Origin of the sequence: Candidatus Phytoplasma pyri (genome assembly GCF_046600495.1) — a bacterium.
Lineage (GTDB): Bacteria > Bacillota_I > Bacilli_A > Acholeplasmatales > Acholeplasmataceae > Phytoplasma > Phytoplasma pyri.
This window is the reverse complement of record NZ_JBKIOZ010000001.1, coordinates 78,970-136,640: the sequence shown is the minus strand read 5'-3', so window position 1 is coordinate 136,640 and position 57,671 is coordinate 78,970. Positions and strand designations below refer to the sequence as shown.

47 protein-coding genes, 4 tRNA genes and 1 pseudogene (1 of these 52 running past the window's edge) are annotated in these 57,671 nt (G+C 19.7%); 29 read left to right on the top strand and 23 right to left on the bottom strand.

The annotated features are described in order from the left end of the window. The 9 genes from hisS to ACLHHF_RS00740 form a co-directional block, all read left to right on the top strand. Positions 1-280 carry the final stretch of a histidine--tRNA ligase gene (gene hisS / locus ACLHHF_RS00780; RefSeq protein ID WP_411307999.1) on the top strand. Its footprint begins 989 nt before the window's first position, so the window shows 280 of its 1,269 coding nt (coding positions 990-1,269); its start codon lies beyond the left edge, outside the window; it ends in the stop codon at positions 278-280. Beyond that, on the top strand, positions 277-2,001 hold the full coding sequence (gene aspS / locus ACLHHF_RS00775; protein WP_411307926.1) for an aspartate--tRNA ligase: 1,725 nt from the start codon (positions 277-279) through the stop codon (positions 1,999-2,001). The genes hisS and aspS overlap by 4 nt, the downstream gene beginning before the upstream one ends. A 35-nt stretch (positions 2,002-2,036) precedes the next feature. Then, complete coding sequence (gene tilS / locus ACLHHF_RS00770; RefSeq protein ID WP_411307925.1) at positions 2,037-3,284, top strand: tRNA lysidine(34) synthetase TilS; 1,248 nt, start codon at positions 2,037-2,039, stop codon at positions 3,282-3,284. Between the two features lie 162 nt (positions 3,285-3,446). Next, entirely contained in the window at positions 3,447-5,456 is a 2,010-nt protein-coding gene (gene ftsH / locus ACLHHF_RS00765) for an ATP-dependent zinc metalloprotease FtsH (RefSeq protein WP_411307924.1), read from the top strand. Positions 5,457-5,542: 86 nt separating this feature from the next. Then, on the top strand, positions 5,543-6,466 hold the full coding sequence (locus ACLHHF_RS00760) for an RluA family pseudouridine synthase (RefSeq protein ID WP_411307923.1): 924 nt from the start codon (positions 5,543-5,545) through the stop codon (positions 6,464-6,466). A 58-nt stretch (positions 6,467-6,524) separates the two neighbouring features. After that, on the top strand, positions 6,525-8,504 hold the full coding sequence (gene ligA / locus ACLHHF_RS00755; RefSeq protein WP_411307922.1) for an NAD-dependent DNA ligase LigA: 1,980 nt from the start codon (positions 6,525-6,527) through the stop codon (positions 8,502-8,504). A gap of 273 nt (positions 8,505-8,777) precedes the next feature. Then, complete coding sequence (locus ACLHHF_RS00750; RefSeq protein WP_458859927.1) at positions 8,778-10,112, top strand: hemolysin family protein; 1,335 nt, start codon at positions 8,778-8,780, stop codon at positions 10,110-10,112. Between the two features lie 120 nt (positions 10,113-10,232). Then, positions 10,233-10,307, top strand: a tRNA-Thr gene (locus ACLHHF_RS00745). Between the two features lie 53 nt (positions 10,308-10,360). Next, a tRNA-Gly gene (locus ACLHHF_RS00740) sits at positions 10,361-10,435 on the top strand. A 134-nt stretch (positions 10,436-10,569) separates the two neighbouring features. On the opposite strand, the gene ACLHHF_RS00735 is transcribed toward ACLHHF_RS00740, so the two are convergent. From ACLHHF_RS00735 to ACLHHF_RS00725, 3 genes and pseudogenes are all read right to left on the bottom strand, one after another. Continuing rightward, positions 10,570-10,659: transfer RNA gene (locus tag ACLHHF_RS00735), tRNA-Leu, on the bottom strand. Between the two features lie 42 nt (positions 10,660-10,701). Beyond that, a pseudogene (locus ACLHHF_RS00730) lies at positions 10,702-10,875 on the bottom strand (DAK2 domain-containing protein); the annotation flags it as partial. 905 nt (positions 10,876-11,780) lie between these two features. Continuing rightward, on the bottom strand, positions 11,781-13,274 hold the full coding sequence (locus ACLHHF_RS00725) for a DAK2 domain-containing protein (protein WP_411307921.1): 1,494 nt from the start codon (positions 13,272-13,274) through the stop codon (positions 11,781-11,783). Between the two features lie 242 nt (positions 13,275-13,516). Here ACLHHF_RS00725 and rpmB point away from each other — a divergent pair, with 242 nt between their 5' ends. Then, entirely contained in the window at positions 13,517-13,705 is a 189-nt protein-coding gene (gene rpmB, locus ACLHHF_RS00720; protein ID WP_411307920.1) for a 50S ribosomal protein L28, read from the top strand. 75 nt (positions 13,706-13,780) lie between these two features. Further along, positions 13,781-15,412, top strand: a complete 1,632-nt coding sequence (locus tag ACLHHF_RS00715) for an SAM-dependent methyltransferase (RefSeq protein WP_411307919.1) — start codon at positions 13,781-13,783, stop codon at positions 15,410-15,412. Positions 15,413-15,480: 68 nt separating this feature from the next. Here the strand turns inward: ACLHHF_RS00715 and ACLHHF_RS00710 are convergent, their stop codons facing one another. From ACLHHF_RS00710 to ACLHHF_RS00670, 9 genes are all read right to left on the bottom strand, one after another. Further along, positions 15,481-16,062 (bottom strand): ECF transporter S component, encoded by a 582-nt coding sequence (locus tag ACLHHF_RS00710; protein ID WP_411307918.1) that lies wholly within the window; start codon positions 16,060-16,062, stop codon positions 15,481-15,483. A 28-nt stretch (positions 16,063-16,090) separates the two neighbouring features. Continuing rightward, positions 16,091-17,356: a GTPase ObgE gene (gene obgE, locus ACLHHF_RS00705; protein ID WP_411307917.1), complete on the bottom strand. Its 1,266-nt coding sequence runs from the start codon at positions 17,354-17,356 to the stop codon at positions 16,091-16,093. 58 nt (positions 17,357-17,414) lie between these two features. Continuing rightward, a complete protein-coding gene (gene rpmA / locus ACLHHF_RS00700) occupies positions 17,415-17,708 on the bottom strand; it encodes a 50S ribosomal protein L27 (protein WP_411307915.1) in 294 nt (97 codons plus the stop codon). A 25-nt stretch (positions 17,709-17,733) separates the two neighbouring features. Continuing rightward, complete coding sequence (locus ACLHHF_RS00695) at positions 17,734-18,051, bottom strand: ribosomal-processing cysteine protease Prp (RefSeq protein ID WP_411307914.1); 318 nt, start codon at positions 18,049-18,051, stop codon at positions 17,734-17,736. A gap of 12 nt (positions 18,052-18,063) precedes the next feature. Further along, positions 18,064-18,372: a 50S ribosomal protein L21 gene (gene rplU, locus ACLHHF_RS00690; RefSeq protein ID WP_411307913.1), complete on the bottom strand. Its 309-nt coding sequence runs from the start codon at positions 18,370-18,372 to the stop codon at positions 18,064-18,066. 30 nt (positions 18,373-18,402) lie between these two features. Continuing rightward, on the bottom strand, positions 18,403-19,335 hold the full coding sequence (gene trhO / locus ACLHHF_RS00685) for an oxygen-dependent tRNA uridine(34) hydroxylase TrhO (protein WP_411307912.1): 933 nt from the start codon (positions 19,333-19,335) through the stop codon (positions 18,403-18,405). 186 nt (positions 19,336-19,521) lie between these two features. Beyond that, positions 19,522-20,118 carry a nitroreductase family protein gene (locus tag ACLHHF_RS00680; protein ID WP_411307911.1) on the bottom strand — a complete coding sequence of 199 codons (597 nt, stop codon included), beginning with the start codon at positions 20,116-20,118 and terminating at the stop codon, positions 19,522-19,524. A 74-nt stretch (positions 20,119-20,192) separates the two neighbouring features. Next, positions 20,193-20,540 carry a hypothetical protein gene (locus ACLHHF_RS00675; protein WP_411307910.1) on the bottom strand — a complete coding sequence of 116 codons (348 nt, stop codon included), beginning with the start codon at positions 20,538-20,540 and terminating at the stop codon, positions 20,193-20,195. A gap of 133 nt (positions 20,541-20,673) precedes the next feature. Then, entirely contained in the window at positions 20,674-22,011 is a 1,338-nt protein-coding gene (locus ACLHHF_RS00670) for an FAD-dependent oxidoreductase (RefSeq protein ID WP_411307909.1), read from the bottom strand. A gap of 335 nt (positions 22,012-22,346) precedes the next feature. On the opposite strand from ACLHHF_RS00670, the gene lepA reads away from it, so the two are divergent. From lepA to ACLHHF_RS00645, 5 genes are all read left to right on the top strand, one after another. Continuing rightward, on the top strand, positions 22,347-24,164 hold the full coding sequence (lepA, locus tag ACLHHF_RS00665; RefSeq protein WP_411307908.1) for a translation elongation factor 4: 1,818 nt from the start codon (positions 22,347-22,349) through the stop codon (positions 24,162-24,164). A gap of 196 nt (positions 24,165-24,360) precedes the next feature. Then, the gene (locus ACLHHF_RS00660) at positions 24,361-25,653 is read left to right on the top strand and encodes an ABC transporter ATP-binding protein (RefSeq protein WP_411307907.1); all 1,293 of its coding nucleotides are present in this window, start codon (positions 24,361-24,363) and stop codon (positions 25,651-25,653) included. Then, a complete protein-coding gene (locus ACLHHF_RS00655; protein ID WP_411307906.1) occupies positions 25,653-26,456 on the top strand; it encodes an ABC transporter permease in 804 nt (267 codons plus the stop codon). The genes ACLHHF_RS00660 and ACLHHF_RS00655 overlap by 1 nt, the downstream gene beginning before the upstream one ends. A gap of 21 nt (positions 26,457-26,477) precedes the next feature. Next, positions 26,478-27,269, top strand: coding sequence for an ABC transporter permease (locus ACLHHF_RS00650; RefSeq protein WP_411307905.1), 792 nt, complete (start codon positions 26,478-26,480; stop codon positions 27,267-27,269). Next, on the top strand, positions 27,266-28,495 hold the full coding sequence (locus ACLHHF_RS00645; protein WP_411307904.1) for an extracellular solute-binding protein: 1,230 nt from the start codon (positions 27,266-27,268) through the stop codon (positions 28,493-28,495). Before ACLHHF_RS00650 ends, ACLHHF_RS00645 begins: the two co-directional genes overlap by 4 nt. A gap of 136 nt (positions 28,496-28,631) precedes the next feature. On the opposite strand, the gene ACLHHF_RS00640 is transcribed toward ACLHHF_RS00645, so the two are convergent. Both ACLHHF_RS00640 and ACLHHF_RS00635 read right to left on the bottom strand, forming a co-directional pair. Continuing rightward, a tRNA-Ser gene (locus ACLHHF_RS00640) sits at positions 28,632-28,723 on the bottom strand. A gap of 89 nt (positions 28,724-28,812) precedes the next feature. Further along, entirely contained in the window at positions 28,813-29,172 is a 360-nt protein-coding gene (locus ACLHHF_RS00635; RefSeq protein ID WP_411307903.1) for a holo-ACP synthase, read from the bottom strand. A 285-nt stretch (positions 29,173-29,457) separates the two neighbouring features. Between ACLHHF_RS00635 and ACLHHF_RS00630 the strand changes: the two genes are divergently transcribed. The 13 genes from ACLHHF_RS00630 (at position 29,458) to ACLHHF_RS00570 (ending at position 43,465) form a co-directional block, all read left to right on the top strand. Beyond that, complete coding sequence (locus ACLHHF_RS00630; protein ID WP_411307902.1) at positions 29,458-29,715, top strand: cold shock domain-containing protein; 258 nt, start codon at positions 29,458-29,460, stop codon at positions 29,713-29,715. A gap of 125 nt (positions 29,716-29,840) precedes the next feature. Next, positions 29,841-30,974: a methionine adenosyltransferase gene (metK, locus tag ACLHHF_RS00625; protein ID WP_411307901.1), complete on the top strand. Its 1,134-nt coding sequence runs from the start codon at positions 29,841-29,843 to the stop codon at positions 30,972-30,974. Between the two features lie 289 nt (positions 30,975-31,263). Further along, positions 31,264-32,577, top strand: coding sequence for a trigger factor (gene tig, locus ACLHHF_RS00620; RefSeq protein WP_411307899.1), 1,314 nt, complete (start codon positions 31,264-31,266; stop codon positions 32,575-32,577). An 82-nt stretch (positions 32,578-32,659) separates the two neighbouring features. Then, on the top strand, positions 32,660-34,996 hold the full coding sequence (gene lon / locus ACLHHF_RS00615) for an endopeptidase La (protein WP_411307898.1): 2,337 nt from the start codon (positions 32,660-32,662) through the stop codon (positions 34,994-34,996). Positions 34,997-35,083: 87 nt separating this feature from the next. Continuing rightward, entirely contained in the window at positions 35,084-35,335 is a 252-nt protein-coding gene (locus ACLHHF_RS00610) for a hypothetical protein (RefSeq protein ID WP_411307897.1), read from the top strand. A 109-nt stretch (positions 35,336-35,444) separates the two neighbouring features. Then, complete coding sequence (gene rpsU, locus ACLHHF_RS00605) at positions 35,445-35,612, top strand: 30S ribosomal protein S21 (protein WP_411307896.1); 168 nt, start codon at positions 35,445-35,447, stop codon at positions 35,610-35,612. 159 nt (positions 35,613-35,771) lie between these two features. Beyond that, entirely contained in the window at positions 35,772-36,206 is a 435-nt protein-coding gene (ybeY, locus tag ACLHHF_RS00600) for an rRNA maturation RNase YbeY (RefSeq protein WP_411307895.1), read from the top strand. Positions 36,207-36,232: 26 nt separating this feature from the next. After that, the gene (gene era / locus ACLHHF_RS00595; RefSeq protein WP_411307894.1) at positions 36,233-37,114 is read left to right on the top strand and encodes a GTPase Era; all 882 of its coding nucleotides are present in this window, start codon (positions 36,233-36,235) and stop codon (positions 37,112-37,114) included. Further along, positions 37,114-37,761: a DNA repair protein RecO gene (recO, locus tag ACLHHF_RS00590; protein WP_411307893.1), complete on the top strand. Its 648-nt coding sequence runs from the start codon at positions 37,114-37,116 to the stop codon at positions 37,759-37,761. Before era ends, recO begins: the two co-directional genes overlap by 1 nt. A gap of 53 nt (positions 37,762-37,814) precedes the next feature. After that, positions 37,815-39,173 (top strand): glycine--tRNA ligase, encoded by a 1,359-nt coding sequence (locus tag ACLHHF_RS00585; protein ID WP_411307892.1) that lies wholly within the window; start codon positions 37,815-37,817, stop codon positions 39,171-39,173. A gap of 33 nt (positions 39,174-39,206) precedes the next feature. Further along, the gene (dnaG, locus tag ACLHHF_RS00580) at positions 39,207-41,018 is read left to right on the top strand and encodes a DNA primase (RefSeq protein ID WP_411307891.1); all 1,812 of its coding nucleotides are present in this window, start codon (positions 39,207-39,209) and stop codon (positions 41,016-41,018) included. Positions 41,019-41,047: 29 nt separating this feature from the next. Continuing rightward, positions 41,048-42,313, top strand: coding sequence for a sigma-70 family RNA polymerase sigma factor (locus tag ACLHHF_RS00575; RefSeq protein WP_411307890.1), 1,266 nt, complete (start codon positions 41,048-41,050; stop codon positions 42,311-42,313). Between the two features lie 651 nt (positions 42,314-42,964). Then, positions 42,965-43,465, top strand: a complete 501-nt coding sequence (locus ACLHHF_RS00570; RefSeq protein WP_411307888.1) for a tRNA (adenine(22)-N(1))-methyltransferase TrmK — start codon at positions 42,965-42,967, stop codon at positions 43,463-43,465. Positions 43,466-43,965: 500 nt separating this feature from the next. Here ACLHHF_RS00570 and ACLHHF_RS00565 read toward each other — a convergent pair whose 3' ends face one another. The 9 genes from ACLHHF_RS00565 to ACLHHF_RS00525 form a co-directional block, all read right to left on the bottom strand. Then, on the bottom strand, positions 43,966-44,883 hold the full coding sequence (locus ACLHHF_RS00565) for an IS3 family transposase (RefSeq protein ID WP_411307887.1): 918 nt from the start codon (positions 44,881-44,883) through the stop codon (positions 43,966-43,968). A gap of 72 nt (positions 44,884-44,955) precedes the next feature. Continuing rightward, on the bottom strand, positions 44,956-49,296 hold the full coding sequence (locus ACLHHF_RS00560; protein ID WP_411307886.1) for a PolC-type DNA polymerase III: 4,341 nt from the start codon (positions 49,294-49,296) through the stop codon (positions 44,956-44,958). 701 nt (positions 49,297-49,997) lie between these two features. Continuing rightward, positions 49,998-51,143, bottom strand: a complete 1,146-nt coding sequence (locus ACLHHF_RS00555) for a hypothetical protein (protein ID WP_411307885.1) — start codon at positions 51,141-51,143, stop codon at positions 49,998-50,000. Positions 51,144-51,375: 232 nt separating this feature from the next. Continuing rightward, positions 51,376-52,809: a DnaB-like helicase C-terminal domain-containing protein gene (locus ACLHHF_RS00550; RefSeq protein WP_411307884.1), complete on the bottom strand. Its 1,434-nt coding sequence runs from the start codon at positions 52,807-52,809 to the stop codon at positions 51,376-51,378. A 1-nt stretch (position 52,810) separates the two neighbouring features. After that, positions 52,811-53,995 (bottom strand): hypothetical protein, encoded by a 1,185-nt coding sequence (locus ACLHHF_RS00545; RefSeq protein ID WP_411307883.1) that lies wholly within the window; start codon positions 53,993-53,995, stop codon positions 52,811-52,813. A gap of 132 nt (positions 53,996-54,127) precedes the next feature. Next, positions 54,128-54,619 carry a hypothetical protein gene (locus tag ACLHHF_RS00540; protein ID WP_411307882.1) on the bottom strand — a complete coding sequence of 164 codons (492 nt, stop codon included), beginning with the start codon at positions 54,617-54,619 and terminating at the stop codon, positions 54,128-54,130. A gap of 19 nt (positions 54,620-54,638) precedes the next feature. Next, positions 54,639-55,265 (bottom strand): hypothetical protein, encoded by a 627-nt coding sequence (locus ACLHHF_RS00535; protein WP_411307881.1) that lies wholly within the window; start codon positions 55,263-55,265, stop codon positions 54,639-54,641. A 54-nt stretch (positions 55,266-55,319) separates the two neighbouring features. Then, complete coding sequence (locus tag ACLHHF_RS00530; protein WP_411307880.1) at positions 55,320-56,495, bottom strand: toprim domain-containing protein; 1,176 nt, start codon at positions 56,493-56,495, stop codon at positions 55,320-55,322. 83 nt (positions 56,496-56,578) lie between these two features. Further along, the coding region (locus ACLHHF_RS00525) for a hypothetical protein (RefSeq protein WP_411307879.1) at positions 56,579-57,671 on the bottom strand (1,093 nt) is incomplete at its 5' end.

Sequence of the window (57,671 nt, the reverse complement as noted above, 5' to 3'; positions counted from 1 at the left end):
TTATTTTTTATTTTTGGAATCTAAATTATTTTTAAAATCTTTATTTTTAGTAAATCAATTAAGAAATGCTGGTATTAAAACTGACATTAATTATCGTTTTTTGCCTTTTTTAAAACAATTAAAAAAAGCTTTAAATTATAATCCTAAATATTTTGTAATTTTAGGAGAAAAAGAAGATAAAAATAATGAAATTTCTATAAAAAATACTGTTAGTCAAAATCAAAAAAAGTTATCTCAATTAGAAATGGTTCAATATTTAAAAAAGGAACTTAATTTATGAATATTAAATATACACATAATAATAAAGATTTAAATTTAAAAAATATAGGAGAAAAAGTTTATTTAAAAGGTTGGATATCAAATAAAAGAATTTTAGGGAAAATGATTTTTTTAAATTTAAGAGATTTTACAGGTAGTATTCAATTAATTGTAAAATCTGATCATTTTCAATATCAACAAATTTTATGTTTAAAAATAGAAACTGTTGTCGAAATTAAAGGTTTAGTAATAGAACGTATTAATAAAAATAAAACATCGATTAAAAATGATATTGAAGTTTTAATAACTGAATTATTTATATTATCTCAAGCTCAAAATCTACCTTTTAGTATTAATGAAAATTCTATTGAATCTTTAGAAGAAATAAGATTAAAATATCGTTATTTAGATTTAAGAAGAAACGAAATGAAATCATTTTTAATAATTAGACATAATATTACTCAAATTATTCGTAAAAATCTTTTAATTAATGATTTTTTAGAACTAGAAACACCTTTGTTGTCTAAATCAACTCCAGAAGGTGCAAGGGATTATTTAGTTCCATCTAGACTTTACTCTGGTAAATTTTATGCTTTGCCTCAATCTCCTCAAATTTTTAAACAATTGTATATGATATCTGGTTTTGAAAGATATTTTCAAATAGCACGTTGTTTTCGTGATGAAGATTTAAGATCTGATAGACAACCTGAATTTACACAAATAGATATTGAAGCATCTTTTTTAACAAAAAAAAATATTATGAATTTAATTGAAAATATAATGATTGATTTGTTTCAAAAAATTTGGCATAAAAATTTATCTGCACCTTTTTTAACATTAACTTATGAACAAGCTATAAACACTTATGGAACCGATAAACCAGATTTAAGATTTGAACTTCCAATTGAAAATATTGATTGTTATTTAAAAAAAGAATTTATAAAAAAAGATATTTTTAATGGAGGAATCAGAGGAATTAAAGTTAAAAAAAATTTTTTAAAAGTAAATTTAACAAATAAAATAATAAATAAATATAAATCAATATTAAAAGAAAAATATAATTTAAATTTATTTACATTAAAAAAAGAAAATCAAATTATAAATGGTTTTTTAAGTCAATATATTGATGATAGTAGTTTTTTGAATGAAGATGAAATATTTTTTTATTTTCATGATGTTTTAAAAAATCAATTATATATTAATAAAGCTTTAGGTTTTATTAGAAATCAATTGGCTCAAGATTTAAATTTAATTGATTATAATAAAGAATCATTATTATGGATTATAGATTTTCCATTATTAGAATTTGATGTTAAAACTAATAGATATTATAGTACCCATCATCCCTTTACTGCACCTAAAGATATATCAATTTTTAAAAAAAATCCAATTAAATCTTTAGCACAATCTTATGATTTAGTATGGAATGGTTATGAAATTGGAGGCGGTTCTTTAAGAATTAATGATTATAATATTCAACAATTAATGTTTAAAAATTTAGGTTTTACTGATTCAGAAATTGAAAAAAAATTTGGTTTTTTTGTAGAAGCTTTAAAATATGGAACTCCACCACACGGTGGTATTGCTTTAGGATTAGATCGTTTATCTATGCTTTTTAATAAAACTAATAATATTAGAAATGTTATTGGTTTTCCTAAGACTCAAGGTGCTAAAGATTTAATGTTAGAAACTCCTGACTTTGTTGAAAAAGAACAATTAAAAATTTTAAATTTAAATTATTGATTTTTTAATTATTTTTTATTAAAAGGAATTTAATTATGTGTATTAATTTATCTATTGATTTAAATAAAAAATTATTTTATGTTATTTCAGTTAGTGGCGGCGTAGACTCGATGGTTTTATTAAATGTTTTATTTTATAAAAATATTCGCTTAGTTGTAGTTCATTTTAATCATTTAAAGAGAAAAGAATCTTATAAAGATAAAATATTAGTAGAAAATTATTGTTTAAAAAATAAAATCCCTTTTTTTTATTTTGAAATTAAATTATCATTAAATAATTTTCAAAATGAAGCTAGATTGTTAAGACAAAAAAATTTACAATCAGTTGCTTTTCGTTACCGTACTAATTATATTATAACAGCTCATCATTTAGATGATTTGGCAGAAAATATTTTTATGAAAATTTCTCGTGGAAGTTCTTTATTAGGTTATAGTGGTGGTATGCAAATTAAACAAAAAATTTCTGATTTTTATTTTTTAAAACCTTTTTTATATGTAACGAAAAAAGATATTTTGAATTATGCACAAAAAAATAATATTAATTATTTAGATGATATTACTAATAATTTAAATATTTATAAACGTAATGAAATTCGTAATCAAATCATACCTTGGTTTAAAAAAGATATTAATTTTTTAAAACATATTAAAATTTATCATTTTCAAATTTTGGCAACTTATGAATTTATTAGAAATGAAACAAAAAATTTTTTAAAATTACAAAATTCTAATTTTTTTTGTTTAAAAATTTTTTTAAATTTACAGTTAGCAGTGCAAAAAGATATTATTTTATTTTTATTAGAAAATAAAAATATTTTTAAAAATTTTAATTTATTGGAAGATATTATTAAGGGCTTAAAAGAAAAAAATAAACCTAACTTATTTTGGGATCTTTCTAAAAATTTTCAATTTATTAAAAGTTATAATAAATTTTTTTTATTAGATAAAACAAAAAATTTTTTGAAAAAATTCAAAAAACCTATTTTATGCATGGTTTTATTTTTAGAATTAATAAATTTTATTTTTGATCATATTTGTAAAATTTATTATGATAATTTATTACTTCCTTTAAAATTAAGACATCGTAAACAAGGTGATGTTGTAAAATTTTTATATGGTACAAAAAAATTAAAAAGTTTTTTAATTGAAAAAAAAATACCTTTATATAAAAGAGATGAATTATGGTTAATAGTTGATAATCAAAATCAAATTTTATGGATACCAAAAATATATATTAATAAAACTTTAGGTAAAAAAAATAATTGTTATTTAGTTTTAAAATAATAATTTTCTTATAGTTTTTTTTTTATGATAAAATAAACTATAATAATTGACAATTTTTATATTTTATTTTTAATTTAAATAAAATATAAAAAAAATTAAATTATAATAAATTAAATTTATAATTTTATTTTTTTTATTATAAAAATAAGGAATATTAAGTTAATGAAAAAAAATATAAAAGACATTTTTAAAAATTTTAATATTTTTTGGTTTTGTGTTGTTTTCTTACTTGCTAGTTTATTATATTCTTTAATTGCTAAAGAAATTAATAATAAACATAAACATAATACACCTTCAGAAATAATTATTTTATTAAAAGAAATAAAACAACAACAACATTTACTTCTTACTGGAAATTCAATTGATGAAAAAGATATTCTAAAAATACAAAAATTTGAAATTCAAGAATGTTCAGATGGTTCTTATTCAATTCGTTTTCAATTTGGAAAAAAAGATAATCTTCAAGAAGAAAAGATATTTAATAATGTTGATTATGAAAATTATAAAGAAATAATGAAAATTTATTTTGAAATTATGGAAGATGATGTAAAAGAAGAAAACATAAAAACCGGGAATATTGAAGAAATTAATAAAAAAAGAATTGCTTCAGTTCCGTTATATAAAAAAAATTATCAACCTTATTATGGTTTTGCCCCTTTTGTATCTGCTTTGAATATTTGTATTTTAATTATTATATTTTATTTTATATATAATAGTATTGAAAAAACTAGTGCTCAAATTTCTGGTAAAAATTTAAATATATCAAGACAAAAAGTTTTGGTTAATCAACAAGAGTTTACTTTTAAAGATATTGCTGGAGCTGATGAAGAAAAAGAAGAAATGTCAGAGTTGATTGATTTTTTAAAAAATCCTTTAAAATATGAAGCTATGGGAGCAAGAATACCTAAAGGTGTTTTATTATTTGGTCCTCCTGGGGTTGGTAAAACTTTGTTAGCGAAAGCTGTTGCTGGTGAAGCTAAAGTACCCTTTTTTGCGGTTTCTGGTTCTGATTTTATAGAAGTATATGTAGGATTAGGTGCTTCTAGAATTAGAAAATTATTTAATGAAGCTAAACAAAATGCTCCTTGTATAATTTTTATTGATGAAATAGAAACTATATCACATCAAAGAGGTAGTGTAAATTATAGTAATAGTGAACATGATCAAACTTTAAATCAATTATTGGTTGAAATGGATGGATTTACTAAAAACATTGGCGTTATTGTAATGGCGGCAACAAATCAACCAGAATCTTTAGATGTGGCTGTTACTAGACCAGGACGTTTTGATCGTCATTTTAATATTACTTTACCAAGTGTTAAAGATCGAGAAGCTATTTTAAAACTTCATGCTAGAAACAAAAAATTTAATGATGATGTAGATTTTGAAGCTTTAGCTAAACAAACACCGGGTTTTAGCGGAGCTCAATTAGAGGCAATTTTAAATGAATCAGCGTTATTAGCTGCTAGAAAAAATGTTTTAATTATTGATAATAAAGATATTAGTGAAGCTTTAGATCGTGTCTTAATGGGTCCTTCTAAAAAAAGTAAAAAATATAATGATAAAGAAAAAAGAATGGTTGCTTATCATGAATCAGGTCATGCTGTAATTGGTTTGAAATTGCCAGAAGCTAACCAGATTCAAAAAGTAACAATTATTCCTAGAGGTAATGCAGGTGGTTATAATTTAACTCTACCTCAAGAAGAAACTTTTTTTTCTTCTAAAATATCACTTTTAGCTCAAATAACTTCTTTTTTAGGCGGTCGAGCTGCTGAAGAAATAGTATTTAAAGATGTTTCTAACGGTGCATATAGTGATTTTAAATATGCTACAGAAATTGCTAAAAAAATGGTAACTCAATATGGTATGAGTGATTTAGGTCCTATTCAATATATGGAAAATAATTTTTATAAAAATTTTTCAGATTCTAAAGCTGTTGAAATTGATAAAGAAATTCAAAAGATAATTGATGATTGTTATAAAAATGCTAAACAAATTATTACTGAAAATAGAGATCTTTTAGATTTAATTTCTAAATATTTATTAGAAATAGAAACTATTACTCAAAAAGATTTAGAAGAAATTTTACATACTGGTGTTATTGAGTGGTGGGAAAAAGATAAACTTAAAAAAAATCTTCAAAAAACAGAAAAAGAAGACTGTAATAAATAAAAAATAAATATATTTTTATTTTTAGAATAATATTTTATAAAATCTCTTTTTTAAGAGATTTTTTATTTTTTTAATTATAATATTTTTTGATTAGAAAGGAAAAAATAAATCTGGTACAAAATTTTTTTATTATTAGCACAGAAAAAGGTATGCGTTTAGATCATTTTTTAAATCAAAAAATTAATTTTAGTAAAAGTAAATGTCAAAAATTAATAATTTCAGAAAAAATTTTAGTTAATAATAATCCATCTAAAAAAAGTTATATTCTAAAAGAAAATGATCATATAAAAGTTTTTATTACTCAAACACCTATTAATGTTTTACAACCTATTAATTTAAATTTAGAAATTATTTATGAAGATGAATTTTTAGCTGTTATAAATAAACCTAAAAACTTAGTTATTCATCCTTCTATAAGTTTTTCTGGAGTTACTTTGATCAATGGTTTATTATTTCAAATTAAAAATTTTAGAAAAATGGAGGGTTTAAGGCCGGGTATAGTTCATCGTTTAGATAAAGATACTACTGGTTTGATGTTAGTAGCTAAAAATGAGGAAATTAGACAAAAATTACAATTGTGTATTCAACAAAGAGAAATAAAAAGATATTATTGGGCTTTAATTCATGGTCACTTAGAAAAACAAGGTAAAATTATTTTACCTATTGGTAGACATCCACACAACCGTATAAAGATGGCTGTTGTAAAAAACGGTAAACAATCTATTACTTATTTTAAAGTTTTAAAATATTTTAATAATTTTTCTTTAATAGAATGTCAATTAGAAACAGGTAGAACACACCAAATCAGAGTCCATTTATCTTATTTAAAACATTATATATTGGGTGATAAGTTATATGGTTTAAAAGATAATTATTTTTCGAATAATGGACAATTTTTACATTCTAAAAAAATAGAGTTTATTCATCCTATAACTAAAAAAAATATTTTTTTAGAAAGTAATTTGCCTATTGAATTTAAAAACGTTATTAAAAAAATATCTATAAAATAATAAATAATTATTTATTATGTTTATTTTAATTTTATTATGTATAAGTTAAGAGGAGTTAATGAAAGAAATTGAAAAACGAATTATATTTTTGATTGATACAATTAATAAAGCAAATTATGAATATTATACTTTAAATAATTCTAGTTTAAGCGATCAACAATATGATGCTTTATTTCGAGAATTGTTATATTTAGAATCTAAATATCCAAAATATAATTATAAATTTAGTCCAACAACTAAAATTGGCGGTCCTGTTTCAACAAAATTTCATAAATTTTTACATGAAAAATCAATGTTATCACTAAATAATGTTTTTAATATTAAAGAATTAAAATTATTTTATGATAGAATTTCAAAAGAAATTTCTAATTTTACTTTATTAACTGAATTAAAAATAGATGGATTAGCTGTTAGTTTAAAATATAAAAAAGGAGTTTTAGAAAAAGCTGTTACTAGAGGTGATGGTTATCAAGGAGAATTAATTACTGATAATATTAAAACTATTAAACAATTACCTTTAAAATTAAAAGAACCTTTAGATTTAGAAGTACGTGGTGAAGTTTATATGTCTTATAAATCATTTAATTATTTGAATGAAATTAGAAAAGCAGAAAATAAAATTTTATTTGCTAATCCAAGAAATGCAGCTTCTGGGACATTAAGACAATTAGATTCTAAAGTGGTTGCTGAAAGAAATTTATCAATTTTTCTTTATACTATTATAAATCCACCAAAATTTATTATTACTCAAAAATCAATTTTAGAATTTTTAATTTATTTACGATTTCCTGTAAATAATTATTATGAATATGTTTCTAGTTGGGAACAATTAATTAAAAAAATTAATTATTATGAAGAAATAAAAAATCGTTTAAATTATAGTACTGATGGTATTGTTATTAAAATTAATGAATTATCATATCATAGTTTGATTGGCTATACAGCTAAAGCTCCTAAATGGGCTATTGCTTATAAATTTAAAGTTTTAAAAACTGAGACTTTAATTAATAATATTTTATTTCAGATCGGAAGGACAGGCGTTATTACTCCTATTGCAGAACTTTTGCCAACTATAGTTGATGGTAGCCTAATTTCTAAAGTTACTTTACATAATTTTGATTATATTAAAAAAAAAGATATTAGAATTAATGATTTTGTTTTGGTTCATAAATCTGGTGGTATTATTCCAGAAATTATAGAAGTTATTAAAACTAAAAGAAAAAATCAAATTCCTTTTGAAATGATTACACATTGTTATTGTTGTAATACTGAATTAATTAAAAAAGATGCTAATCATTTTTGCCTTAATTTTGATTGTGAAGAAAAAAAAATACAAGCATTATCTTATTTTGTTTCTAAATCAGCCATGGATATTAATGCTTTAGGATTGCAAACTTTAAAGATATTATTTTATAAAGGTTTTTTAAACAATATTTCAGATTTATATTATTTAAATCAATATCAAAAACAAATTGAAAAATTACATGGTTTTGGTAAAAAAAAATTTAATAATATTATTATTTCTTTAGAAAAAAGTAAAAATAAGTGTTTATCTAATTTTTTAATAGGTTTAGGTATTAAAAATATTGGCATTCAGTTAGCTAAAATTTTAGCTCAAAAATTCGAAAATATTGATAATTTACAAAATGCTTCTATAGATAGTTTATTAGAAATTAATGAAATAGGAATAAAAAGTGCTAAAAATATTAAAGATTTTTTTTTAAATTCTGAAAATTTAAAATTAATAAAAAAATTTAAAAATGCAGGTTTAAATTTATTTTATTTAAAAAGTAAAAACAATATTAATAATAATATTTTCCAAAATAAAAAAGTTATTTTTACAGGTATTTTAGAAAAATATTCTAGAAATCAAGCAAAAAAAATAGTTATTGAGTTAGGTGGTATTATTATTAATAGAATTTCTCATAAAACAAATTATTTAATTTTAGGTAAAAAACCTGGTTCTAAATTAATAAAAGCTAAAAAATTTAATATTAAAATTTTACAAGAAAACGAATTTGAAGAATTAATTAAATAATTTTTAATATTTATTATTTTAAAATTTTAATAAATAAATGTTAAAATTTATATGTATTTTAAATTTATATAATTTTTTAAATATTTTAAAAATTATATTTAATTCTAATTGTTTCAATTATTTATATACTAAAAATAATTTATTTTTTTAATTTATAGAATTTATTAATATTTTATTATAAAATAAATAAAATTATTAAATAATCATATAAAATACATAAAACAAATTATTTTTTAAGAAAATTCTTTAAATAGAAAGAGGTTATATTAATAAGTGTCGTCGTCGTCGTTATTAGGAGAATTAACACATCCTATAATTATATTAATGATTTTAATAATATTTAATGCTATTTTTGCTGCTAGCGAAATAGCTTTGGTTTCTTCCAGTGAGAATGCAATTGATTTAGATATTAAAAAAGGTTTAAAAAAAGCTATTAAAGTTAAAAAAAATAAAGAAAAACCAACAAATTTTTTATCAATGATTCAAATAATGATTCATATATTAACTTTTGTACAAGGTAATATTGTAACTAAATATTTTAATAATTTTACAGGTTTAAATTATATATTTATTGAAATAATTATTATTTTTGTTTCTATTATTTTTGGTGAGTTGATTCCTAAAAGATTAGCTATGAATTCACCTTTGAAAACTACTTATATTTTTGTAAATTTAATGAATTTTATTTCTTTTATTTTTACACCCTTAGTTTGGTTATTAACTAAAATTAATAATTTTATTTTAATTATTTTAGGATTTGATCCGAATAAAATTGTTAATTCTTTTTCTGAAGATGAAATTCGTTTATTATTATCTTCAAGTTATCGAAAAGGTATTATTGATCGAAATGAAAATGAAATTATTCAAAATGTTTTTGAATTTGATAATACTTCTGTTTCAGAAGTAATGCGTCATAGAAAAGAAATAGCTGCTGTTGAAATTACATGTACTAAAAAAGAATTAATTCAATTTATTGAAATTCAAAAATATACTAGATTTCCAGTATATGATGAAAGTATAGATAATATTGTTGGTATAATTCATATTAAAGATTTTTTTAAATATTTAATAGATAATAATGAAATAGATATTAATGAAGTTAAAAAATTTTCAATAAATGATTTCATGAGAGAAGCACATTATGTTTTAGAATTTAAAAAAATTAGTGAATTGTTTAGAGAGATGAAATTGAAGCAAAATCATATGTCTATTGTTATTGATGAATATGGTGGAACTGCTGGTATTGTTACTATTGAAGATTTGATTGAAGAAATTTTAGGTGAAATAGCAGATGAATATGATAATAGTGTTGATATTGAAAAAATTTCTGATAATGAATATATAATTAAAGGATTCACTAGTTTATATGAAGTTGAAAATATTATTCAAGCTGGTTTACCAGTTAATGATTATGATACAATTAGTGGTTTTATGATTAGTCAATTAAAAAGATGGCCTAAAAAAAACGAAAATGTAACAATTATTTTTCAAGGTTATAAATTTCAAAGTTTAAAATATATTAATAGAGTTATCACTAAGGTTAAGGTTATTAAAATTTTATCTATCAATGATGAAGATAATGTTTTACCTATTGATGTTACAAATTAATTTTTATTTTTAGTAAAATAATTTTATTATATTTATTATTTTTTAATTTAGTGTATAATATTTTTGATTATTATTTTTTATGAAATTTAATTTTAAAAAAATTAATTTATTATTGGGCTAGTCCTTATAGTTTTAATGGTAAAATATAGCAATGGTAATGCTAAGTTACAAGTTCAATTCTTGTTAAGGGCACCAAAATTAATTATATAAATAATTAATAAAATTATTTTATATTTTTTTGTTTAATTGCGGACGTCATATAGTGGTTATTATACGTGCTTGCCAAGCACGAAATGGGGGTTCGATTCCCCTCGTCCGCTCCATATAATTAATAAATTTTAAATTATTTTAATATAAAAAAATAAAAGACTGGATATAAATTATCCAGTCTTTTATTTTTTTATTCATATTATATATATAATATATTTAAATTAATTAATGATTATTATATTTAATTTGGTGCGGATAATGAGATTTGAACTCATATAAGAAATAAATTCTTACATACCCCTCAAGCATGTGCGTATTCCATTTTCGCCATATCCGCAATGAATAAATTATTTAAATATTATTATAATTTTAAATTTTTTTATTCTATAGAAAAAATATAAAAAATATTTTTGTCTTCATTTTCTATAATTTCTGTTTCTATTTGAAAAAAATTTTTTTTTAAAAATGATTTCAAATCATTCAGATTTTTTTTTTGAATTATATTTTTATTATAGAAAATAGTTAAAAATTCTGAATCATTTTTTATTAATTTTTTTAGTAAATAAAAAGTAGCTTATTGGGATAGAATCAGGGCGTTTTATCTTACGAAATTATTACCACTGAAGCCCCCCACACCACCGTACAAGCAAGTTTCCAAGCATACGGCGGTTAATCTGAGTTTATTTTATATTTGTTTATGTTTATAATTTTTATTATTTATTATGATAATAAAATAATTATTTTCACATTTTTTCTATTGTAAAAAGTTATTTTTGTCTTTTGTATGTTGGAATAATTTTTAGTACTTTATTTTTACTAAAAATTATTCCAATATTTAGACTATAAACTCAGTTTTCCCCTTTCGCCTTGTAAAGGTTATTAACCTTTTCCTTGGTGAGTCAGTTCATTAACATATTTCAATATTAATTTTTAATTTCTCACGACTACTATGGTTCTGCTTTCTCCTTGCCACTTAATTATTATGCCTTCTTTTTCTTATATTTAAGAAAGAAAGGTATGGTTTAGGAGGATAGAAGTTACTCTAAATTACTACCTGTATACCTTTAGGTGAGATGACACTCTATTTTTGTTGATTATAATTATATTATTTTAGATATAATATATAAATGTTTTTTTTTGTTTATAGAGGTGAGTTCTTAGATTTGTTTGACCTATTTTTATTAAGGTTGATAATTTTAAATATCTAAACAAAAAAATATTTAATCGCTCTAAGAATGGAAACTTAAACTATTATTTTTCCAAGTTGTGTTATTGCTCTTCTTTATTCTCTTAGGAGTATTTCAACTCTTATCCTTGGGTATCACTTCATCTTGCGTAATTCTTATTGGGTTAATATTTTTCCCTTAATACGCTTTTATTCTCTGCTGTAATTCTAAATTCTTTCGTCTTTAGAACCGAGAATATGATGTAACATATTATCACAATGTTCGCAATTGGTTATTTTGCTAGTAATTTAGGCATCTTTCTCGCCCTGTTTAAATCACTATCATTATATATTTTTTTTTCTTCTAAAAAACACATAAAATCATTTTTATTTTTATTATTTTTTAACGTTAAATCATTATTTATATTATTTATTATTTTACCTATTTTTGTATTTTTTAATTTATTTTTCATATTATTTAAATTTGTTTCTAAATCTAAATTAGGATCAAAAGTTAAAAGTGCTGCATAACCTTGAGCAAAACTTTCTGTTTTTATTATTTTAATATTATTTTGTGGTAAATTATTAATAATTTTTTTTATTTCTATATATATTTGTTTTTGATTAGGTAAAATAATAATATTTTTATTATCAATTTTTTTAATTTTTTCTATAAAATCATCAACTTTTAAAGACATATTTGTTTTTCCATCTATTATAATATCAGCATTTAATTCTTTGAATGATTGTAACATTTTTTTGCCGGATACTACAGTTATTATAGTGTATTCGGAATTATTTTTTTCTTTTGGTTTATTATTTTTTTTTGTTTTTATTATTTTTTGACATTGTTGTTTCATGTTATCTATTTTTATTTTATTTAATTCCCCATAATTTAATAGATAATTTAATATAATACCAGGATTATTGGTGTGTATATGTAATTTTAGAATATTTTCATTAATAATTAAAACTACCGAATTTCCGTGATTATGCAATAATTTTTTTATTTTTTCTTTATCTATTTTATTATTATTTTTTAAATTTATTATATATTCACTACAATAAATATATTTTAATTCTTCTATATTTAAATTATGAATAAATTCGAAATTATTTATTTCTTCTTCTTCTTTTTTTTTATTATTATATTCTAATTTTTTACCTTGTAAGAACATTAACATGCCTTTTAAAATTTCAATAAAACCAGCTCCTCCACTATCAACTACTTTAGCTTTTTTTAAGATAGGTAATAATTCTGGTGTTTTTTCTAAAGAAATTTCACTATTTTTGATTATTTTTTTCATTAGTTCTTTAATATCTTTGTTTTTATAATCTGTTTCTTTAATATTTTCAATAGATTCACGAATTACTGTTAAAATAGTTCCTTCTGTTGGTTCTGATACAGCTTCATAAGCTTTTTTATATCCACAAATTAATGTTTGTATAAATTCTGAAATATTTATAGTATTTTTATTAATTTTTTTTAGTTTTATATAAATTCCAGAAAAAAACTGAGATAAAATAACTCCTGAATTACCTTTAGCACCAATTAATAAAGCTTTAGATAAAACTTCTGCAATTTTAATAATAGAACTAGATTTTATTTTGTTAATTTCTTGAATGCCTTCCATCATTGTCATTTTCATATTATTTCCGGTATCTCCATCTGGTACAGGAAAAACATTTAAATTATCTATTTTTTTATAATTATTTTTTAAATTAATAGCTCCATTAGTTATCATTTTTTTAAATAAATCTGCATTAATTTTTTTTGTATTTATCATTTTGTTACTTATCCTTCTAATTTCTTTTTATATTAATTGTTAATAATATTTTTTTGTAATATTATTTAACTTTAAATTTTAAATTTTAAATTATAAAAATTTTTTTAAAATTGATTTTTTTCAACAATTATAATATAATTACATTAGTCATTATTTATTTTAGTATATTTTTATATTTTTATCAAATATTTTTAATATTTTATTCGAAAGATATTTGATATTGAAAGGTGTTGAAATTTTATATGGGAAGATGTTGTATTTCACAAAAATCAACTTTATTTGGCAATAAACGTAGTCATTCTATGAATGCAACCAAAAGAATTTGGAAAGTAAATTTACAGAGCATTCGTATCAAAGATGAAAATGGTAAAATTAAAAAAATTAAAATATCTGCCCGTTGTTTAAAAAAATTAAATTTTAGAAGAATCTGATTTATTTAATTTAATTAATTTTTTAGTTAAAAACAATAATGTTTATTTAGAAAGTATAAGGTTTTAGTTTTAATTATGTGTAAAAATATTGAAAATAAAAAAAATTTTATTTTTCGTTTTATTTTATTTATTATATCTTTTATGGTTTTGTTATTAAACTTTATAAATGAGTTTTTAATTTATGGTAAAAAAATTGAAAATATTTTTAGTTTAATTCAATGTAGTTATTTATTTTTATTTTTAATTTTAGTTGCAAGTTTTATTAATTCAAAAAATAAATTTATTAATAAATTACAATATAAAAAAATTACTTCTGAACTAAATTTTATTGCTTTGGTAAATGTTTTAATTTCGGTTGTGATTTTAACTGATTTTACTAAAAATACCGGATTAATTAGTACAATTTCTACAGATTCCTTTGGTATTTTTATTTATTTTTTTAATTATATTCTAAGTTATTTTATTTTACCTATTTTACTTTTATATTTTGTTTATTATAATTATTCTTTTCCGAGTTATAAAAATCTTTGGATTCTTTTAATTTTCCCATTTTTTTATTTTTTAATTGATTTTTCAATATATTTTTTTAAAAATTATTTTATAAATGGAATTAATTTTTTTAAAAATGATTTTCGATACACTCGTTTCATTTTACCAGAAATTCAAAAAAATCCAATATTATTAATTTTAAATTTAATTAAAATTATGTTTGTTTTTATTGTATTAGGTGGAAGTTTGATTTTTATTAAGAATTTAAAAACTCACAAATTATTTAAATTTTTTTTAATTGTTTTATCATTTTTTTTTATATCTCTAATTTTTTATAATAAATATGATTTACAACATATGAAAAAAGCTTTATTAGAACATAGAATACAAGGTTCTTTACAAAGTGTTGAGGCACAACATTTTGCGGATGAATTGAGTAGTAATATAACTAATAAAACTAAAGATGAATTAAAGTCTAATAATAAAAAAATTTTAGAATTAGGTGCTGGGATAGGAAATATTACTCAATATTTAGTTGATAAGTATGGAGTAGAAAATGTTGTTTCTGTCGAAATTAATTCTGCATCTTGTCGTGATTTAAGTCAACGTTTTCCTGATTTAACAGTTATTAATGGTGATGTAAAAGATATTGAAACATTATTATCACAAAAAGGAATTCAATTTACAAATATTGAAGGGATAATATCTACTTTACCAGTTACTATTTTGTCAAAGGAAATTGTTCAAAAATTAGATTTTTCAATTGAAAAAATTATGAAAGAAAACAAAGGAAACATCAAATATAAAGAATATCAACTTTTTCCATTTTTTGATATTATTCATAAAAATAAATTACACTTGCGTGAATATAATAAACAATTTAATTTAATAAAAAAATATGCTTTTACTAATTATTTTATACCCGTAGTTATTTTTGAATATACATTGAGTAAAGAAAAATTTGATGAAGAAAATTCAACATTTTTTTCTAATAATGATAGTTCTAGTAATCCCGATTTATCAACTTTTTTTGATAATAATTCAAATAATAATTATAAATTATCACATTTTCCATCTTCTTTATCAATTTATTCATCTCAAGAAGAAAATTCTAGAGATAATAATTCTGAAAATTTATCTGAAATTTCTATTAAAAAAACTAAAAATAAAAAAAAATTTTTGAGTAAGTTTAAGAATTTTATATATAAAATTTTTTAAAAAGATTTATTAAATAAAATATATTTTAATAAAAAAAAGTTATTTTCTATAATAGAAAATAACTTTTTTTATTTTATTTTTTCATTAAAAAAATTTAAACTATTAATTATTTTTTTAATAATAAAAGTTAAAAAAAATGGAGTTATTAAAATTGATAATGATTTCCATAATATATAATTTTTTTTAATTATTGTCAAAAGATTTATATTAGAACTATTACCACATAAATATTTATTAAAAAATATAAAAGATAAAGTATTAAATATTTGATAAAAAAATGAAATTAATACAAAAAAAATATAAAATTTGAAATAGCTATCTTTTTTTTTTAAAATTAAACCTGGTAAAACACCAAACAAAATAGCAATAATAATACTAATTATAGGATTATAAGCATATTTTAGATTTTTTAAAAAAAATCCTAATGTTTCTGATAAAAAAGAACCTAAAAAGGATAAATAAAAAGGAACGTAAAAAGACATTATTATTAATGGTAAAAATTTAATTGCGTAATCAAAGTTTCTAAATAATTTTATATTTTTGGGTTTTAATGGTATTATATTATTTATTTTTGTTAATACAATTGATAATGCCGATAAAAGAGATACTAAAACAATTTGTTTTAAAATTATTAAATTTTTTTTTGTCATTATATTAATTATTTCTCCTATAATAAAATTAAGTTATAAATTCAAAAATACGATCATAAATTTTAATTTTAATTTTAGACAAGTTAGCATCTTTTTTTATTAATTCTTCCTCGACACCTATTTTTTTTAAAAAAAAAGCAAATTTTTTAGTAGCTTCTTCATTATTAAAATCAGTTTTATAAAAAATTTTTGCTATTTTTTCTCCTTCAACAACAAAAAATCCTTGATTATCTTTTTTAATAATAAAATTAGGTTTTTCTTCTTCTAATGTGTATGTTTTAAAAGATGAATTTTCGCATAATGTTAAATTTATATCTTTTTGTTTTATCATTTCTAACATTTTATATTTTAATATTTTTAGATTTTGATTTTTTAATAATGAAGTGGGAATTATAATTTGATTTGATATTTTTTTTTGTAATTTTATTAATTTTGTTTTTGCACCTATCACATCCATTTTGTTGGCTACAATTATTTGTGGTTTTTTTAATAAATTTTTATTATACATTTTTAATTCTTGATTTAAATTTTCAATATCTTGTAATGGATTATCTTTGCTCATATCACACATATGTATCAAAAATCTGCATCTTTCGATATGTTTTAAAAATTTAATTCCCATTCCTCGTCCTAAATGCGCATTTGGTATTAATCCTGGCAAATCGGCTACAATAAAACTTTGATTTTCAACATAAACCATTCCTAAATGAGGTTTTAAAGTAGTAAAATGGTAATCAGCTATTTTTGGTTTGGCATCGGAAATTATAGAAATTAAAGTAGATTTACCTACACTAGGAAAACCTATTAAACCAACATCAGCTAGAATTTTTAATTCAGTTTTAATTTTTAAGCTTTCCCCTAAACTCCCCTTTTCTGCATATTTAGGAACTGGATTTTTAAAATTTGCTAAAGATTTATTACCTCTTCCTCCATTTCCTCCTTTTGCGATGGTTAATATTTCTTTATGTTTTAATATTTCTCCAATTATTTGATTTTTTAAATTATAGATAATAGTTCCTAAAGGAACTTTTATATAAATATTTTCAGCATTAGCACCATGTTTGTTTTTATTTTTGCCATTTTCACCATTTTCAGCTTTTAAGTGTTTTTGATATTTTAGTTTTAATAAGTTATTTTCGCCTTTTTCTCCTATAAAAAAAATAGAACCACCTTTCCCTCCGTTTCCTCCATCAGGACCACCAAAAGGAACATATTTTTCTTTTCTAAAAGAAACAATGCCATTGCCTCCATTACCGGCTTTAATTTCATTAATTGCTTCATCTATAAAATACATTTTATATAATTTTCCTTTAATTTTAGAATATTAAAATATAAAAAAATATAATAAGAATTTATATCTTTTTTTTTATATTTTCATAAACAGAAACTTGTTTTTTATTTTTTTTATTTGTAAATTTAATAAAACCATTTATTTTAGTAAATAAAGTGTAATCATTACCTAATCCCACATTATAACCGGGATGTATTTTTGTTCCTCTTTGACGATAAATAATAGAACCTGCAGTAGCATATTGACCGTCTGATAATTTTGCACCTAATCTTTTAGAATGGGAATCACGTCCATTACGAGTAGAACCTACTCCTTTTTTAGAAGCAAATAATTGAATATTTAACTTTAATAACATTTTTTTTCCTTATTAAATTCAAAAATTATTTCATTTTTGAATATTTTTTAATATAATTTTTATAATTTTTTTCTATTTCTTTTAATGAATATTCTAAATTATTTAATAAAATAATCATTATTGAATTTTGTTTTAATATTTTTAAATTTAAAAAACCATCTTTTAATATATAATCAATATTTTTTTGTAATCCTAACATCTTTAAACTATTCAAAGTTAAAATAATTGCTGTAGAAACTGCAGAACAAACGATATCATTATTTTTTTTATCGTATAAAGAATGACCGAAAACTTTAATTTTTTCTATTTTTTTATTTTTTTTATAAAAATAATAATAAATCATATTTTATTTAATTTATGCAATTATTTTTGTAATTAAAAGTTTAGTATAATTTTGTCTATGTCCTTTTTTACAACGATATTTTTTTTTACTTTTATATTTAAAAACAATAATTTTTTTCGCTTTTCCATGTTTAATTATTTGCGCTTGAACTTTAGCACCAGATACAAAAGGTTTACCTAAAATATTTTTTTTTCCACCAATAGCTAAAATTTCTTTAAATTCATAATTGCTTTTTTCCATAATTGATATTTTTTCTACAAAAATTTCTTGCCCTTCGGAAACTCTAAATTGTTTACTGCCGTTTTTTATTATTGCAAACATATTTTTTATCCTTTGTTTTGATTTTTTTATTTAATTTGATAAATTATTTTTGATATTTTTATTTTTCATCACATAACGATTATTTTTACTAATTTTGCATTTATAACAACAACTACCCCAAAATTTATGTTCATTCTCTTTGTTACAAAAGAATTGTTTATTACAAATTGGATTTGCACAATTAATATATCTTTCGCAAGGTTTATTGTCAAAATTATCTTTACCTACTATTTGATATTTTTGATCATTTATTTTAATAGCAATACGATTATCAAAAACATATAATTTACCATTCCATAAAATTTCTTTTGTGAAATTTTTATTACCATAAGTAATAATCCCACCTTTTAATTGATAAGTTTTAGAAAATCCTTTACTTTTTAAAAAAGCAGAAAATTTTTCACAACGTATTCCACCGGTACAATATGTTATAATTTTTTTATTTTTTAGTAAATTTTTATTTTTTTCTACCCACATTGGTAAATCGCGAAAATTTTTAATTTTAGGGTTGATTGCATTTTTAAAATGACCCAATTGAAATTCATAATCATTTCTAACATCTATTATAATATTGTCGGTATTTTTTAAATTTTCATGAAATTCTTTAGGATTTAAATAATTACTTTTTATTTTTGACATATCTATATCTTTATCTAGTTTTAGATTAACTATTTCTTTTTTAATTTTGATAGATAATTTATTGAATACGTTTTCTTTATATTTAGTAATTTTAAAATCAATACCATTAAAAATTTTATTTTTTTTCATTATTTCAATATATTGATTTATGTTTTCGATTTTTCCACATAAAGTACCATTAATTCCTTCATGAGAAATAATTATTCTACCTAAAAGTTTTAAATTTTGACAAAATTTTAAGTGTTTATTTTGGAAATATTTAAGATTTGTAATTTTGGTATATTTATAATATAAAATAATAATATATTCTTCCATTTTTTTCATAAAAAAATTAACCCTTTATTTATAAAAATTAATAACTCATTATTAATTGTAACATTTTATTTGTTAAATTTTTTTATTTTAAAAAATTTAACAAAAATAATAATGACCATAAATCATTTATTTATTTTAAAAGATTTATGATCATTTAAATATTTTATTTATAAAAAAACTAATTTTTAAAAAAAATTATAACCAATGTGTAAATTCTTCAGCTTCTAGTTTGAAAGTTTTTGATTTTTCATTTTGTTTAGCTTTTTTTCCTATTGCTACTATTAAAATTGGTAAGTATTTTTTTTCAATGTTAAAAAATTCATTCAATTTTTTTTTATTGAAACCACCAATAGGACATGTTTCATAACCATAATTTTTAGCAGATAACATTAATTGTAAAGATACAATACCACATTCTAAAAAAAGTTCATTTTTTATTTCTTCATTAGTCATAGAATCATAATAATTATTTATTTTTTTAAATATTATTTCTTTTTTTGATATTTCTAAATTATTATATATTTTTTTTTTTAATTCTTTTTTATATATATTACCAAAAATTAAAATCATAGCTGAACTAGTTTCTAATTGATTTCGATTTCCATCATCTAAACAAATAGCTAATTTTTTTTTATTTTCTAATGTTTCAATAATAAAAAAATGCCACGGTTGAAGATTAAAAGAAGAGGGAGCATATGAAGTATCTTTTATAATTTTTTTAAAAATATTTCTTGGTATTTTGTGATTGATTTCAAAATTACGAACTGTTCTTCTAGAAGTTAATAAATTCATTTTAAAAAATCCTTATTTTAACTTTATTTTTATTTACAATAAAATTTTATTAATTTTTCAATTCTTTAAATTCATTATTGATTCAAAAACATCAATTTTTGATTTAAAAATTTTAATTTATTTATATATGGTTCTAATTCTTTTATGTTTTTTTCTCCACAATTAACTTGACATAAACCCCTTTTTATTATACTAGTTGTAGTTTGTAAATTTATAATAAATTTTTTATTAAATTTTTTATTAAATTTGTTAAAATTGTTATCTGTTTCATCTAATAAATTTAAAATTTTTTCTTTTTGTATTTTTGGCAAATCATTATTTATTGTTGATATTAATGATGCCTGAATATTTATATTTAAAATTAAAGTTAAAATTAAGAATAGAAATAAAATTGTTTTTTTTCTTTTATTTATAATTTTCATTTTTTATTTTAAGCTTTCTTTTGTTTATTATTTATATTTTTTATTTATTTTAATTAAATAAAATATTAGATATATTAGTTAAAGATAAATAAAATATTAAATTTGTTAGTTAAAATATTTTTTTTTATAGTTATTATTTAATATTTAGAGCTTTTAAACCTGCTAAATTTAATATACTTAAAGGTTTATTAAAATGTGGTTGAAAGAAGAAATCTATTAATGATAATTCTTCAACAGTCATATTTTTTTGAATACAAACGCTTAAAGTATTTATTTTTTCTGTTAAGTCTGACTTAGAAATAATTTGACCACCTAAAATTTTACGAGAAATTTTATCAAATACTATTTTTAATAATACTTTATCATATTGAGGCATAAATTCTGGTCTATTAGCATCTTTAATAATTACAGAATCATAATTATTTCCTAATTTTTTAGCTACACTTTCATTTAAACCAGTAGAAGCAATGTGCCAATCATAAATTTTAATACCGCTTGTTCCTTGAGTTCCTAAATATTTAAATTTTGGTGTTTCAATATTTAAACCTACAATCATTCCTGTTCTAATAGCGTTAGTTGCTAAAGGAATGTATTTTGGTTCTTGTGTAGGATTATAATAACTATTTATGCAATCACCACACGCATAAACATCTGGATGAGAAGTTACCATGAATTCATCAATTAATATAGCTCCATTATCTGAAACTTTTATTTTATCTTTTATTAAATTTGTATCTGGTCTAAAACCAATACACATAATTAACATTTCAGTTTCAAAAGTTGATTTTTCAGTATGAACTTTAGTTATTAGTTCTCCTTCAACATCAAAGCCAGTAATTTTTTGATTTAAAGCTAAATGAACACCGTTATCTTGTAATGTTTTTTCAGCTATATCAGTAAATTCTTTATCTAAATATTTAGGCATAATTCTTTTTTCTGCATCTATTAAAACTATTTTTTTACCTTGTACTGCTAAAGCTTCTGCTAATTCAATACCGATATATCCAGCTCCAACTATTGTGATTTTATCAATATTTTTAATATATTTTATAATATTATTTGCATGATTAAAATTTTTAGATAATAAAATATTTTTTGATTTTATTCCTTCTAATTGTGGTATGATAGGCCAAGAACCTAAAGCTAAAACTAATTTATCAAAATTGTCAATAAATTCTTTATTTGTTTCTAAATTTTTAATTAAAATTTGTTTTTGTTTTAAATTTATTTCCATAACTTCATGTTTTAATTTAATTTCTGCTCCAATATTTGAAAGTTCATCTTGATTAGAATAAAATAATCCATTTTTATCTTTAACAACTCCTTCTATGTATAAAGCTATACCACAAGAAAGAAATGAAATGTTATCATTTTTGTCATAAATAGTTAATTTTGTTTGAGGATTATTTTTTTTAATAGTTTTTGCAGCCGCTGTTCCTGCGTGAGTACAACCAATTATAATTACTTTCATTATTTTATATGAAACTCCTTCCAACATTTTTTTTATATGTATATTAATATATTAAGCTCATTTACATTATAATATATTTTTATTTTATCATGTATTTAAATATATCTAAAACTATTATATCTAACAATATTATTTTAATCTTATATGAAATTATATTCAAGTATTTTTTTAAATATTTTTTAATTTTTATTATATATTTAAAAATATTTTAATTTTTTATCATAATTATATTTATTAAAATAACTTTTGTTGTTATAATATTATAAAACTTTTATTTTATAATAAACTTAATTTAATATTTTAGATATTAAACTATTTTAAAATGGTGTTTAAAAATGCAAATAAAAAAATTAAATAATAAACAAAAAAGAATTAGAAATTTTTCTATTATTGCACATGTTGATCATGGTAAATCAACTTTAGCTGATAGAATTTTAGAAATTACTAATACAGTTGAAAAAAGACTTATGCAAAAGCAATTTTTAGATTCTATGGACTTAGAAAAAGAACGTGGTATTACTATTAAATTAAATGCTGTTCAAATCATTTTTAATGATAAAAAAGGTGACGAATATATTATGCATTTAATTGATACTCCTGGACATGTAGATTTTAATTATGAAGTTTCTCGTGCTCTTGCTGCTTGTGAAGGGGTTATTTTAGTTGTTGACGCAACACAAGGTATTCAAGCACAAACTTTAAGTAATTTTTATTTAGCAATAGAAAATAATTTATTAATAATTCCTGTAATTAATAAAATTGATTTACCAAATGCTGATGTTAATAAAGTTCAAAGAGAAATTAAATCAACTTTAGGCATTGAACCAGAAAATACTATTTTAGTAAGTGGTAAAACTGGTATAGGAGTTTCAGAAATTTTAGAAAAAATTATTTCTGATATTCCATCACCAAAAGGAGATATTAATGAACCTTTTCAGTCTTTAGTTTTTGACTCTTTTTTTGATCCTTATAAAGGAGTTGTTTCTTTGATTAGAGTTTTTAATGGAAAGATTCAAAAAGGGGATCAAATTCGTTTTATGTCTAACAATGAAGTTTATGAAGTTTCAGAAGTTGGTGTTTATAGTCCATTTCAAACTCCCAAACCTTTTTTATTTGTAGGAGAAGTAGGTTATTTAGCTGCTTCTATCAAAAGTATTGATAAAGTTCGAGTTGGTGATACTATTACTAATCATAAAAATCCAACTAAACAACGTTTACCTGGTTATCGTAAAATTCAACCTGTTGTATTTTGTGGTCTTTATCCAATTACTTGTAGTAAATATGAAACTTTAAAATCAGCTTTAGAAAAATTGAAGTTAAATGATGCTTCATTAACTTTTGAACCAGAAACTTCGGTTGCTTTAGGATTGGGTTTTAGAATAGGTTTTTTAGGTCTTTTACATATGGAAATTATTCAAGAAAGGATTAGTAGAGAATTTGATATAGAAGCTATTACTACTGCTCCTTCTGTAATTTATCATGTTTATACTAAAAAAGGTGAAAAAATTTTAGTTGATAATCCTTCTAAATGGCCTAATGCTCAAATAATTGAAAGAGTAGAAGAACCTTTCATAAAAGCAAATATAATTTGCCCACGAATTTATATTGGAACTGTTATGACACTTTCACAAAGTAAAAGAGGAAAATTAAAAGATATTAGTTATTTAGATAAAAATATAGCTATGATAATTTATTTTTTTCCACTTTCTGAAATTATGTATAATTATTTTGATAAATTAAAATCTATCACTAAAGGTTATGCTTCTTTTGAATATGAAATAGATAGTTATCAATCTTCATCTTTACAAAAAATGGATATTTTATTAAATGGAGATGTTATTGATGCTCTTTCTATTATTGTTCATAAAGATTTTGCTTATTTTAGAGGAAAAGTAATTTGTTCAAAATTAATGGAATGTATTCCTAAACAAATGTTTGAAGTTCCTATTCAAATAGCAATCGGAAAACGAGTTATTGTAAGAGAAAATATTAAATCTATGCGTAAAGATGTTATTTCTAAATGTTATGGTGGAGATGTTAGTCGAAAAAAAAAATTATTATCTAAACAAAAAGAAGGTAAAAAGAAAATGAAAAATTTAGGAAAAGTTAAATTGCCACAAAAAGCTTTTTTAGCTATTCTTTCTACTGAATAAAATGGAATAAATTTTATTTTTTAATAAATTATAATTTATTTTAGATTATTTTTTAAATTTCTTATTTCAAAAAATATAAAATATTTTTTTATTAAATTAATATTGTTTTTTTATTATATATATTTAATTATTTTTTATTTAAAAATATTATAATTATTTTTATTTATATTAATATTTTTAGAAAGAAGTTGAATTTATGACTAATTTGATCGAATTAAAAGATATTACTAAAACAATTGATGAACAATTAGTTTTAAGAGGTGTTAGTCTTGAAATTAAAACTAATGAGTTTGTTACTTTATTGGGTCCTTCTGGCTGTGGGAAAACTACTATTTTAAAAATTATTGGCGGATTTGAAAATCCTAACAATGGTGATCTTTTATTTGAAGGTAAAAGTATTTTACAAATACCTGCTCATAAAAGACCAATTAATACTGTTTTTCAAAAATATTCTTTATTTCCTCATTTAAATGTCTTTGAAAATATTGCTTTTGGTTTAAGAATTAAAGATTTTAATTTATTGATTAAACAAAAAATAAAAATTTTTAAAAATGATAACAAACAAGAAATATATAATTTAAAACAAATTTATCAAATTAAAATTCAAGAGTTATTAAATATTTTAAAATATGTTAATATTACTAATAAAGATAAAATTAAATTTCAAATTAAGGAATTAAAACAAAAATTAAAAATAGAAATTTTTAATTTTAAAAATGATTTTAATTTTAAATTAAATGAAATGTATGATAAAATTTTGAATAAAAAAGAAATTGAGTTGTTGATTCATCAAAAAGTTTTTAAATATTTAAAAATTGTTGGTTTAGAAAATTTTGAAAATCGAAATATTAATCAATTATCTGGAGGGCAACAACAAAGAGTAGCAATAGCTAGGGCTTTAATTAATGAGCCAAAAGTGTTGTTGTTAGATGAACCTTTAGCTGCTTTAGATTTAAAATTAAGACAAGAAATGCAATATGAATTAAAACAAATTCAAAGAAATTCAGGAATTACTTTTATTTTTGTTACACATGATCAAGAAGAAGCTTTAACTATGAGTGATAAAATATTAGTTATGCATCAAGGTGAAGTACAACAAATAGGAACTCCAGAAGATATTTATAATGAACCAACTAATAATTTTGTTGCTAAATTTATAGGAGAATCTAATTTAATTTCTGGAATAATGAAAGATGATTATTTGGTATTTTTTGATAATCAAGAATTTAAATGTATTGACTATGGTTTTAAAAAAAATGAAAAAGTAGATATTGTTATTAGACCCGAAGATATTGATATTGTAAAAGAAGAAAAGGGTTTGATAACTGGCCAAGTTATTTTAGTAGCTTTTAAAGGAATTCATTGGGAAATTAATGTAGAAACTTCTTATAGAGTATATATTATTCATACAACAGATTATGTTAAATTTAATACTTTTGTTGGACTTTTTTTTAATCCTGAAGATTTACATGTTATGGAAATATGGTAATGGTTTATAGAAAAAAAAATTATTTATATAAGATATCATTAATTCCTTATTATTTAGTTTTAACATTTTTTGTTTTATTACCTATTTTTTTTATTCTTTTAAATTCTTTTCAAGAAACTAATAATGAAGGTTTTTTTAATACTACTTTTACTTTAAAATATTATCGTTCTCTTTTTAATAATTTTTCTTTTTTTTATATTTTATTAAGATCTTTATCAATATCTATTATTACTGTTTTTTTACTTTTTATAATATCTTATCCCTTGGGTTATATTGTTTCTAAATTTAATCCTTTAACACAAGGAATTTTAGTTTTATTAATTAATGGTATGATTTGGATTAACATGATTTTAAAAACACAAGCATTAGTTCAAATTTTTAGTTTTTTGGAAAAAATTTTTCACATTACAATTTTAGAAACTAATTTATCTATGTTTATTGGCTTTATTTATTTATTTTTGCCTTATATGTTTTTACCTATTTATTTAAGTATTATTTCTATAGATCCTCATTTAATTAATATTGCTAAAGATCTTGGCGCTAATGAAACACAAGTTTTTAAAAAAATTATTTTTCCTTTATCTTTCAATGAGTCTTTTATAGGATGTATTTTAGTTTCTTTTCAAGTGGTTACAAATATTGTAGTTTCTAAATATCTTGGAAATTCAACTATTCCTATGATTTCTGAATTAATAGAAAATAAAACTCTTTTAATTGGCGATATTCAAAGTGTTTGTTCTATTGCTGTTAATTTAATATTATTAATGTTGTTAGTTTTTATTTTTTGTAAAAAAAGCAAATAATTTAAAGGTATTGTTAAAATTATGTTTAAAAAAAATTTTTTAGATTATTTTTATTTAAATTTAATATTATTATTTATTTATATTCCTGTTTTATCTTTAATAATTTTTTCTTTTAATCAAGCAGAGGGTAGAATTGCTTCTTTAGTAAATTGGGAACGTTTTGGTTTTCAATGGTATATTAAAATTTTCAGTAATTCTGCTATTAGAAATTCTATTTTTGTGACTTTTAAAATTGCTATTTTTTCTACTTTAATTTCAACTATTATAGGAACTTTAGCAGCAATTTCTTTGACTCAAAATAAATTAAAATGGCAAAATTTTATTTTAAATTTAAATCAAATTTCTTTTGTTATTCCAGAAATAATTATTGCTTTGGCTTTATTTGTTTTTTTTGGTTTTATTAGATTAGAAAATGGTTTTTTAAGAATGCTTTTTGCTCATATTTCATTTAGCGTTCCTTATGTTTTAGCTACTGTTTTTCCTAAATGTAGTAATTTTGAAATAAATTTATTTGAAGCTGCTTATGATTTAGGAGCTAATCCTTTACAAACTTTAATTAGAGTTGTTTTACCACAATTAAAAAGTGTTATTTTAGCAGCCGCTAGCTTAGCTTTTGCCTTATCATTTGACGATTTTATTATATCTTATTTTGTAGGAGGATCGGATTATCAAAATATATCCTCTTATATTTATAGTTTAAAAGGAACTATTAATCCTGCTATTAACGCATTATCATCCATTTTGATTTTATTTATATTTTTTAAAATTTTTATTAATTATTTAAAATTAAGAAAAGAATCTATTTTTAAATGAAAAAAAATATTTTTATTTTTATTTTTATTTTTATTTTTATTTTTATTTTATTATTTTTTTATTATTCAAATAAAAAAAATAAAAAAACAACTATAACTTTATTTAATTGGGGAGAGTTTATTAATGATGAAATTATTGAAGAATTTAATAAAACAGATCCAGATTTTGAAATTAAACAAAGTTTTTTTGTTTCTAATGAATTAGCAATAAATAAAATTAAAACAGGAAATGTTTATGATATTGTTATTTTAAGTGAATATGCTATAGAACAATTACAAAAAGATAATTATTTAAAACAAATGTTTTTAGGTTCCGATGGCCTCTTTGAAAATTTAAAAGAAAAACCAAATTTAAATAAATTTTTATCAAAAATTTTAGAAAAAAATGGTGCTTTTAATAAAGAAATTTTTTACAATAGTGAAAATAAAAATAAAGGTTTTTATGCGATACCTTATGTTTGGGGTAATGTTGGTTTATTATATAATAAGAAAATTTTTACAGATATGAATATGAAAATTAAGGATTGGAAAAGTATATTTAAAAAACCCGAAATGAAAATATCTTTATATAATAACCCTAAAGATGTTTTATTCATGGGTTTAAAAGCTACCGGTTGTGATAGTAAAAATATAAAAAAACCTTCGGATGAAGAAATTACAAATGCTAAAGAATGGTTAATAGATTTGAAAAAACAAAATTCTCAGCTTTCTTTTGTTACAGATCAAATATTGGATAATATGAAAGAAAAAAATAATGAACGTTATGACATATCATTAGTTTATTCTGGCGATGCTGCTTTTTTAATGGAAAAAAATGATAATTTAGACTATTATACTTTTAATGATAAAGATGAAACAAATAAAGGAACTAATATTTGGGTTGATGGTATTATTATTCCTAAAAATTCTAATATAAAAGGGGCTAATAAATTTATTAATTTTTTGTTTAAGGAAGATAATTTAAAAAAAAATTATGATTATATTAAATATGCTTCTCCTTATTCTGAAGAAAATAAAATTATTAGTAATGATTCGATTGAACAAGATGTGATATATAATTATGATAAAGAATTAAATAAAAAAATTTTTGATGCTTGGTATGAAATTTATTCAGCTTCTATTAGAAGTGATAAGTGGTTATTTATTTTTAGTTTTTTGATAATTATTTTTATATTATTATTTAATTTATTTTTTTCTTATTCCAAAAAAAAATTAAATCCTCATTAAAATAATTAATATTTTAAATGAGGACATTTTTATTTTAGATAAATTTTAAAATTTTAATAATTTTATTACTTAATAAATTTTTTATACTTTAAAATAATTGAATTTTATAAAAAAAATTTATTAAATTTAAAATTTATGGCGGAGTAGAAGGGATTCGAACCCTTGCGCCGATTGCTCGGACTACGTCTTTAGCAGGGACGCCTCTTATAACCGCTTGAGTACTACTCCATTTATTTTATTCTATATAATTCTTTATATTTTATATATTTAAATAATAACTTATTTTATTATAAATTTATAATAAAGTCAAATTTTTTTTAATTTATAGTTGTTAATATTGCTAATGCTACAGCATATTTTTCACTATGTGAAATAGAAATCATAATTTTTTTTTTTTTATCTAAATTTTTGATATAAGGTTCTCCTAATTTATTATTTAAAATCGTATATGAACAAAAATTGTTTTTTTTATTTTTACTAGTATATGAAGTTTTAAAAATAGCTTCTTTTGCTGCCCATCTGCCAGTAATAAAACTTAATTTTCTTTTAATATTTTTTATATTTAAAAATATATTATATTCTTCTGGAGATAAAATTTTTTTAGATATTTTTTCTATACCTATTTTTTCAATTTTTTTAATCTCTATAATATCTATACCAATATTTTCAATTTTCATTATTTTCTTTCTTTTATGAAATAATTTTTATTTTTAATATTTATTAATTTTTATTTTATCAAAGTTTTTTACTTTATAAAATTTTAATTATTGAAATTGTTTCATTTTTATGATTATAAAATCATATAATATTTTATTTTTTATTATAATATTTAAAAAAATTTAAACATTTTTAAAATTTATATTTAAATATCTTGAAATTTTAAATAAATTAGTTATAATATATTTAGGTTTCATTAAACCGAAAGTATTAAAATTAAATAAAAGGGGTATATATTTTTAATTATGTCAGAAAAAGAAACAAAACATTCTACAGAAAAGATAAAAGGTGTTTGTAGATGGTTTAATAGTAGTAAAGGTTACGGATTTTTAAAAAAATTAGACAGTGACTTTCAAGATATCTTTTTTCATCAAACTGACATTCAATGCGATGGTTTTAGATCTTTAGATGAAGGCGAAGAAGTTGAATTTACTCTTGTTCAAGGAGAAAAAGGACCACAAGCTATTGATATTGTTCGTTTAACAAAACAACAACAAAAATAGTAAAAAAATAAATTAATTATAATTATTTTAATTAAAAAAACTTGAAAAAACAAGTTTTTTTTAATTTATTATTTATAAATATTTTTTTAAAATATTTCAATTAAAAAATTAAGTGGTGTATCTTAATGCAAAAATTTACTAGTGAATCAGTTACTAAAGGTCATCCAGATAAAGTAGCAGATCAAATTTCTGATGCTTTATTAGATGCTTTTTTAGAACAGAAAAAAGATGCTAGAGTTGCTATTGAAACTATTGTAACTGCTAAAACAGTTTTTGTTTTAGGTGAAGTTGAGCCGAATATTTTTATTGATTATAATAATATTATTAAAAAAATTGTTCGCTCTATAGGTTATGATAGGAGAGAAGAAAATTTTTCTTATCAAGATTTAGAAATTATTAATAAAATACATTATCAATCGAAAGAAATTTCTTTAGTTGTTGATAAAAATGTACCAGGTGATCAAGGTTTGATGTTTGGTTATGCCACTAATGAAACATCTTCTTTTTTACCTTTGGGTTTTGATTTATCAAAAAAACTTTCTTTAAAGTTGACAGAAGTTAGAGAAAATAAAATTATTCCTTTTTTACGACCAGATGGAAAAACTCAAATAACTATGGTTCATGATTTCAATAATAAACCATTATATATTGATTCAATAGTTATTTCTACACAACATGAAGCTAATATCGATAGAAAAATTTTAATTGATGCTATTAAAAAAGAAGTAATAATACCAGTTATCGATAATAATTTTGTTAATTCTAAAACAAATTATTATATTAATCCTGCAGGATCTTTTGTTAATGGCGGACCTAATGCAGATACTGGATTAACAGGTCGAAAAATTATTTCAGATACTTATGGTGGTTATTCTCGTCATGGCGGCGGTGCTTTCAGTGGTAAAGATTCTTCTAAAATTGACCGTAGTGCTTCTTATATGGCAAGATATTTAGCAAAAAATATTGTTGCTTCAGGAATTTGTGATATTTGTGAAATTCAAATTTCTTATGCTATAGGTATTGAATATCCTATGGGAATTTATATTAATACTTTTAATACAAATAAAGTTTCTGAAAAAATAATTTTACAAACAATTAAAAATAATTTTGATTTAAAAATTAAAGGAATTATACAAACATTAGATTTACAAAATCCTATTTATCAAAGAACAGCTTCTGAAGGACATTTTGGTAATTATAAAAATAATTTTTCTTGGGAAAAAATAGATAAAAAAAATATTTTTGAAAAATTACTTTAATTTTTATTTTTATAAATTATAATATTGATAATTTACTATTATTTTTATTTATATTTTTTTTAATAAATTTTATATTTTTACTTAAAATTTTGTATAATACAATTGTGTATTAAAAAAATTTTTACTATGATATTCTAATATAAATTAATTTAATTTTATAATTTTTTAAATTATTATTATTCACACTATATAATGATATTTATTTTATAAATCAAAAATAATATTAAATTATAAAAAATTATTAAAATTTATTTTAAAATATTTAATAATAAATATCAGAGAGAAAATTATGGAAATAAAAAGAATTAGTGATTATCGTATAATATATTATTTTTGCATTAATGTTGATGAATTGGAAAAAAAATTGTCTGATAATTATAATCTTATAAAAAAAACAATAAGTTTTAAAGGTTTTCGTAAAGGACATGTACCAATAAAAGTTTTTCAGAAATTTTTTAATACTGATTATTTATATAATAAAGTTTTTGAAGATTTGGTAACTCAAAAATATCAAGAAATTTTAAAAGATAAAAAATTAGTAATTATTGATCAACCTGAATTAATAGATTTAAAACCATATCCTTTTGATTTTACAAAACCTTTAAATTTTGGTTTAGAATTTAATTTAGTTCCAAAAATTGATTTATGTAAATATAAAGGTTTAGAAATAATTAAAAAAAAATTTAATATTGAAGAAGAAGTAGAAATAAAAATAAAACAATTGTTAGAAAAACAATTTATTTTCGAAGATAAAAAAAGTAATTTATTATTGGAATTAAGCGATATTGCTATAATTGATTTTAAAGGATTTATTAATAAAAAATCTTTTGAAGGAAGTCAAGCTAAAGATTTTTATTTAGAAATTGGTAGTGGTAGATTTATTCCTGGTTTTGAAGAATCTATGATAGGAATGAAAATTAAAGAAAAAAAAGAAATTCATGTTACTTTTCCTTTTGATTATCATTTAAAAAAATTATCTAATAAAAAAGCTATTTTTCATGTTTTTTTAAAAGCTATTAAAATTAAAAAAAAACCAATGATTATTTCAGATGAAATAGTAAAAAAAATGAATTTTAAAAATATTAAAAATATATTTGAATTGAAACAAAATATAAAAAAAAATTTAGAAATTGAAAATAATTTTCAAGAACAAAAATATTTTAAAGAACAAATTTTAAATTATATAATTAATAATTCTTATGTAGATATTTCTAAATATTTTTTAGATAAAATTAAAAAACAAGAAATAGAAAATTTAAAAACAAAAATTATTCAAAAAAAAATTACTTTAGAACAATATCTTATTTCTTTAAATATAACTCTAGAGGAATTTGAAAAAAATATAGAAGAAAAAATATTGCATAAAACTAAATGGGAAATATTATTAAAAAAAATTATTGAACAAGAAAAATTAACAGTGCTTGAAACAGAAATAGAACAAATTAAAAAAGAAATAAATAAAGTAGATAATAAAAATATTCAAGAAAATAAAAACTATTATTCTTCTTCAAGAATAAAAAATTATTTATTAGAAGAAAAAGTTTTTAATTTTATAATATCAAAAGCAATTATTAAAGTAGATATCGAAAAAAATAAAAATTAATATATGATATAAATTTTTATTTTTTATTTTAGTTATATAATATAGTAATTTAATAATTTATTTCGGATAGGAGTAAAAAAACATGGATAATTATAAAGAAGAAAAAGAAATTATTACTAATGAATTACCTGCAGTAGTTATTAGAGGAATTGTTCCAATCCCACACAATGATTTTAGAATTGAGGTAGGACGTTCTTTTTCTGTTGAAGCTTTAAAATTGGCAGAAAAAAATAATTATCCCTATGTTTTAGTTTTATTACAAAAGAATTTTTTTAGTGATAAGATTAAAATTTTAGATATTGAAAAATTTGGAGTTTTAGCAAAAATTATTACTAAAGTTAAAATTTCTAATGATATTTATAAAGTTAAGTTTCATGTTATTAAAAGAATTAAAATTAAAAAATTTGTAAAAACTTCTCCTTTATATTTAGTCGAATATAATGAAGTTAAAACTTTATATGGTGATTTAAAAGATGAAAAAGTTTTAATTAAAATGGTTATTGAAGAAATTAGTAATAATTCTCATGAAATAGTTGGTAATTCAGATAAAAATCTTTTAGAGCAGTTTGGACAAGAAATTAGTAGTGAAAAATTAACTGATTTAATTATTTTTTGTTTGCGTATTGATGAAACCCAAAAATATAAATATTTAAAAGAACAAAATTTAAATAAAAGACTTTTTTACATTTTGAATGATATTGCTTCTCATATGTTTAATATTTCTATTGAACAAAAAATTAATGATCAAGTTAGACATAGTATTGACGAAAATCAAAAAGAATTTTATTTAAGAGAAAAAATGCGTGCTATTCAAAACGAATTAGGTGAAAAAGCTAAAAAAGAAGAAGAAATTGAAGAACTTAGAAAAAAAATTAAAATTTCTAAAATGCCTTCTAATATAAAAGAAAAAGCTTTTCAAGAGTTGTCACGTTATCAATCATCATCTTCTTTAGTAGCTGAATATTTTGTAATTAGGACTTATTTAGATTTTTTAATAGCTTTACCTTGGGGAAAATTTAGTAAAGATGTTAATAATTTAAAAAAAATTCAAGATAAATTAGATACTAACCATTATGGTTTAAAAAAAGTCAAAGAACGTATTATTGAATATGCTGCAGTAAAAATTATGACTAAGAAAAATCCTCAAACTATTCTTTGTTTATCTGGTCCTCCAGGTGTGGGTAAGACTTCTTTGGCTATTTCTATTTCAGAAGCATTAGGACGTAAATTTGTAAAACAATCACTTGGTGGTTTAAAAGAAGAAAGTGAAATTAGAGGTCATAGAAAAACTTATGTTGGTGCTATGCCAGGCCGTATTTTAAATGGTTTGAAAGAAGCAGGCACAATGAATCCGGTATTTTTATTAGATGAAATTGATAAATTAGTATTTAATAATAGTTATGATCCATCTTCTGCCTTAATGGAAGTTTTAGATCCAAAACAAAATAAAACTTTTATGGATAATTATCTATCTGAACCTTTTGATTTATCACATGTTTTATTCATTACAACTGCTAATTATTTAGAAAATATTTCTGCTCCTTTGAGGGATAGATTAGAAATAGTTGAATTAAATTCTTATACAGAACAAGATAAGTTTATGATTGCTAAAAATCATTTGATTTCGCAACAGATTAAAATTCATGGTTTAAATGATTCACAATTTGAAATTGATGATTCTAGTATATTTCATATAATACGTCACTATACAAAAGAAGCAGGTGTTAGACAGTTAAATAAAAACATAGCTGATTTAGTTAGAAAAACTGTAAAAGAAATTTTAATTAATAAAAAAGAAAAAGTTGTTATAAATAAAGAAAATATTGAATCTTATTTAGGTAAAACTATTTATTTTCATACATTAGCAAATATTAAAGAACAAATCGGAATAGCTAATGGTTTAGCTTATACTTCTTTCGGTGGTGACATATTACCTGTAGAAGTAACTTATTATAAAGGCAAAGGACAATTAATTTTAACAGGAAAATTAGGTCAAGTTATTAAGGAAAGTGCTATGACAGCTTTAAGTTTTTTAAAATCTCATGCTAAAGAATTTGAAATTGATTTTGAGATTTTTAATAAAAATGATTTTCATATTCATTTACCAGAAGGTGCTATTCCTAAAGATGGACCATCTGCAGGTATTACTATTGCTACCTCTATTATTTCTGCTGTAAAAAAAAGATATATTCGTAAAGATATAGGTATGACAGGGGAAATTACTTTAAATGGAACAATTTTGCCTATTGGTGGTTTGAAAGAAAAAGCTATTGCCGCTAATCGTAGTGGGTTGAATACTATTTTAATTCCTAAAGATAATTTAAAAGATATTGATGATATTCCAGAAGAAGTTCTTAAAGTTTTAGAAATTATCCTTGTTGATAATATTAACGATGTTTTTACGAAAGCTTTAGTTTAATATTAATTTATATTTAGTTTTATTATTGCTTAAAAAATATTTATAATAAAATATATATAAATAAAAGTTTATTAGAGGTTAATAATTATGAATTCGGAAACAATAAAATTTTTATTAAAAATTATTTTAATTTTGTTTAATTTTTTAATTATTTTTAGCGTATTATTATTTTCTGATGAAAATAACATTAATTCTTATGCAGGTAGTTATTCAGAAAAAGATAAAAATCGTAAGATTCAAGGAGCAGAATTATTTTTAAATCGTTTATTATTATTTTTAATTACTTTTTATTTTATTATTTTTTTATATTGTCTAACAGGAAGTGAAAATAATATATAGAATTTAAAGATATACTTTAAAATGTTTATTTGACAAAAAAAATAAATTTTATATAATTATTTAATATATCATTTTATTTATTTTAATATGAAAAGAGGTGTTAAAAAATATGCCAAAAACTATAGTTCGTGAAGAAGAAACTATTGAAGAAACTTTACGTCGTTTTAAACGTGAAGTATCTAAATCTGGTAATCTTGCTGCAGCCCGTAAAAAAGAATATTATATTAAACCAAGCGTAGAAAAGAAAAATCGTCGTAATAAAATGTTATTACGTTAATATTAATAATATATTAAATATAAATCTTAATAAAAAGGCATCTTTTAAGTTGCTTTTTTTATTTTATTTTTTATTATTAATAAAATTTACGTAATATAAAATAATTATAATTATTTATTATTGATTATTTTTTAAAAATTTATATAAAAAGTTTGAAAAATGAAAGTTAAAATACATAATAAAACTAATATTTCAGTTAAATCTTTAACTAAAATATTAAAAAAAATATTTTCTTTTGTGTCCGAAACACAAAATATAAATGTTATTTTTATAACTCAGTTTAAAATGAGAAAAATGAATTTTTATTATCGTCAAAAAGATTATGATACTGATGTTTTATCTTTTATTAATGAAGTAGATACAGATTCTTTAGGAGATATTTTTATTAATTTAAATAAAGCCCAAAAACAATCACAAAATTATAATCATAGTTTAAGTCGTGAAGTTGGTTTTTTAGTAACTCATGGCTATTTACATTTAAAAGGTTATGAACATAATTCAGAGGATGAATTGAAAAAAATGCTTATTATTCAAGAAAAAATGTTAAAAAAAGTTGGTTTAGATAAAAAAATCATTTCTAAAAATAAAAAATAATAGCAATTAATTTTAAGGAGATAAATATGAAATTTAAATCCGGTTTTATAACTATTTTAGGAAGACCAAATGTCGGTAAATCTACTTTGATTAATATTTTAGTTAAAAAAAAAATTTCTATTGTTAGTGATAAACCTAATGTTACTATTAATAAAATAATAGGAATTTGTAATGATATTAATTCACAACTAGTTTTTATTGATACACCTGGATTTAATAATCGTAAATTTTTATTATCAAAAAGAATGGACGAATCTTCTTTAAAAAGTATTTGTGGCGTAGATATAATTTTATTTTTGATAACTGATATTTTAAATTCATCAGAAAAAAAATTTTTAACCAATATTCAAAAATATAAAAAACCTATTATTTTAGTAATTAATAAAATAGATAATTTTAAGAATAAAATTCAAATAGATAAAATTATTTTAGATTGTTTAAAATATTTTAAATTTGATAATATTATTCCTATTTCTGCTATTAATGGACAAAATTTAATTCCTTTAAAAAATAGTATTTTGTCTTATTTAAAAGAAGGACCCAAGTATTATCCTTCCGATATGATTACTGATCAAAAAAAAGATCGTTTAATTGCTGAATTAGTAAGAGAAAAAATATTTTTTTATTGTCGTCAAGAAATACCTTATTCTGTTGGTACTATGGTTGAACGTATTAATCATATTGATGATAATTTTATTGAGGTTTGGGTATTGATTTTAATAGAAAAAACATCTCAAAAAAAAATTTTAATAGGTAGTAAAGGTGAAAAGTTAAAACAAATTTCTATTAATGCTAAAAAAGAAATAAAAAATATTTTAAATATAAAAGTACGTTTAAATTTATGGATTAAAACAGAGCCAAAATGGCGTGAAAATATTTATTTATTAAAACAATTAGGCTATTATTAATGGCTAGAACTCTAGGTTTGATTTATAAAATTTCTTCATATAAAGAATATTCAAAATTAGTTTTTATTTATACACCTGAAGGAAAAAAAACTTTAATTGCTAAAGGTTCTCAAATGATAATAAATCCTTATCGTATTTTAATTGAATATTTAAATTTAATAGAATTTGAGAATAATCAAAATTCTTCATTTTTAGTTCTTAATAAAGCTTTTTTGTTAAATAATTATAAAAATATTAAACAAAATTATCAAAATATAAAAAAAGCTTCTTTAATTTTAGAATTAATTGATAAAACAATTTATAATTTTGATAATTCTTTACCACATAAGGTTATTTTTCAAGAAGTTTTAAAAGCATTACAATTTATTCAAACTGGATATTTAAGTTTTGCTTTAAGACTTTTGAATTTTTTAGGTTATAAAATTAATTTTAATAATCTTTTGTTAAAAAGTAATTCTATTATAGATTTTAAAAGTGAATTTAATTTAAAAGAAAAAAATAACCTTAGTGATTTTCAAATTAAGGAACTATCTTTACTTCGATCTTCTTATGAAATTCAAGAACTTAAAACAAAACTCTCTATTTTAAATTTTATTTATTATTATTATGAATTTTATTTAGATATAAAATTACAAAATCTTTATTAAAATTAATATTATTAATTATTTTTTTAACATATATAAAATAATAAGAGGTTTTTATGACATCTTTAGAAAAAATTATTATTTTTGCTAAACAAACAGGTTTTGTTTTTGCAAGTAGTGAAATTTATGACGGTTTTGCTAATAGTTTTGATTATGGTCATTTAGGTTCATTATTAAAACAAAATATAAAAAAAGCTTGGTTAAAAAAATTTATCAAAGAACAAGAAGATAATATTTTGTTCGATAGTGCTATTTTATTAAATCCAAGAGTATGGGAAGCTTCAGAACATTTATCACATTTTTCTGATCCTTTAATAGAAAATAAGGATGATAATAAACGTTATCGTGCAGATAAACTAATTAATCAAAATGATTCTAAATTAAATATTAGTGGCTGGTCTTTTGAAAAAATGCAAAAATATATTGTTGATAATCAACTTTTAGGAACTAAAAATTGGTCTTCTATAAAAAATTTTAATATGTTATTTCAGACTCATCAAGGAGTAGTAAAAGAAAAAAGTAAAAAAGTATATTTAAGACCAGAAACAGCTCAAGGAATTTTTATTAATTTTAAAAATATTTTAAAAACAGCTAGAAAAAAAATTCCTTTTGGAGTTGGTCAAATTGGTAAATCTTTTAGAAATGAAATAACTCCAGGAAATTTTATTTTTCGTACTTGTGAGTTTGAACAAATGGAATTAGAATTTTTTTGTGAACCAGGAACACAAAAAAAATGGTTTTTATATTGGAAAACATATGTTAATGATTTTTTGTTATCTTTAGGAATTCATTCTAAAAATTTAATGTTTAAAGATTATTTACCAGAAGAATTAAGTCATTATTCTGACTTTACTACTGATATATTATTCAATTTTCCTTGGGGTTTTTCTGAATTATGGGGTATTGCTTCAAGAAGAGATTTTGATTTAAAAAAACATCAACAATTTTCTAAAAAAAATTTAACTTATTTAGATGAAAAAAATAAAAAAAAATATTTACCCTTTGTAATTGAACCTTCGGTGGGTGTAGAAAGATTATTTCTAGCTTTTTTATTTAACAGTTATGAAGAAGAAAAATTAAATATAAAAGACACTAGACAAGTTTTAAAAATTCATCCATTTTTAGCTCCTTTCAAAGCAGCTATTTTACCTTTAAATAAAAAAGAGCATAGTTTAAAAGCAAAGGAAATTCAAAAAGATTTAATGTTATATTTTGAAGTTTGTTATGAAGAAAATCAAAGCATTGGTAAAAGATATCGTAAACATGATATGATAGGTACTCCCTTTTGTATTACAATAGATTGTCAAACTTTTTTAGATGAAAGTTGTACTATTAGAAATCGCGACAATTTAAAACAAGATAGGATATTTATTAAAGATATAAAAAAATATTTAGAAAATAAGTTGTTATTTTAGTTTTTAAGGTAACAAGTGGTGGAATTAGAAAAATTGAAATTTGAAGAATTTATTAATAAAATTAATACAGAAGTCCCTATTTATGATTTAGTTCAAGAAAATAATATTAATTTAAAAAAAGTTGGTAAGAATTTTATAGGTTTATGTCCGTTTCATTCTGAAAAAACTGCTTCTTTTTCTGTTTCTCCGGAAAAAAATATTGCTGTTTGTATGTCTTGTAAAAAAGGTGGTAGGCCTATTTCTTTTTATAAAGAAATTAAAAAAGTTTCTTTTCAACATGCTGTTTCAGTATTAGCTAAAAGATTAAATATTTCTGATTTATCTGAAAAAAATTTTTTATCTATTTCAGGTAATCATTTTTATCAAATTATAGAGGAAACAATGATTTTTTTTCAATCTAATTTGTATGATAGAAAATTTGGTAAAAAAGCTTTTAAATATCTTGAAGAAGAACGTAAAATAAAAGATGAAACAATAAAATATTTTAAATTAGGTTATGCTTTGAGTTATTTAGAAGAAAATATTTTTAATAATCAAATAAAAAATAAAAAAGAACTCAATAATTTTTCGTCTTTGATTGATTATTTAAAAAAAAAATATTCTATTAATGATTTGATAGATTTAGGAATAATTAAAGAAAATGAAAAAAATGGTGATTATTATAATTTTTTTAATGAACGTTTAATTTTTCCAATTACTAATAAATATGGTAAATTTGTTGGTTTTGCTGGTCGTAATTTAAATAATAATGAACAAATAAAATATTTATTTAATACTAATACTAAATTGTTTAATAAACAAGAACTTTTATATCAATTTTATGAAAATAAATCTGAAATTATAAAACAAAACAAAGTTATTATATATGAAGGTTTTTTTGAAGTTATAGTTTCTTTTCAGTGTGGTATTAAAAATACTGTAGCTACTATGGGAACTAATTTAAACGATAAACAAATTAAGATATTAAGTGAATTAACTAAAGAATTTATTTTTGCTTATGATAATGATTTTGCTGGCCAAGAGTCTTTTTTCAAAATAGCTAATTATCTAACTAAAGAAGGTTTTAAAGTTAAAAGGATATTATTTCCTAATGGTCAGGATCCAGATGAATATTATCGTCAAAAAGGTGAAAATCAATTTCAAAAATTTATTATCGATAACACAGAAGATTTTTTAGATATTAAATGTAAAGAATTATCTAAAAAAATAAATTCTGTTTCTCTAGATTTTGTTGAAAAAGAGAAAATTAAATCAGAATTATTTTCTTTATTTGATAAACAAAGTGAAGAAATTAAAATACATTATCAAAGTATTTTGAATAATAAATATAATATTAAAATTAAATTATCTTTTGATAAAAATATTAATATACGAAAATTCGTTGATATTTATAAAGTTAAAAAATTTATGACAACTAATTTTTTATTAGAAGTTATTTTTGATAGACATTTTTTGTATAAAAATTGGAATATATTATCTAAAGATGAAAATTTTTCTAATTTTCAAAAAAAGTCACCAGATGTTTTATCTGCAAAAGATTTAATTTATTATTATTATTTTTTTTTATTTAAAGAAATTAAAAAATATTATGATTCTAATACTCAAAAAAATTTTATTACAATAGAAAACATAAAAGATTTTTTAAAATTATATCCTAAAGCTTCGTGTTTTATAATTGATTTAAAAGATAAAATTGAAATTAAAAAAATTGATAATTCAATTTATAATTATAAATTAGAAATAAAAAATGAAAAAAATGAAAATAAAAAAAAAGAAATTTTAAAAGAAATATTACGACTACAAATAAAATTAAATAATTTAAAATTATATAAGACTAAAAATTAAAATAAAAAAATAAAATAAAGGTAATTAATATGAATTGGAAAATTTTAATTGAAAATTTATTTAAAAAATTTAATATTAAACAAAAAATAAAAAATGAATATTTTTTAAATTATGTTAAAAAAAACGATATTAATAATAATTTTTTATTAAATTTCACAAAAGAAGATGATAATTCTTTGATATTAAAAAAATATTCAGAAGAAAAAATAAAAGATTTATCTGATTCATTAGATGAAATTATTTTAGAAGAAGAAGAAGATTTAATTTATGAAGATGAAACAGATACTTTAGTATTAGACGAATTTGAAGAAAAAAAAGAAGAATTTTTAAATATTGATAAAAATCCAATTGATTTAAAATTTTATGATCCTGTTAAAATATATTTGAAAGAAATTGGTCAAATTCCATTATTAACTTTAGAAGAAGAACAAGAACAATTTAGGTTAGTTTATAACGGAAGAGAAGCAGAAGCAAAACTTCAAAGTTATAAAAAAAAAGAGATTGAATTATCAGAAAAAGAAATTTCTGAATTAAATGATATTTTAAAAATATCTAATAAAGCTAAACATAGATTGGTTGAGGCTAATTATCGTTTGGTTGTTTCTATTGCTAAGCGATATATCAGAAGAGGTTTAGAATTTTTAGATTTGATTCAAGAAGGTAATAGAGGATTAATGCGTGCTATAGATAAATTTGATATTGAAAAAGGTTGTAAATTATCTACTTATGCTACTTTTTGGATTGTACAAAAAATTTTAAGAGCAGTAGCTGATCAAGCTCGAATTATTAGATTACCAGTTCACATTGTGGATAGGATTAATATTATTTCTATGGCAAAAAGTAAGTTAAGATTAAAATTACATCGAGAACCAACTATTGAAGAATTATCTGAATTTCTTAATATTTCTGAAAAAAAATTAAGAATTATTGAAATAATTAAGAAAAAGCCTATTTCTTTGGAGGCTAGGGTTGGAGAAAAAGATGATTCTTCTTTAGGAGAATTTATTAGTGATCCTGAGTCTTTGTCACCTCATGATTATATGTTGCAAGAAATTATGAAAAATACTTTAAATGAAATTTTAGAAGATACCTTAACTGATAGAGAAGAAAAAATTTTAAGAATGCGTTATGGATTATTAAATGGAAAAGTTCATACCTTAGAGGAAGTTGGAAATTCATTTGGTGTTACCCGTGAAAGAATAAGACAAATAGAAGCTAAGGCTTTTAGACGTTTAAGAACACCAGCAAGACAAAATAAATTAAAAACTCTTTATAATAGAATGAATAAAAAATAGGATATATAAAAAAATGAAAAGAATTTTATTTATTGCTTCGTTAAGGGCGCCTGTTAGGATATAAAAAGATATCTAGAAAAAAAGCCTAGACGTTTTAAAAATGACAAAACGAGAACAACAAATTAACTTTTGAATCTAAAGATAAAAAAGGAAAATAGCATATTTGTAAAGCGATAAGTTAACTAAAAAGAATATTATGTTACTACTAATTGCAAGTTCATATGAAATAAGGTTAAAGTCAAAAGATTGAATTTCAGGTTGAGTAGGTATAGCAAGCCTCTAATAGGTAATGAGACTGAATTAATATTCAGTATAGGAATATTCCCTATCAAATCCCTATTTGTTATCATTTATTTTAAAAATTAGTTAACGGTTTTTAAAAGTCATTTACTCTAAAAATATAGAGTTTGAAAATGATAAACATTTTATAGAAATAAAAAAAGACATTGAAATAACCGATATTCATGATTGCTTAGCTTTTTATATTACCAGGGAAACCTAATAAAAACACAATGTTTATTTAACTTATGTTTTTTATGGTGGCAGAGGCGTTGTAGTAGTCTGAGACGGTAACACCGATTACATGGCAAAGAACGCTAGAATTATGTTTAAATTATTAAACTTAATTGTGAAAGCTTAGTGCATGGAAACATGCCCGCTGGGTTTGGGAAGGAGCTTAAAAGTAATTATTTTTTTGAGTTAATTACTTTAATTCGATCTTCATCTAAAAATTATGAAAAAGTTTTAGATATTGGAACTGATCACGGATTAGTTTTAAAAAAGGCTTTTGAATTAAGAAATATTAAAAAAGGGATTGCTTCAGATAATAAATTTAAACCTTTGATGCAAGCTAAAAAAAATTTAAAAAAATATCATGTTAATTTTTATTTAAGCGATGGTTTTGATAATATTAAAGAAGAATTTGATTTAGCTTTAATTTGTGGTATGGGTGTTTTAAATATTATTAAAATTTTATCTAAAGCCCCTGATAAAAGTAAACATTTTTTATTAGGGCCACAAGGCAAAATAGAATATTTATTATTTTGGTTGGAAAAAAATAATTTTGAAATTATAGAAAAATATCAAATTTTTGATAAATTTAATTATTTATTTTTTAAAGTAACGAAGTGTTGCATAATTTTGGACTATTAAAAAAAAATAAAAACCATTTAGATTTTTTTTCGTTTTTTATTTTATTTTTAAAAATGACTTTTTAAAAATATTTTAAAAAAGCCTTATACTAACATATACGCCCTTTTTTGCAAAATCTCTCCAAAATTTTTTAATTTTGTTAAAATTTAAAATTTAATACGATAAAATGGATTGAATTTTAAAAATAATTTTTAGGTTATTTTGAAAAATAATTGAAAATATTTTTTTAAAAAAACTTATATTAATATGAAAATCATTTTTTTACAAAAACTTTCAAATTTTTTTAATTTTGTTGAAATTTAAAATTTAATACAAGAAAATGGATTGAATTTATTTTTTTTAAAAAAATTAACTTTTTAAATTAAAAGGTATAATTAGATTAAAAATAATTTAAAAAGCAAATATGAACGTTTTTAGATATCAAAATTAAACTCTTAATCTAATTAAAATTAAATTTATAATTTTGATTTTATGATAAATTAATTGTTTACTTAAAAAATTTATTTTTGATAATTATTAGGTGTTTGATAATTTAATTTCGTTAAAATCCAATTACTATTATAAAAGATTAAAAAATCGTTAATTAATTGTTTAGCTTGAAAATAAGTTAAATTTTCTAAATATGGAATTTCAGTAAAAATTAACGATTTAATTAATCCAAAAAAAGATTCCATAACTGCATTATCATTTGGTTTAGCTTTACGTGACATACTAATTCGAAATCCACGTTCCATTAACCAATTTTGAAAATGATTTGAACGATAAATCGTTCCTCTATCAAAATGAATAATACAATTTGGTTGAATTTGAGAAATTTGATTAAAAGTATCATAAATTAAAATTTTATTAGGATTTTGAGAAATCTTAAATGCAACAATTTTACGATTATAGGAATCAATTACAGTTGATAAATATAAAAATTGATGATTACTAATTTTAAATTGAGTAATATCAGTAAATAATTTTTGCATTGGTTGATTAGCATAAAAGGTATTTTGGTCTTGTTGAATTAAATTTTCAGTAATTGATAAATTTTTTCCAACCATATGATAATTACGTTTTGGTTTTAATTTGCATAAACAATGATTTTGTTTCATAATTCGATAAACATAAGAAATATTTAAATTCGCTTGATATTGACGATTATATAAAATGGTGATTTTTCGAAAACCATAATAAAATTTGTTAATTTGACATAAACGTTTAATTCTTTTAACAATTAATTGATGGTTTTCTAATTTACGTTTTTGATAATCAGCATTTTGTAACCAATAATAATAAGTTGATTTGTTAACGTTTAATATTCGTAATATTTTTCTAATTGATATTATGTTTTGATATTTTTGAATCATTTTTAACAAAAATGATTTAGGAAATTTAAAATTAGCAATAATTTCTTGACGAATTTGATTTTCCATTTTATTTATCCTTTTATTTTTAATTTGATGTTAACATAATTAAAACGATTATGCAAATCAAATACTAATCAATTAAAAAATAAAACCATCAATTGTTTCTAATTGAGAAATTAATTTTTGATTAATTTTGGTACGTTTAATGAAATCATTTTTATCAGTAAATAATTGTTGTTGACGTTGTTGAATAATTAAATTAGCTTTTTCAATTCCTAATCCATTTAAAGCAATCATTGGAATTAATAAAGTTTTTTCGTCAATAATTGAAAAATCATTAATTTGTGAATAATTCCAATTAATTGGTTTTAATTTTAAATTTTGATTTTTAAATTCTAAAACTAATTCTAAGGTTAATAATGATTCAACTTCTAAATTAGTTAATTGTTTAACTTGATTCTTTTTTAAACGATTAATTTCTTGTTCTAATTTATTAATTGGACCAATAATTAATTCATAATTAAATTGTTTTATTTTTAAAGAAAAATAACCATAATAAAATAAAATTGGATAATAAACTTTAAAATAAGCAATTTTAATTGACATCAAAGTATAAGCAGTTGCATGCGCTTTTGGAAATAAATACTTAATTTTAAAAGCTGATTTAAAATACCATTTAGGAATTAAATTTTGATAAGGTTTAATCAATTCTTGCCATTTAATTAAATCTTGATGTTGTTTACCTTTTCGAATAAATTCCATAATTTTAAAAGCATCATTTTTAGGAACTTGGTTAATAACTAAATAATTATAAATATCTTCTCTGCATCCAATTATTTCATTAAAAGTAATTTTATTTGGTAAATTTTTAAAATCACCATTTTGATTAATAATATCAAAACCATTATTTAACCAAACATTAGTTCCATGAGCTAATCCTGATACTTTAATTAATTTTTCTAAATTAAAAGGTTGGTTTTCAACTTGATAAATATTAATTAACATTTTTCTTACAAAATTAGTTCCAAATTCAGGAATTCCTAAAGTACTAATATTAATTCCTTGATTATTTTTAAAATTTTGAGTAAATAATTGAAATACTTTAGAATCATTAATTGGAATTTCATGATAATGTTTAAAAGGAAATTTTTGTGGATATTTTTTAATATAATCAAAAAACATTTTAAATAAAGTTGGATTATCATGACCTAAAATATCTAATTTAGATAAATTATTTTCAAAACTATGATATTCAAAACTAATAATTTGCCAAATTTTAGAATCATGAACTGAATTTTGAATTGGTGAAATTTGATAAATTGAATTATTTTTTGGAACAATTATCAAACCTGAACCATGAGTTCCAATTGTTCTTTTAACTCCAATTAATTGTTTAGCAATTAAATTAATTTGATGAAAACGTGGTTTGATTTGATTCAATTTTAAATAATTATAAACATAACTAAAAGCACTTTTATTAGAAATAGTTTGAATTGTGTTTACTTTGAAAACTTGATTAATACCTAAAATAAATTGTAAATAATTTTGAATCGTAGTTTGATATTTTGAAGCAAAATTTAAATCAATATCAGGAGTTTTGTTTCCATTTAAGCCTAAAAATGCTTCAAATGGAATATCATAACCTGTTAATTGACAATTATTTTGACAATTTAAACATTTAGAATTGGTTTGAATATTAAAATTAGTCATTTTACATTGATGACAATAATAATGTGGTTTCAAAGGATTAACTTCAGTAATTCCAATTAAATAAGCAATAAATGATGAACCGATGGAACCTCTTGAACCTACTAAATAATCATCTTGATAAGCTTTTTGAACTAATAAATAAGCTAATAAATACATAACTGCAATATTAGCTTGATTCGGTTTTAAATCATTAATAATAATTTGAAATTCTTGTTGAAAACGTTGTTTTAATTCTAAAGGCCAATTTTCACCATATTTATTTGTCATTTTTGTTAAAATAATTTGTTTTAAAGTTTCATTAATACTATTAATTTTTAAAGGTGAAGTAGTTAATTCATTATCATTTAAGGTTAATAAATGATTAGGTAAAATAGTAATTGGAGTAATTTTATCATTTAATAAATTTGGATTAATAATAACAATTTCTTTAATTAATTGATTATCATTTAAAAATTCAAATGATTTTAACATTTCAGTAGTTGTTAATAAAGCATAATTAGGTAAATCTTCAAATTCACATTTTGATAAAAAATGAATTTTTTTACCAATTAAAGCAGTTTTAGTAAAAATTGCATAATATTTTTTTTGATTAGAATCTAAATAAAAAACATTTCCTGTAGCAATAATTAATTTTTTGGCTTTTTTAGCAAATTTAATAATTCTTTTAATAGCATTTTGAATAATTTGAATACCATTAATACCTAAATTTAACATTAAATTTTGATAACAAGTAATTGGTTGAATAGTAATATAATCATAAAAATTAATAGCTGTTTCTAAATCAAAATCATTTTCATTTAAAGCAATTTCAATTAAATTACCATCATTAATAGTATTACCAATTAATAAATTTTCACGATTATTAATTAAATCTACTGCTTTTAATTTAGGTATATTATCAAAATTATTCATTTGTGTTTTACTTAATAATTGATATAAAGTAGTTAAACCAACTTGATTTTTAACTAATAAAACAATTCGATATGGTTTAATAAAATCAATTGGTAAAGATTGATTTAATTGTTGATAATATTGGATATTTTGAGATAATAATCGATTTAAAAGATTTTCAAAAATATTTTTTGTAATTAAAACATCATGCATAGCTTGATGATGATTAGTAAAAGGAATTTTGAAATATTTTGCTAAACTTTTTAAATTAAAATAACGTAATTCTTGATGTAAATAATAACGTGATAAATTTAAAGTATCAATAAATGGTAAATTAAGGTCTTGATTTAAATATTTTTTAGTTTGATTAATTAAAAATCCAATATCAAAACTAATATTATGTGCTACCAAAATACTATTTTCACAAAATTTTAAAAATTTAGGTAAAATTTCAGTAATTAAAGGTTTATCTTTTAAATCATGATTGGAAATATTAGTTAAATTTTCAATAAATGGATTTAATTCTTGATTAGGATTAATTAAAGTTTCAAATTTATCAATAATTTGATGATTTTGAATTTTAATAGCTGCAATTTCAATAATTTTATCATTAATTTTTGATAATCCAGTTGTTTCTAAATCAAAAATTACATAAATAGCAGTTTTTAAATCGTAATTAGCAGTAATTTTTGAATTATAAAAATATTCTTTTTGATTAGATTGATAATAAATTTCAATTCCATAAATTGGTTTAATTGGAGTATTTTTAAAAGTTGAAGCAATTTTTGGAAAAAATATTACATTATCTAAATCAGTAAAAGCAATAGCTGAATGTTGATATTGAATTAAACGTTTTAAATAATCTTCTAAATTTATTAAACCATTAAATTCGGACATTTTAGTATGAGCTAAAAATTCAATTCGTTTTAAACCAATTGTTGAATCAATTTTAATTGGTAAAATAATTTTTTGATAATCTTTTAAAATTAAATAAACTTGTTGATTAATTTTTGGTTGATAAATAATTGCAGTAATTTCTAAAAAATCACCATTTTGAATTTGGCTTTTTTGCCATTTTTCTTGTTCTAATTGATTGAAATCAAATTTTTTTACTAAAATAGCATCATCATTAATTAAATTAGAAGTTTGTTTAGTTAAAATAAATTCTAAAACTAATTTTTCAATATCAAGAAAACTTGGCCTAAATTGAATTTCTTGAATATAACCTTTTAATTGTAAAATTTTATTTTTAAAATTAGGATTTTGATTAATTGCAACTTCATATTCAGTTTTAGAATTTGGAATAATTGAAAAATTGTCAACAATTGGAGTAATAGTTGATTTTAAAGTTTGATAATTAAGATATAAAGTTTGATATTTTAATTTTAATTTAGGAATAGTTTGATTGATAATTTTTAATAAAAAATCACCATTAGTTTTTTTAGAATAAATATAATGATGAATAGTTTTATATCCATTAGTAGTTAAATCAAATTCTTGACAATAAATTAAATTAGAATTTAAAAAATAATAATTTTTAATTCCATTTTCAATTTTAGATTTAATTTTTGAAATTTTTTGATTATTTTGATAAATAATTTTATTATCCAATTTAATATTTTGAATTAAATTTGGATTAATTTTGTTTGGTTTAATTACTAAATTTTGATAATTAGAATTTTGATAATTAATTTCCTTTAATTGGAAATTAGTTTTATTAAATTTAAAATTTTGGAAATTAGTTGAATTTTTATAAATTAGAATTAATTCTTTATTGTTAATGGTTAAAATAAATTTTTGATGAAAAATTTTAATTAATTGATTTTTTTGATAAAAAAATTCATAATTGTTAATATTTTTTTTAATAATTTTTGACATAAATACTCCTTTTAAATGATTTTTAAATAAAAAAAAATACCATTTTGAAAAATGGTATATTTGGTAATTAATTGATTTTAAAAATTAAAAAATAATTAAATTTGAATGATTAGAATAGATAAATACCTAAAAAAATTTAAACAACGTTAAAATGCATTTTTTCGATATTTAAAATGACGAAAAAAGAAACCTTACCAATTTATATTCTTTTTTAAATTAATATTTTTTTTAATTACAGCTGTTAGTTTATTTTTTGAATTAAAAGTTTTTTTATTTTTTTTTAAAAAATAAAAAAAACTTGATTAATATTTTAAATTAGATTTATTTTAAAAGAAATTGCCTATACAACAAGGCCATTTTTTTTTTTTTTTCCTTAAAGGGAAATAAGATGATTTGAAAAATCGAAGATATTTATATAAAAAATATATACAAATATATATACATACATATATAAAATATCAAAAAATATATATATATTTTTTATAAATATAATATATAAATATCAGGTATCTTAATTGTAAATAAATATCGAATTAAAACGAAAAGTAAATGCTGACTTTGTGCTGGCTTTGTGCTGACTTTATGCTGACTTTAATGCTGACTTTATGCTGACTTTATGCTGACTTTGTGCTGACTTTATTTTTAATACATTTTAGTTAGTTTTAGGTATTTGGAAAATATTAAAATTACTAAAACAATAATTATAAATTTTCAGTAATAATTTTCCAAATTTGATTAAAAAGTTCTAAATCAAATTTTAAAATTAGTTTTGAATATAAAGTTTGAATTGTATTGATTTGATTAATTGCTAAATTATTTTTGATATTAATTGTTAAATATTTAGAATTATTTTTTTGATTTAAATCAATAATTCCTAAACTATATCTTGTTTTACCATTCAAATCGATTAAATATTCAAATTGATTAAAACGATATTTTTTAGTAGTTAAATTAAAATGATATTGAATCTTTTGAAAATAAAAAGATTTTTTTTTAAAATTTAAACGATTATTTCTAATTTTAAAACCTTGATTAGTTGATTTTAAAAAGAATTTTAAATAAACTAAATCAGTTTCTAAATATAAAATTTGGTTATATTTGAATGAATAATTAGTTTTTAATGCTTGATTAAATTTATCAACTTTGGTTTCATTTTTAAAAGGAATTAATTTTAAAGTTGGTAATTTAGTTTTTAAAATTGGAATTAATAAATTTTTAATTCGATTTTTATTAACATCATGATATTGATGTTGAAAAATTGATTCATTTCCTAAATATTTAGTATCATTAAAATAATCGTTTTTGGAATCTAATTGATTAAATTTTGGTTCAATAATTGATGAATTTTGGTTTAATTGTTGTAATATCATTGCTTTTTCATTAATAATAGTTTGATAATTAGTTTTGGAAACAAATAAAGTATGAGTTTTGTAATTATAATATTCAAAAATTTTATTTTTTTTGGTATATTTTTGAATTGAAATATTTAAATTTGATAAAGCAGTTAAATTTAAACACTTTAAAAAATTAATTAATGAATTATTTTCTAAATTATCAGTTTTAATCATTGGAATTTTTTGATAAATTGTAGTTATTGCAAAATCCATTTTCTCTTTAATATGATGATTAATTTGTTGAAAAAAATTAATATCATAAAAAATTGAATTTTGATATTCATTTAAATTATTTAAACCAAAATTAATAGCTAAATCATAATTTTTATCTTGATTTGAAATTGCAAATTGATAATTAATTTTAAATTTTAAAGCAATTTTAATTGTTTCAATATTAGTTAATTTTTCAGTTAAAAGAGTAAAATTAGTAATTGTAGTTAAATTAGTTAACATTTAATTAAATCCTTTCTTTTAAATTTGGATATTAATTAAAATATCCATTTAAATTATTAAAATTAATTTTTAATAATTTAAAACGATATTTTAAAAATAAATAAAAAAAAAATACTAATTAGGAAATTTAATTAGTATTTTTTAAAATAAAAGGTATAATAATACCTAAAATAAATTTAAAAGCAAAATAAAGCATTTTTTTTGATATTGGTTTTTAATTAATTAAAATTTATTATTGATTTTTTTCAATAAATGGTTCAATTTCAGTAAAAGTTTGATATTTTTTTTGAAAATCAAAGATAATTGAACCTAATTTACCATTTCGATTTTTAGTAATTAATAATTTAATTGGATTAAATTTGGAATAATATTCTTTTTCTAAATCAGTTTTGAAATTAAGATTTTGTAAATAAAAAACAATATCACTATGTTGAGAAATTGAACTAGAACCTTTCATATCAACAACATTAAAATCAAGATTTTTAGAATTTTTTGATGCTTCTTTCGTAAATTGAGTAATTAAAAAAATTGGAATTTCTAATTCAACACTTAAAATTTTTAAACGAAAAACGATATTATCAATTGACCTTTCAGGATTATGTGAAAATTCAGGATTTTGAATTAAATTTAAATAATCAATAAATAACATATCTAAATTACCATTTTGATGATTTAAACGAATTTCAGTTTCTAAACTATCAATATCGTTAAATTTTGGAAAAGATTCAATTAAAAAATTATATTTTGGAATATTTTTAATTTTAGTAACATATTCATCAAATTGATTAGAATAAATTTTACCATTATTAATGGTTTCATCAGTATAAAAATTATCAATTACAAAACTTTTATTAGTAATTGTCGTTAAATTGGTTTTAGTTTTAATTGCTAAAATTCTTTCTAATAATTCATTAAAATTCATTTCTAAACTTAAAAATTTAATTTTAGGATATTTTTGATGAATTAAATAATAATAATCAGAAAATTCTAATAATAAATTTAAAGCAAAAGTAGTTTTACCAAATCCAGTTAAAGCTGAAAAAGTAATTAATTTGCCTTTAGTAATTGAATTAAAATAATGATTAAATTGAGAAAAATTAACAGTTTTAAAATTATCAATTAAAACGTTTTTTTGTAAATTTTCAATTCCTAAATCCATTTTTAATAAATAATCAACTATTAATTCTAAAAAATTTTTAGTAGTAGAAGTAGTTTCATTTTTAGGAAAGGTTAAAATTTTATTAGCTAATTGATTTAATTCATTAAAATTAGGTAAATTAGTATTAGTTTTAATTTTAGTTAAAATAGATTGAATTTCTAACCAAAATTGATGTTGAATTTTAAAATGATTTAAAGTATTTAAAGCATTGTTAAATTCTAAATCAGGAATTAATGATGATTTTAATAATTTAGTAATTAAATCTTGATTAAGATTAGAATTTGGTAAATATTGATTATAAGTTAAAAAATCAGTTAAATTAAGATTAGGATTATTTTGATGGATTTGATAAATTAAATTGAATATTTCTAAATATTGATTTGTTTTAAAATTAACGTTTTTTAATAAAGTAATTGTATTTTTAATGGTTTTAGAATTATTAGAATTAAGAGTTTGGATTAATTTAGTAATTAAAATAGTTTCAGATTTTAAATTAATATTTTCCATATTATTCCTTTCTTGATTTTATTTTTTTAATTAAAATATTTTCTAAAATTGTAATTGATTTTAAAAAATCAGTATTTTTATATTTTTTTAAAACTAATGAAAAATAAATCATAAAAGTATTTTTACGTTGAAAAAAAATTTCATGATATTTCATTTGTGTTTTAGCATTTAATAAATATAAACAACAATTAGTATTTTTTTGATAATTAAAAATTAATAATGTTTTAGGATTAAATTTTAAAAATTGATACATTTTTGATTTAGTAAAAATATGTGAATTTTTAATTGGTTTTTTAGAATTAGAAAAAGTATTATCATTATATCTTATATTACCTAAATAATTAGTTGTTTTAATATCTAAATAATAATTTTGAATACAATTAGTTTTAGAATTATAAAATTTAATTTTTAAATCATAATATTGTTGATTTTTAGAACATTCAAAAATATGATTAATTAAGTTATGATTTTGATTTAAAAAATCAAAAATAACCTTTTCAAATTCTAAACTATTACAATTTTTTTGATGATATTGATAATATTGATTTAAATAAGCAATTAAAATATTTTGATTAATTTGAATAAAAGTTTTTAATTCGTTTTCAATTTCAAGAATTGAAGTTAAAGTTTTAATTTGATTTTGAATAAATTGATATTTTGAATTTAATTCTAAAAATTCATTAAATGTTAAAAATGATTTTGGTTTTAAAATTGTTAATTCAATTATGGAATTTAATCCATTTTTAATTAGTTTAAATAAAGATAATGTAAATTGAGTCACATTTTTTCTTTTTTTAAAACTAGTTAAATATTTTTGTTGGATTTTAGAATTTAATAAATAAAGATTAATTTTATCATTTGAAAAAATACCAATTAGTAAAGTTTTATTAAAATTAAGATTATTACTTAGATTAATTCTTGTGTTTTTATCACTGGTTTTACAATTAATTTTGTAAAAATTGTTTATTAAAATATCATATTCAGGATTATTTCCTTTTTCTAATTTTATATCAGTAAATTTTTTGGAATTAGTTAAAAAATCGGCAATAATTTTTTCAAAATCTTGACCTTTTGGTTTTCTTTTGTATTGGTAATAATAGTTTTGAATTTGATTTTTTAATTCTTTAGAATTATTAGTAAAAATTTCTTTAATTTGATTTTCAATTTTGGTAAAAATGATAATCATTCCTTTCTTAAGTGAATTTAAAGATAAAAAAAACTCCTTTTTCAAGGAGTTTTTAAAAAATAACAAATATTTAAATTTAAAATTAATTAAATAAAAAGTTTAAAATTAATTAAATAAAAAGTTTAAAATTAATTAAATAAAAAGTTTAAAATTAATAACTGAAATTGGTTTTAAAGTAGAAGTAATTTTTGGTGTAAATTCAAACATCAAATATTTAGTAAAACCAAAATTTTTAAAATTAGTTAAATATTTTTGTTGAATTAATGGAGTTAATAAATAAATCTTAATTTGACTAGTAGTATAAATTCCAACTAAAAAGGTTTTGATAAAAAGATGTTTCGTTAAAAAAATATTTCTAATAGTACTTTTTAAATCAATTTTATAAAAATTATCAATTAAAATATCATAATAAGGATTATATGGACCTTTAATTTCAACATGATTAAAAACTTTAGTATCTTTTAAAAAATAAAAAATAACTTTTTCAAAATTATAAGAAGTTGGTTTTGTTGAATATTTATAAAAATGATTTAAAATTCGTGATTTTAATTGAGGAAATTTAGTAATAAAAACTAATCTAATTTGATTTTCAATTTGATAATTATCATTAAAAAATAATTTCATAATTTAAAATAATTAACCATTAATTAATAAAACGATTTGGTGTTGAAGTTGGAATATTAAAATTAGCTAAAATTTCATGAAAATGATAATTGATAATTTTAAAAGCTTTAATAATTTCAGTTAAATTAGTTTTTAATAAAGTTAAATGATTTTGAAATAATTGAAAAGTTTTGGAACTATAGTTAGAATTTATTGGAATAAATAAACATACTTGACAATTCATTAATTCTAAAATCATTTCTAAAATGCCAATTAAATTTAAATCATTAATCATTTCATAAAAATGTGGTTTTAATGGAGTAGTTAAAAAATCACATTTAATTGCTGAATTTTGATTTAGATTTAAATTAGAAATTTTTGGACTAATTTGGTTAATTTTAATAATTAAATTATTAATTGAATTTAAATTAAAATTACTAATAGTTAAATTTTCAGTTAAAATTTGAAAGAATTTTTCATTAGTAACATCATCGATTTCATTAATTTTTAAAGTTTGTTGTTTAATATCAATGAAATCAATTTCAATTTGATGAAAAATTTTTTGAATTTGATTAAATAAAATAGTAAGATTTGGATATTTTTCAATATCAGGAAAATTATTTAAAATCTTAAAAAGATAATTAAAAACATTATCAGGTGAATTCATAAAAGTAATTCCTTTCTTTTTTTATTTGGTTAATAAAATAAAAAAAACTCCTATTTAAGGAGTTTTAGTAATAGTATGATTTAAAGTTAAACAATAATGATTAGAATTTAAAATTGTTTGTAATTCTAGTAAATTTGAATGATTAAAAAATTCATCTAATGATTTAAATTTAGGTAAAATAATAACTTTAACTGTTAAATAATTAGCTTGAATTAATTTTAAATATAATTTTAAAGCTTGAATTTTGCCATAATAATCATTATCTAAAATAATTAAAATTTCATAATCTTTTGGAATATAATCAAAAATTTGTTTTAATTGTTGATTAGTAAAATCTTTACCACAAATTGAAACCACATTTTTAAGTTGAAATTGATAGCTTTTAATTACATCAAATTCGGATTCTACAATAATTAATTGTTTTAAAGCTTTAATATAAGGTAAATTTTCAAATAATCGATATAAATAATTTTTTGGTTTAATAAAATTATTAGCTTTTAATTCAAGATATTTAGGAGTATTAATATCACGAATAATTAAATTAGCTTTAAAACTAATAGTGGATAATTTTTGATTAATTAAAGTAGTTTTTGGAATAATAATTGCATTATAAAAAGCATCAATTAAAACTGAATTTTTGGTTTTAGTTGGTTTAGGTATTATTAAATTAAAAGCTTGAGCTAATTCTAAATTAAAATGATTTTTAGTTAAATATTTAACTAAAATATTAGTAAAACGATAATTTGAATTAGCATTTGGTGCAAAGCCTAATTTGAATTCATTAATAGTATCAAGATTTAAATAACGTTGATTTTGTAAATAATTTAATGCAATTTCATTATAAGGAGAATAATTTTTTAATAAATAATGATAATAATTAGCACTAACATTTAAAATTTGATATTTATTTTTAATTAAAGAAAATGAATTGGAATTAGTTTTAATTAATGATTGAAATTTAATTCCATCTAATTCATTAATTAAAACTTGAAAAGCGGTATTAAAATCAACTTGATATAATTTTTGATATAAATCAAAAATATCATGAAATTTATTATCACATTTGAAACATTTATACATGTTGGTTTCAGGATTTACAATAATTTTATTTTTTTGACAACATTGAAAACAATCATAATAATTAGAATTAATTTGAAAATTAGATTGATTTAAATATTTAGTAACTGAAATTTCAGTTTTAATACGTTTTTTAATAGTATCAATATTCATAAATTTAACTCCTTTTAAAATTGGATAAATAAAAAAAAGACTACAATTAATGTAGTCTTTTAGTTAAGTTAGGTTTTAAATTATTATAAAGTAGGTTTAGTTGGAGGTGGAGTTGTATCAACATAAGTTTCAAATTTAATATCACCATTATTAACAGCTCCAAATAAAAAAAGTAAATTAGGATTATTTTCATTAAGATTTACATAATAACTTGGATTTTCAAAATTATATTTTGAAAAATAACATGATTCATATTTATAATGATATACATATTTATAATATAATAAATATTTATTATTAAAATTATAAGGTTGAATTTTTGTAGTAAAATTACACAAATTAGAATCTATTTCACAATTTGTAATAAATCCATTATCTAAACAATAAAGTTCTTGATTATTTTTTCCTAATTTTTCTTTAATTTCAACACCTTTATAAATGTTTGGTTTAAATAAACAATTATCTTTCCAGTTTTGTAAATCAATTTCATATTGTTTCATTTTTTGATTATATTCATTTTGTTTAGCTAAATTTTCATCATACCAAAAAATATAAGCTGTTTTAATAATATCGTTTTTTTGTAACATATCTTGTAAAGTATATTCATAATATACTTCTTCGTATTTTTTATTAGGATAACTTTCAAAATAAGCACCTAATAAATTAGATTCAGGATTTTTAAAATAACAATCTAAATAAACATTTTTATAACTATTAAAACCAGGAATAGAATCACCTTCAACTACAACATTATATTTAGCTTTCATAAATGATTTAATTTCTTGGTAACTTCCAACATAATGATTAATTACATTCATTTGTGGTTTTTTATGAGTTAATGAAAAAATATAAACGTTTTTAGAATTATTACTAATATTATATAAATCAGTATCAGTAATATTAGCAGTAGTTAATAATTTGGAACCATTAATATCATCAAAATAAATTACATCAATTGAATCATTATTGTAACAAGAATTAGCTAATAATGGAGTATTAATTAAATTTGAATTACTATTATAACAATTTAATTGAATAGTTTGATTAATATTTAAATAATTTTTAATATAATCGATTTTAGATTGATTAAATGGAATAGTAGTTTTAAGATGATGAATTTTAGGTTTTTCAGTTTTAGGTTTTTCAATTTTATAAAAAACATAAGCTGTTTTAATT

Bases quoted from the DNA above. Each gene is read 5' to 3' on its own strand.
- ACLHHF_RS00680 (WP_411307911.1), bottom strand. From the start codon at position 20,118: ATGAATTTATTAACTTCTAGAAGAACAGTTCGTAATTTTGAAATCAAT.
- ACLHHF_RS00655 (WP_411307906.1), top strand. From the start codon at position 25,653: ATGGTTTATAGAAAAAAAAATTATTTATATAAGATATCATTAATTCCT.
- obgE (WP_411307917.1), bottom strand. From the start codon at position 17,356: ATGTATTTTATAGATGAAGCAATTAATGAAATTAAAGCCGGTAATGGA.
- ACLHHF_RS00710 (WP_411307918.1), bottom strand. From the start codon at position 16,062: ATGACAAAAAAAAATTTAATAATTTTAAAACAAATTGTTTTAGTATCT.
- ybeY (WP_411307895.1), top strand. From the start codon at position 35,772: ATGAAAGTTAAAATACATAATAAAACTAATATTTCAGTTAAATCTTTA.
- ACLHHF_RS00630 (WP_411307902.1), top strand. From the start codon at position 29,458: ATGTCAGAAAAAGAAACAAAACATTCTACAGAAAAGATAAAAGGTGTT.
- era (WP_411307894.1), top strand. From the start codon at position 36,233: ATGAAATTTAAATCCGGTTTTATAACTATTTTAGGAAGACCAAATGTC.
- ACLHHF_RS00650 (WP_411307905.1), top strand. From the start codon at position 26,478: ATGTTTAAAAAAAATTTTTTAGATTATTTTTATTTAAATTTAATATTA.
- trhO (WP_411307912.1), bottom strand. From the start codon at position 19,335: ATGAAAAAAATGGAAGAATATATTATTATTTTATATTATAAATATACC.
- ACLHHF_RS00530 (WP_411307880.1), bottom strand. From the start codon at position 56,495: ATGAATATTGATACTATTAAAAAACGTATTAAAACTGAAATTTCAGTT.
- ACLHHF_RS00545 (WP_411307883.1), bottom strand. From the start codon at position 53,995: ATGATTATCATTTTTACCAAAATTGAAAATCAAATTAAAGAAATTTTT.
- ACLHHF_RS00675 (WP_411307910.1), bottom strand. From the start codon at position 20,540: ATGAAAATTATAAATAAAAGAAAAAAAACAATTTTATTTCTATTCTTA.
- rpmB (WP_411307920.1), top strand. From the start codon at position 13,517: ATGGGAAGATGTTGTATTTCACAAAAATCAACTTTATTTGGCAATAAA.
- lon (WP_411307898.1), top strand. From the start codon at position 32,660: ATGGATAATTATAAAGAAGAAAAAGAAATTATTACTAATGAATTACCT.
- recO (WP_411307893.1), top strand. From the start codon at position 37,114: ATGGCTAGAACTCTAGGTTTGATTTATAAAATTTCTTCATATAAAGAA.
- ACLHHF_RS00670 (WP_411307909.1), bottom strand. From the start codon at position 22,011: ATGAAAGTAATTATAATTGGTTGTACTCACGCAGGAACAGCGGCTGCA.
- ACLHHF_RS00645 (WP_411307904.1), top strand. From the start codon at position 27,266: ATGAAAAAAAATATTTTTATTTTTATTTTTATTTTTATTTTTATTTTT.
- ACLHHF_RS00695 (WP_411307914.1), bottom strand. From the start codon at position 18,051: ATGATTTATTATTATTTTTATAAAAAAAATAAAAAAATAGAAAAAATT.
- ACLHHF_RS00610 (WP_411307897.1), top strand. From the start codon at position 35,084: ATGAATTCGGAAACAATAAAATTTTTATTAAAAATTATTTTAATTTTG.
- tig (WP_411307899.1), top strand. From the start codon at position 31,264: ATGGAAATAAAAAGAATTAGTGATTATCGTATAATATATTATTTTTGC.
- ACLHHF_RS00535 (WP_411307881.1), bottom strand. From the start codon at position 55,265: ATGAATTCACCTGATAATGTTTTTAATTATCTTTTTAAGATTTTAAAT.
- ftsH (WP_411307924.1), top strand. From the start codon at position 3,447: ATGAAAAAAAATATAAAAGACATTTTTAAAAATTTTAATATTTTTTGG.
- tilS (WP_411307925.1), top strand. From the start codon at position 2,037: ATGTGTATTAATTTATCTATTGATTTAAATAAAAAATTATTTTATGTT.
- ligA (WP_411307922.1), top strand. From the start codon at position 6,525: ATGAAAGAAATTGAAAAACGAATTATATTTTTGATTGATACAATTAAT.
- ACLHHF_RS00560 (WP_411307886.1), bottom strand. From the start codon at position 49,296: ATGTCAAAAATTATTAAAAAAAATATTAACAATTATGAATTTTTTTAT.
- ACLHHF_RS00725 (WP_411307921.1), bottom strand. From the start codon at position 13,274: ATGATAAATACAAAAAAAATTAATGCAGATTTATTTAAAAAAATGATA.
- ACLHHF_RS00660 (WP_411307907.1), top strand. From the start codon at position 24,361: ATGACTAATTTGATCGAATTAAAAGATATTACTAAAACAATTGATGAA.
- ACLHHF_RS00575 (WP_411307890.1), top strand. From the start codon at position 41,048: ATGAATTGGAAAATTTTAATTGAAAATTTATTTAAAAAATTTAATATT.
- rplU (WP_411307913.1), bottom strand. From the start codon at position 18,372: ATGTTTGCAATAATAAAAAACGGCAGTAAACAATTTAGAGTTTCCGAA.
- ACLHHF_RS00715 (WP_411307919.1), top strand. From the start codon at position 13,781: ATGTGTAAAAATATTGAAAATAAAAAAAATTTTATTTTTCGTTTTATT.
- ACLHHF_RS00585 (WP_411307892.1), top strand. From the start codon at position 37,815: ATGACATCTTTAGAAAAAATTATTATTTTTGCTAAACAAACAGGTTTT.
- ACLHHF_RS00635 (WP_411307903.1), bottom strand. From the start codon at position 29,172: ATGAAAATTGAAAATATTGGTATAGATATTATAGAGATTAAAAAAATT.
- metK (WP_411307901.1), top strand. From the start codon at position 29,841: ATGCAAAAATTTACTAGTGAATCAGTTACTAAAGGTCATCCAGATAAA.
- lepA (WP_411307908.1), top strand. From the start codon at position 22,347: ATGCAAATAAAAAAATTAAATAATAAACAAAAAAGAATTAGAAATTTT.
- ACLHHF_RS00550 (WP_411307884.1), bottom strand. From the start codon at position 52,809: ATGGAAAATATTAATTTAAAATCTGAAACTATTTTAATTACTAAATTA.
- rpsU (WP_411307896.1), top strand. From the start codon at position 35,445: ATGCCAAAAACTATAGTTCGTGAAGAAGAAACTATTGAAGAAACTTTA.
- ACLHHF_RS00565 (WP_411307887.1), bottom strand. From the start codon at position 44,883: ATGGAAAATCAAATTCGTCAAGAAATTATTGCTAATTTTAAATTTCCT.
- rpmA (WP_411307915.1), bottom strand. From the start codon at position 17,708: ATGTTATTAAAGTTAAATATTCAATTATTTGCTTCTAAAAAAGGAGTA.
- ACLHHF_RS00570 (WP_411307888.1), top strand. From the start codon at position 42,965: ATGCCCGCTGGGTTTGGGAAGGAGCTTAAAAGTAATTATTTTTTTGAG.
- ACLHHF_RS00540 (WP_411307882.1), bottom strand. From the start codon at position 54,619: ATGAAATTATTTTTTAATGATAATTATCAAATTGAAAATCAAATTAGA.
- aspS (WP_411307926.1), top strand. From the start codon at position 277: ATGAATATTAAATATACACATAATAATAAAGATTTAAATTTAAAAAAT.
- ACLHHF_RS00555 (WP_411307885.1), bottom strand. From the start codon at position 51,143: ATGTTAACTAATTTAACTACAATTACTAATTTTACTCTTTTAACTGAA.